This window comes from Vibrio sp. QJM3NY_35 (genome assembly GCF_057785915.1).
In genome coordinates this window covers 173,015-230,685 of the sequence record NZ_CM173507.1, presented here as the reverse complement: position 1 = coordinate 230,685, position 57,671 = coordinate 173,015, and the positions used below count along the sequence as shown (strand labels likewise).

Below are 57,671 nucleotides of genomic sequence, written 5' to 3'. Positions count from 1 at the left end.
ATGCCCAAATATGATTTCACGATAGTTTGTATGGGGTAACTCAGACACCGTACGCCCCATTTCAGGCATACTGCTTAAAAGTTCCGTTTTATCAAAGATTTCATTCACCCAATTTTCAGCAGCAACAGGGTTGTCCAAAGCAATAAATTCAGCGGTGTCACCTAGCTTTTCTAGCGCCAAAGGTGACCAAATTACTTTCATCGCTTAATACGCCCTAGAACTTGAGCTCGTGCATCTTCGTTAGAAACGCCTAAGCCAGAAGCTACCTGGGCTTCCGCTGTTCGCATTTCTTCTAGTAACTCAATTTTCTCTTGCATTGCTTCATATTCGGCAACGTCTAGAACCACAGCAACACCTTTACCACGTTGAGTGATAACAAGTGGTCTACGAGTCTCGTTGATTTGCTTGATAAATGACGTGACGCCAGCGCGAAACTCAGACAAAGGCTGAATATCTTGATCAAAGTGAATACGACTCATGTCAAACTCCAAATGGTACAATTTAATGTACAAATAATAGTGCAACTATCAATTTTCAGCAAGAGTCTGATTTTATGTTAAAACGCTTTCTAAACGGCAAAACGCCCCTGAGTGTCAAATACATGGGTTCAGTATTTGGGACGGCTAGATTTGAAGCGATTTGGTTTACTGTAGCTTAACTAGCTTAACAGTAAGTAAGGCAATAGGCTGTCCGTTAAACAAACATCAACCAACTTAAAACCTCACCCTCGAATCCAATAAACAGCGAGGTTTCTGGTATTTCTAACCCCTCACCAACTTACAATACTGCCGTCTCATCAGGTTGTTTTACTTCTAGCTTCTTCCACTTTCTTACTATCTTCGCCATTTTAAACGAGTGCGTCATCGCGTAAGTATGGAATAAGAAACACACCACAATGGTGTAGAACATCATGTATTCCGGTACTTGGAAGTATTCGCCTAATAAACCCAGGGTGGAATAAATCAGTTGCACAGAACAAATCACGACGAGAGATTCACGTGGGGTAAAACCAATGCGTTGCATGATGTGGTGGAAATGTTCGCGATCCGGTTGGAACGGAGAATGCCCTTTTCGAATGCGACGGATCATAATGGCCATCATATCAATCAAAGGTACAGCGATTAACCATAGGGCCGCCACTGGTCGAATCATATAATGACCGTGTTCAGGCTGCGTACCTCGAATTAAAATCCAGATGACAATGAAGCCGATCATCATGCTACCGGCATCGCCCATAAACACTTTACGCAGTTTGCCAAAATACCCCAAATTAAACAGCACAAAAGGAAGTAAGATCACTACCATCACGGCCATAAAGAAGGTATAGAATTCAAGACCATGAGCGAAGAACACCACACCTAACGATGCAAACACCACTATGCTTAAGCCGCCCAGTAGCCCATCGATACCATCCACCATGTTGAACGCATTAATAGCACCAATAACAGCCAGTACAGTAACAACGCTATCGATGACCATAGGGAACTGCACCACGCCTAATCCAAACACGTTACCTACATGAGAGAGCGACAACCCCGTGTGGTGCATAACAATGAGCGTTAAGACAGCTTGCACGCCCATGCGAAGCTTAAAACTAATGTCAAAACGGTCGTCAGCCACCCCTATCAACACCAGTATCGTTAAGCACGTCGCGATTATCTCTATGTTATTGATTTCTGAAGCGCTCACGTAAAAGAAGTACAACAAAGTAATGCAAAGCGATATACCGCCCACTAGAGGGACCACACCCTCATGATGTTTTCTAGCATTCGGTTTATCCACTAGGCCAATGGCGTAGCCGACTTTACGCATACAATACAACACCGCAAGGGCAAGAAAGAAGAACATAGAGAGTTCGATAAGGTAATCAAACAGCGACATTGGTTTAAGCCCTTTGGGTTCTTAGATAAAGGTAATTCAGTAGAACAATGAAGTGACGACAATAAGAACTGCCATCGCGATTCATCAAATTTGGATTCACTACACCTTTTCAGTTGCTGTTTTATCCATTTCGGCTTTGTTGCCTTTGAGGTAGACGTTTTGATAACAGTAGTTCGTCGCCTCGATGTATCCATCGACGCTGCCACAGTCAAAACGTTTACCTTTAAACTTATACGCAATCACACAACCATTTTTGGCTTGTTCTAAAAGCGCATCTGTAATTTGGATTTCACCGCCTTTGCCCGGCTGCGTTTCTTCCAAAATATCGAAGATGTCTGGCGTTAAGATATAACGACCAATAATCGCAAGATTACTTGGTGCAGTACCTTGCTCAGGCTTTTCAACCATATCGGTAATTCGAATCAGATCATCACTTAAGTGTTCACCGGCAATCACACCGTACTTGTGCGTTTCAGATTCTGGTACTTCTTCTACCGCGACAATAGAGCAACGGAACTGGCGATACAAAGCGGCCATTTGTGCTAACACGCCTTTGTCATCATTAATGCAAAGGTCATCAGCCAAAACAACCGCAAATGGGTTATCACCCACCAGTTCTTTGCCTGTTAAAATGGCATGCCCTAACCCTTTCATTTCGCGTTGACGAATAAAGGTGTATTGAGCAGAGTCGATCAATGAACGAATATCGTCTAGCAACGGCTCTTTATTGGTGCCTTGAATTTGGTGCTCAAGCTCGTAGTTCTTATCAAAGTGATCCATTAACGAGCTTTTACCACGGCCAGTCACAACGGCCATGCTGGTCATGCCCGCTTGAATCGCCTCGTCAACACCATATTCAATCAGTGGCTTGTTAACGATAGGCATCATCTCTTTTGGCATGGATTTAGTCGCAGGTAAAAAGCGCGTGCCATAACCGGCTGCGGGGAATAAGCAGTGTTTGATCATTATTTAAATTATTATTTTTTATTAAATTACTGATATATAAAACATTTCGAATGGAATGAAATTGGAAATACCGAAAAGAAATGTCTCAACATCAAAATTGAACTAAGACATTATAGATATAAGAATTTGTTATTTTTTACAAATGCAGGCATTTCCTAGAGGCGCACTTTCAGCACGCCCCTATAGAGAGTTACTTATTGTAAAACTCGCGGTACCACTGGATAAACTCAGCGACGCCTTCTTTAACCGTTACTTTTGGCGTGTAGCCCGTAGCGGCAAACAAGTCTTGCGTGTCAGCGTAGGTTTGATACACATCACCAGGCTGCATTTCACGAAAGTTTTTCTTCGCCTCAATGCCCAACTCGTCTTCAATCGCCTTTACGAAATCCATCAAGTTGATTGGTGAGCCGTGACCAATGTTATACACCGCATAAGGCGCAGAGCTGGTTGCTGGAGAGCCCGCTTCTACTGTCCAATCATTATCACGCGTAGGCACCACATCCGCGATGCGCACCACACCTTCAACAATATCGTTTACGTGCGTAAAATCACGCCACATATCGCCATTATTGTTGATATCAATGGTGTCGCCATCCAGAATCTTCTTCGTGAAGATAAACGGTGCCATATCTGGACGGCCCCACGAGCCGTACACGGTAAAGAAACGTAGGCCTGTGGTTGGAATGTCATATAGGTGAGAGTAGCTGTGCGCCATGAGTTCGTTCGACTTCTTGGTCGCGGCATACAATGAAACAGGGTGATCTACCGAATCTGACGTTGCAAACGGTGTTTTAGCATTCAACCCATAAACAGAGCTTGAAGAGGCATACACCAAATGCTTCACTTTGTTATGGCGGCACCCTTCAAGAATGTTTAAGTGCCCTACTAAGTTGGAATCGGCGTAAGCATGTGGGTTTTCAATAGAATAGCGAACGCCCGCTTGTGCAGCCAAGTGAATGACTTGGTCAAACTGCTCCGCTTCAAACAAACTCGCGACGCCATCGCGATCGGCAATGTCTAACTGAACCAATTTAAAATTAGCATGTTGAATACGTGCTAGACGCGCTTCTTTCAAAGCGACATCGTAGTAGTCATTCAGGTTATCGACACCGACAACCTGATACCCTTTTGCCGTTAGCTGCTCTGCCACAGCACTGCCAATAAAACCCGCCGCACCCGTTACCAAATACTTCATCTTATTCCCTTAATCTGAACCGAATAAATCACGCGTATACACTTTGTCTTTTACATCCGCTAGCTCTTGGGCCATACGGTTTGAAACAATCACATCACAGCTTGACTTAAACTGCTCGAAATCCGTTAGCACTAATGAACGGAAGAACTCTTTTTCTTTAAGCTCTGGTTCAAACACCACCACTTCAATGCCTTTTGCTTTCAAGCGCTTCATAATGCCTTGAATACTGGACGCGCGAAAGTTATCTGAACCGGACTTCATGACTAAACGATAAATACCCACACGTTGCGGGTTGCGCTTAATAATAGAGTCAGCAATAAAATCTTTACGTGTGGTATTGGAGTCTACAATCGCACCAATAATATTGTTTGGTACATCAGAGTAGTTGGCGCGCAACTGCTTGGTATCTTTTGGTAAGCAGTAACCGCCGTAACCAAACGAAGGGTTATTATAGTGCGAACCAATGCGAGGGTCTAAGCTCACACCATCGATGATTTGACGCGTATCTAGCCCGTGTGACTCGGCGTAGGTGTCTAGCTCGTTAAAGTAAGCAACGCGAAGCGCTAAGTAAGTGTTAGAGAACAGCTTTACGGCTTCGGCTTCGGTTGAATCGGTATACAGAATCTCAACTTCTTTTTTAACCGCCCCTTCTAACAGCAGGTTCGCAAAAACTTGTGCGCGTTCAGAACGTTCACCCACGACAATACGAGACGGGTGCAGGTTATCGTATAAGGCTTTACCTTCACGTAGGAACTCTGGCGAGAACATCAGGTTTTCGCATTCAAGTTCCTCTTTAATACGCGCGGTATAACCCACAGGAACGGTCGATTTAATCACCATCACCGCATTTGGGTTAATCGCCATCACATCTTTAATCACCGCTTCAACGGAAGAGGTATTGAAGTAGTTCGTTTCTACGTCATAATCTGTCGGTGTTGCGATAATCACGTATTCCGCATTGGAATACGCTAATTCCTTATCGAGTGTCGCGGTGAAGTTTAATGGCTTGTTCGCCAAGAAATCTTCAATTTCAGCATCAACGATTGGAGATAATTTATCGTTCAGTAATTTGACTTTCTCTTCGAGAATATCGACTGCGATAACCTCATGATGCTGGGCCAATAGCATCGCGTTAGATAAGCCAACATAGCCGGTACCGGCAATTGCAATTTTCATAGTTAAGCCAAATATTTAAGTAATAATTAGTTTTAAAATTTTAAAGTAATGCACAGAGCAACTTATTCGCGACTCCAAAATCAACAATAACTGCAGTAAGTAAAAGTGAATAGATACAGTAGTACTTGAGCACATGTCATCAGCCTAGAAAACACTTCGTTTATAATCAAAACTCAGAGTGATACTCAAGACACTGAGCCAGTAAAAATATCCAGCGTACACAGTAAAAACAAGAAATATTTGGGAGGGAAAAGTTGAGTCATCCAGGACAACAATGAATGTGCTTAACCCGATAAAGTAAAACTCATTGGTGATTGAGAGGGAGCAAACACATTAACACCCTAACTTTTCTGTATAATCAGATGGATTCCCTTAAAAGACGACACATAGCCTCTAACATTCCTTTCCGACCTTGGTACTGACTATCAGACATCACTGGTAATGTTGGCCAACCATTATCAACCCAATTGACTCCGTCATATTCATGTGCTGTTTCGTAGCGAGGTATAATATGAGAATGAACATGATGATCTATCATCATTAACATTAGATAGTTAATAACATCTGGATTGAATGTTACTTTTAGTGTTCTCTCAACAATTTTTATTAGATCAGCTAAATCAGCCATTTCTTCAGTTCTAACATCTGAAAAATGCAAAGCATCACGATTTAAAGAAATAATACCAGAGCCTAGAGTAGGTTGTTCTGGGCGTAAAGACCATGTCCACATACCTGTATCAAAGATAATCAACTCATCAATACAGAATTTTTTTTTAAAATCATCGAATGTGTGTGTCTGAGTCACAGTAATTTCCTTCGTAGATTAAGGTAAATGAACATAATCTATTACAGTATAAACATTTAAAAAAGAAGAATTCCAGTATGGTAATTCAACTAACAAACTGAAGAAAAGCTACCTGAGCCATCTCATTTTAGAGCAGGAAACCTCACAAGCAAGCATCGACCTTACCAAAATCCAGAGAAAATACCTATTTTATCAAAATTCTAAATATAATAATATGGAATGCAGTATCTCATTTATAAGCATCACTTAGATGCTCCTATAATTGAGCCGTTAACTACCCTTTACGGAGATAGCACCACAAACTAAAGACTAGACCTTGCCTTGATCAACCCAATACGTACTAACAGAAATCTAAATACGCTTTGTAAATGCCACAAAAAGTGTAACGACATTATCTTCCTATTATTATGTTTTGCTAGATGTACCGCTTTAATCGAAGGGATATATGTTACAGGCTGATTCAGGAGTTGACTTCTAAAACAAATATCAATGTCTTCACAATACATGAAGTAACCTTCATCAAAACCCTTCAGCTTCTTATAATGCGATGCAGTAAAACCTATAAAAGAGCCAGCGACCCAATCAACTTTTTCATTTTTAAATATTTCCGCCTTGTCCAATAAAGTTTTATTATCCAATCCCAAAAATGATTTTACAAAGTCTAGAAACTTAGGGAATTTTCTTACAGAAAAATCGTATAATGTAAAATCACTATTCTTATATAAATTAATAGCTGCAATAGGTAACGATTGAGATTTCATGACTTCAATAAGGCTTAATAAAGAACCATGAGAAATAACGACATCTGGATTCAAAACAATAAAAATATCATCATCTTCCATTCCTAGATTATCTAAGCAATATTTAAATACTACGTTGTTGTTCCTTCCAAACCCAAGTGAGTATTGTTCATCTATATGGTGAAAATTGGGACCAGCACTTAAAAACGAGAAATCTTCATGTGGCGTATTACTTTTGATAACAACGTTGAAATGACCACACAAAGAATCAACACATTCTAGACTTTTTATTAAACCAGCGTGGTTGTGTGATACTATAGAGATGTAAATTTTCATTAATTTAAACCAAAATTCATATAAGAGAGAAAGTAATTACCCTTGTTCTTTTGCTATTTCAAGGACCACCTGACGCAATAAAGTACTTGATGTATGGTTAGTATAAGGGAAGTAAAAAACTTCTTTATTAAGGCTTTTGAATTCAGCTTCAATTTTATTCCATTTTTCAGTCCCTTTCCAATCACTCCCTACAAACATTATATCAAAATTAATATTATTTAATGCTTCTAACTTATCGTAAGTTGTTTGTGGAACCACTTCATCTACAAATCCAATCGATTCAACAATTTCCATTCTCTCAGAGAAGGGAATTATAGGCTTTTTATTCTTTACTGAAGAGCAAAGTTCATCAGTAGTCACTCCTACTATCAAGTAATCACATTCCAATTTAGCTCTCCTCAAAATATTGAGGTGTCCAACATGAAACATATCAAAAACACCAGTTGTATAGCCTATTTTTTTCACTTAGATAACCCTCCAAAAAAATTTCTATTTAGCACTTGCAGCATATGTTTTAAACCAAATGTTTTTATTATGAAAAGTATAAACTTAAAGTTTGAACTTAACTTCCCACGTTCAGCGAATCTAGTATAATCAAATTGTGTAACTTTGTTCATCCTATCCCATAGGCCTTCGATCTTATAAGCAGAATATGCTATTGGCTTCCTCTTTTCCAAATCTGGAAGAGTCATATAATTAGTACCATAACTCTGTATCAGATAAGCGTTAACATCATTAGGTACAAAAATAGGGATTCCACACAAACTACGCCTTTGTAATGGATATACTAGAGCTTTACGCACCTTTTTTATCGGGGAAAATTGCCCATGCCCCTTAACAAGGTAACAATCTCCTTCCACCTTATTATTCAAGCTCATGTACTTATTATACTCTCTAAATTCTTTTTCCTTATACATCTTAGCATCTGATATAGAATCAAAAAGATTAGTACCACTTTCTTTACCGTAAGTAAGTTTCGATAATTTTTCTACTTTTTTCTCGTCAAAGTTAATATCATCAAATCCAATTTCCTTTATAGGTATTAAGTCCACTCGGATAGGCTTCAAACCTCCCCATTTATATTCACATACATGATCTTTAAAACCAAAATATTCACTCCAACTAACAAGAGCACTATCCTTATAAATTAAGGTCAGATTTGAATCATCCTTATTAGTCATTTCGCTAAGAATATCAATTAAAGCAAAGTAATCATCTACTGGCAGACAGATATCAACATCATCATCCCATGGAATTAATGAATCATGCCTCTCCAATCCTAACAATGTTCCGCCATCTATCCAATATTTTAACGATGCTTTATCACAGACCTCAGAAATGACGGCCAATAATTCTAACAATTTTTTTTGATGTAAATCTAACCCATATCTAGAATAATAGCTGATATTTCCATCACTTATAACTTTCAAAATTATAAACTCCAAAACTAAAATAACAAATAACAAATAACAAATAACAAATAACAAATAAGATTTAACGAACTTCTTTATCACCATTTAGAGATATAGTGATAAATAGTATAAAGAGTAAAGGTAGACCAGATCTTATGTTCATATGATATTCTTTAAAATTGACCAAAAATATAACAATTGAATATAATATTAAGCTAACAACAAATACTACCTTAGTTTTTTCAAACTTAATTTTTGTAACATTAGATACTCCAACAAACAGAATGTATAAATTTTTAAAGTATATGAGGCACATACCAATAAAACCTACAGAGTATAAAGCTCTCACATATCCAATATCGGTACGTAGCACATTACCTAGTTCCCGTCCACTTAAGCTCGTCCCCCAAAAGGAAAACAATGTTGTAAAGTCCACGCTATTTTGTTCGTACATTTCACTTAATCTAGAAGTAGACTCAGTCGTAAAAGAGCCGATCGAGATAAAATTAATTATAGGTTCAAATGCCCAACCAAAATTATTTAATACAATTAAACTAAAAACATCAGGACTCGTAGAATACAAAATAAATAACATTGTAGAGAACCCTACCACAGTGATCGTAACAACCTTCAACACCAATATTAATGTTCTAATTGCTCTAAATTCATGATAGAAGCAAAAATTATACAATAACAACACTGGTATAATAGCCAATAATACTAAATACAGACCGGTTCTTCCCGTAAATAAAATTGCCAACAGTGAAAATATCATACAAAAAATTGACAACTTATTCTTATTTGATAAATATATACAAAGGTTAATATTGAATACAATACAAAAAACTATACTAGCGGTTGCTCCGCCTCCCATGACCAAATCGAATGCTCGTATTGATTCCTCAGCTAAACCAACCATTTTTGCATTTTGAGATAGCACTGATGCAGAAAACTGACCAACACCAGGAACTAACATAACTAATACAACAAAAACACAATTTATTAGGTAGGAATATTGTATATGAACAAGTAATTTATCTCTAAAACAATCTGGAAAGGAACATTTATATAGTATAACTAATGAATAAGCAGATAAAAAAGTTAATATTAAGATTAGCATATCTATCAATGGATAAAAACTATCCAAATCATTTATTAAAACAGAGATAATAAAACTAATAGAAATAAATAAAAATATACCAATCAAAAAAGCACACTCTTTATTAAATATCTTATACCTAATAAATAAAAATGGACTAAAAATAGATAGAATCAATGTAAATAAAATATTAAGATCTGGGAAATTAAGCCTCGGGCCACATAAAAGCATAAATGTAAAAGTAAAAATAATTTTATTCATCAAACTACCAATAGAAATGAAATCTTAAGATCATATATAGCGAATCGAGATGACAATCAATTATAACGAACCCATTTATTTATACTATCATCATATTTTTTTATTATTTTAGCTGGAGAGCCGCAAATTATAGAGTTTTCAGGTACATCCTTAGTAACTACAGAATTCGCCCCTACAATAACATTATCGCCAATCAATACGTTAGGTAAAACCACAACACCTTCTCCTAGCCAAACATTATTGCCAATCTTAACTATTCCACTCTGTAGCTTCCTTTTTGATGCTATCGATCTCGGTTCATCTTGAACATTCCCACTATAATTACCATGATTGTGATCTGTAATAAACACTCGACTTGCAATCAAGACATTATGACCAATCGTAATACTTTCAATTGCAGCAATATGTACCGAGTCGTTGATTTGACAATCATTACCAAACACTATTTGGTTTTTATTTTCTGAAAGTGCATCAATACGACAATATCTTCCCGTGGTAAAGCCTTTTCCAAAGAATATATGTTTTGAACCTCGAATAGTTACAGGTAACCTAACTAACCTAGCGTTACGATGAAATAAGTAAGTATATATTTTTGATACAATCAAATTAAAAATAGAGTATAAATTGTAACCTTTCATTTGAGCCTCAAAAATTGACTAAAAAAACTATTACGTCGATCGTCTAAATGACATTTTAAAAACTTCTCAGCCGAGCCTAAATTGATATCTGAATATGATTTATAAGTGACATTATCATTTAGTATCACGTTTATTTTTTTTGCAAGTTCAGCCGAATTACCAATTGCGACTAAACAGTCTTCAGGTAAGATCTCTTTGAACCCTGGGAGTTGTGTAGCGACGACAGGCAATCCAAATGACATAGCCTCTATTGTTGCTCTAGGTATGCCCTCAGCTCGACTAGGTTGTACGTATAAGTCACATTTTGAGTATAATTGTTCTAAAATATTTCGTTCTAACATTCCGTGAAATACTACATTTTCACATATGTCATATTCACTCACGATACGCTCATAATCATCATCCAAGTGACCACCAGCTATATGCAATTTGATTTTGACACCTTCAATTTTAATTAGATAATTCAGAGCCTCTAATAAAACATCAACACCTTTACGTTTATTTACACCACCTGCAAATAAAATATCAAACTTTTCTTTTTTAACAAATCTATTCCTAAGATGTAGCTTATCAATATATACATTGCTCGCTACTTCGCTGTTTTTGTTTGGGTATTTTTTTGACAAATTTTCTGAAACATAAATAGCCCCCTGAGCACTTTTTACAATTCTTTCAAATACACCTCGGAAAATAGCAGTTAAGAAAAACCCACCTTTTTTATTTAAAAATTGATCATTATCAGCCGCAACTTCTAGAACATACTTCCTATTGTATAATTTGCATAAAAAACAAACATATAACCCAATGATGCTTGGAAAATTAATAACAATAAGTTCTGAATCAAAAATTATTTGTCTAAGAGAATATAAAACTTTGGGATTCAATAATTCGAAATAATTTTTGACTAACAGAGGTAATTTTATAGCTCTACTGTTAATGGAAAAAAAACCATCGGATTCTATCTTACATCGATTCTCTAGTCTATTTCTTGAAAAAATATTGACTTCATTTGCACCATTTAATAGAAACCTATCGAAGTATTTTTCAGGTAAACCTACAGCAGTAAAAATCGTTTCATTGTTTTTGTAGAAACAAAAATCATGGACATATAAAACTTTCATTATCCCCCCTAGTATAGATGATTATATATTTCTTCTTTCATTTTCCTGGCTTCTATTTCCACACTGATTTTTTCTTCATTTATTATATGAATTTTTTTACTGATACTTACCCTTAAATCTTCATTATTAGCTAAGTTAGTAATACAATATTTCCAAGTTTGAACATCGTATGCAATACAATCATCAATTGCATCACCATATACTGATAACACTTCTGGTATCGGACAAGAAATAAATGGCTTAGCCAACTGAGAGAATACAAATGCTCGTCCTCCATTTGAACTTTGCTTGAAACGGAAAATTAGATCATGGTATTTATCAGTTTCCCAAAAAAAGGCTCCATATTTAGTGAATAGCGATTCGAAGAACTTGTTTCTATATTTAATTTGATTTGGCACCAGCCCTATATCTATATCACTTAAAATTTCATATATTTTAGGGAAACTATAATCATGAAATTCCACTTCAAAAGGTAGCTCAGTTTCATTAGTAGTTTCGAAATCAACCAAATTACTTACGACTTTAAGTTTTACATTATAATCCTTCGCTAATTCTTTTAACGCAGGGTATATATATCTTTTACTTTCCAAAAAATGTCGATAATTACCATGATATCCAAAGACTAAATTAGTGCTACTTTTATTGGATAATGGCACCGCCTTTCCATTGTAAGATTCTACTAACTTCAAGTATATTGAGCGATGACCTCTTGCTTCAAACATACTTTTCAAATATGGGGTATCTGCAATTAAAAAGTTACTAACGTGATAGTCACTCTCTCTTTTTAAAATAAATTCAGATTTACTATCACCAAATAAGAATCGAAATTGGTAATACAAACTTCTAATACTTAATTTTGATAACGGGGCATGAACAACCCTCTCATGATGTGGTTTTACTAATCCAATAATTATATTTGGGTTGGATTTTCTAGCAATTTTGGCTTCACCTTCATCCGCGTGTAATATTGCTACGTCATATTTTTCATAATTTCCAAAGTCGTTAAAACTTACATTGAAATCATCAAAACTTTCAAATTCATGCCTAATTCCATACATTGGTATTCTAATGCTACCTATTTTTTCACTACCTTTTGCATTAAATACAACATTAATTTTTCTACTCATAATCAGTTCCGAAAAAATGTACTTTAATTGAATAATATAATCTAAAGAAAGCTAACAAAAGCGCAGTCACAACAACTCCTTTCAGAACATCTTCTACGATAACATCTGCTTTCAATATAATTAAGTATAGTGAGTATGTAATGAGATATAGTGATGAGTATAAAACACTTTTAAGAAATAATTTTTTATGCCCAAAGGCAATTAAGGCATTATTTCCTAAAACCCAACTAATAGCGCTCAAAGGAACTAAAACTATAATAACCTGGAGAATCATATTGGATTTCTCCATTTCCTTTCCACCAAGTAAAACCACCATATCCAGACCAAAAATATGAACAAGAAAATAGACACCTAATGAGTACGTTACGCAGGACAGAAGAGTTATAATTGTTAGGTTTCTGTTCTTTGATTTTATTATTTTTGGATATACAACTTGGTTGATAATTGTTATTGGCATTCTAAATAAATCTACAATCTTCATACTAAGATCATACATAGCAACAATACTTGGACTAAAAATATAACCTAACGTTAATGATCCTGTTTTTAGGTTAATAACTCCTGAGATTCTTGACACAAAATATATCCAACTATCGATGAATAAATATTTTGAAACTCCACTTAACTCTGTAACAATCTTAACCCCTGCGAATTTTTTTAGATACAAGTATGCAAATATCAATGATATCAATGATGTGACAATTTGAAAAATTACCACATAATTGATACTTGTATCACTAGATACAAATGTATATATTAACAACAAATATAATACTTTAGATGGTATCTGAATAAATGCAGCGATTTTTTGTTTCTCTAGCCCATTAAATACATATATAGGAAAGAGGCTATCAAAAACAATATAGGCAATACAAAGGCCATACAAATAAACATTTAAATTTAGAAAGCTGACAAAGGAAATTAATGTTAAAATGGAAAAGATGGAAATGTAAATTTTTATTCTCTGAATTGCACAAAATACAGTGGAAATATCTTTTCCCTTATTTACTCTCTCTGCTATTTCTTTAGTGCCACTTAAGTCAAAGCCAAAATTAATAATAACTTGAAATAATGAACTTATGACTAGAGCGTATATATACTCCCCATATACAGATGAACCATAAACTCGAATGAGAAACGGGTAAATTAGAAATGGTATCAACAAGTTGACTATTTGTAATGAAGATAAAAAACCAAAATTTTTAATTATACTTTTCATGTTATTTTAACAAAAAACTTGGACATCATGAAAGTATTCACCTTGCAAATCTTTCTTTGATAAAGTTACTTCTTTATTAATTATCGGCCATTTAATCTTGATACTTGGATCGTCCCACTTAATTGATTTCTCCGCACTAGGGTTATAATAATCCGTACATTTATAAACAAACTCCGCCTCTTCACTCGTCACATAAAACCCATGCGCAAAGCCTTCTGGCACCCACAATTGACGTTTGTTTTCAGCAGATAAGTACTCTCCTATCCACTGCCCAAAAGTTGGTGAGCCTTTTCGAATATCGACTGCAACATCAAACACTTCACCCGACACCACTCGTACAAGCTTGCCTTGGGTGTTTTCTGTTTGGTAATGCAGGCCGCGTAAGATACCTTTCTTCGACTTTGAGTGGTTATCTTGCACAAACTGTGTTGGCTTTCCCGTAACCAGTTCTTCAAAGCGCTTTTGGTTCCAAGTTTCCATAAAGAAACCACGTTCATCACCAAACACACTTGGCTCTATGATTTTCACATCAGGGATACAAGTATCAATTACTTTCATTTTTTATTCCGTATACGCTTGAATATTGTTTAATGCAGCCTTCCAATCACTCGCTTTAATATCGAAACCTTGAGTGATTTTCTCGGTACTTAATCGAGAGTTACTTGGGCGTTTTGCAGGGGTCGGATATTGCTCAGTAGTAATACTCGTTAAGTTCGGCTTTTTCACAAACCCTCCTTGCTCAACCGCTACATCAAAAATCGCATCTGCAAACTCAAACCAACTTACGTGGGGTAAACCCGAGTAGTGGTAAACACCGTACTCAACAGCATCACCTTGATTAATACGCTTCGATATTTGGATCAATGCATTGGCAATATCACCGGCATAAGTCGGCCCGCCAAACTGGTCACCGACAATACTCAATGCGTCTCTGTTCTCACCTAAACGCAGCATCGTTTTCACGAAGTTATTGCCGCTTTCACCAAACACCCATGCCGTGCGAAGGATAATGTGTTTGTCACATGCTTCAGCGACCGCTATCTCACCCGCTAACTTACTTTCACCGTAAACACCTTGTGGGTTAGTAGCATCCGTTTCCACATACTCGCCCACTTTATTGCCTTCAAACACATAGTCGGTCGAAATATGCAAAATGGCTGCACCAACACTCTGAGCTGCTTGTGCGAGGTATTTGGGGCCATCACGGTTTATCGCGAAAGAAAGGTCTACTTCCTCTTCAGCCTTATCAACTGCTGTATGTGCCGCCGCATTAATAATGATACTAGGCTCAAACTCAGCAACCGCTGCACTGACAGTCTTCTGGTTGGTAATATCAAGATGCTCTCTATCAAGCGCTAATACCGTAATGGTTTCATAATTGGCTAACTGCTGAGTTAAGCAAGAACCCACTTGGCCGTAACAACCTGTAATTAATACACGCATTAAACTGCTGCCTTTTTCTGTGCGTCACTCACTAAACGGGTCAAGTACTGACCGTACTCGTTTTTCATCATTGGCTTGGCTAAATCCAACACTTGCTCATCACTCAACCAATCGTTACGCCATGCGATTTCTTCTAAACACGCAACTTTTAAGCCCTGTACATTCTCAATAGTTTGCACAAAAGAAGACGCTTCATGCAGGCTTTCATGCGTTCCGGTATCTAACCAGGCGAAACCACGCCCTAATAGCTCAACATTCAGAGAACCATCATTTAAGTACATTTCATTAAGTGTGGTAATTTCGAGTTCGCCACGGTGAGATGGTTTAACTTGTTTGGCCATTTTCACCACGCGATTATCGTAGAAATACAAACCAGTTACTGCGTAATTGGATTTTGGTGCTTCCGGCTTTTCTTCAATCGAAACGGCTTTCATGTCTTTATCAAACTCGACCACACCAAAACGCTCTGGGTCTTTTACTTGATAGCCAAATACTGTAGATAAACCGTTCGATGTTAACTCTCTAGCTTTTGTCAATTGACGACTAAAAGATTGACCATAGAAGATGTTATCACCCAACACTAAACATACGCTGTCATCACCAATGAACTCTTCACCAATAATAAACGCTTGCGCTAGGCCATCTGGGCTTGACTGAATAGCATACTCAAGGTTGATACCGAAATCAGAGCCATCACCCAGTAGGCGCTGAAACCCTGCATTATCTTCAGGTGTGGTGATAATCAAAATATCTTTGATGCCCGCAAGCATTAATGTCGAGATTGGGTAAAACACCATTGGTTTGTCGTAAATCGGCAAGAGTTGCTTGGATACGCCGCGCGTCAATGGGTACAAACGTGTGCCAGAACCACCAGCAAGAACGATCCCTTTCATTATTTACTTTCCTTAGTTTCCGTTGACTCAACGCCTAGGCGCTCACGTTGGTAGCTACCATCTTGCACGTTTTGACACCATGCTGAGTTATCTAGATACCATTGCACCGTTTTACGTAGCCCCGTTTCGAAAGTTTCCTCTGGTGTCCAGTTCAGCTCACGTTGCATCTTAGATGAATCAATAGCATAGCGGCGGTCATGACCTGGGCGATCTTGAACGTACGTAATTTGCTCTGCATACGCCGAATTTTTCGGTACTAACGTATCTAGGATGTCACAAATCGTATTGACGACTTCGAGGTTTTTCTTCTCGTTGTGACCACCGATGTTGTAGGTCTCGCCTACTTTACCTTCAGTCACCACTTTGTAGAGTGCACGGGCATGATCTTCGACAAACAACCAGTCACGTATTTGGTCTCCTTTTCCGTAAATAGGTAACTCTTTACCTTCTAACGCATTAAGGATAACCAGAGGGATCAACTTTTCAGGGAAATGATATGGGCCGTAATTGTTTGAGCAGTTGGTGACGATAGTAGGCAGGCCGTAAGTGCGTAACCATGCACGCACTAAATGGTCACTCGAAGCTTTTGATGCCGAGTATGGACTTGATGGTTCATACGAGGTTGTTTCTAGGAACATTGGTAACTTTTTATTGGCTGAAGGCTCTACTCCTTCTTCCACGTCATCAGGATGTGGAAGGTCGCCGTACACTTCATCGGTTGAGATGTGGTGAAAACGGAATGCTTGTTTCGCACCTTCTTCTAGTGTATTCCAATACTCGCGAGTTGCTTCAAGTAGGGTGTATGTGCCGACAATATTCGTTTCAATGAATGCGGCCGGGCCAGTGATTGAACGGTCAACATGCGATTCGGCAGCTAAATGCATTACCGCATCTGGTTTATGCTGAGCAAAAACACGGTCTAGCTCTGAACGATTACAGATATCCACTTGTGCAAAAGCATAGCGTTCGCTCGAATCCACTTCAATAAGAGATTCTAAATTACCTGCGTAAGTGAGCTTATCAGCGTTAACTACGCTGTCAGAAGTATTATTTATGATGTGACGAATAACAGCTGAGCCGATAAAACCAGCACCACCAGTGACGAGGATCTTCATAGTTTTCTCTTGTAGTATTATGTTTAGAACAACTCACGAGCGTGAAGATGTATAGAATTTTTGAGTTTTAATCTCACGAAAATCAGGGCAAGATTACGAAGCCCCTTGTACTGCAAGGACTTGCGAAAGGTAGCTATTGCTACGGTTTGCTTTTTTCTGCTTTCTTTTGATCCCTGCTTTGAAGCTAGTTTCTTCCGTCAGCAGATTTAAAGCTATATGTCTTATAACTGCTAAATTCTCACCAGCTTGCTCTCGACGAATCCGACATTCATCTTCTTTAAAACCTACGTCTAATCGCCAGTGCATCTGATTTTCAATGCTCCAATGTGCTCGCGTGCTCTCTAGTAAAGCTTTAGCCGTCAGTTTTGCTGAGCTTATGTAGTGCTTGATTTGCATTGTTTCTGCTGGCTTATCACCTTCTTGACGAATTGAAACGACCATACCAATGGTGGAGAGTCCCGCCCAATCAAGCGCTATATCGCCTAAGAAATCTGTATTGTGAACAACCATACTCAAACGCGTTTCTGTACGACCATGTCCTTTCTCTTGAGTGACGTATTTATCACCTTCAAAACTATTAAGCATACTAGAATTAAACACTTGGCTAATCGCTTGCTCCAATCGTTTTTGATTACCTTTTACCGCTAAGAGGTAATCTGCATCTTGGCCGACTATCTTTTCAGCTATATCCTTCTGGCATCCCATAGCATCAATCGTCACTAAGCAACCTCGTAAGGAAAGCATTTCAAGCAGTTCGGGGATCGCTTTGATTTCATTGCTTTTGTCTGCTGTTTTAACCTGCCCTAACACAACTTGATTTGCAGCACTAAACGCACTAACCATATGGATTGCACCACAACGCTTGTCTTTGTTGTATGTGCCTCTGAGAGTTTTGCCGTCGATAGCAATCACTTCACCCTCAGTCACCTCATGACAGTCTTTCATCCACGCTGTAAAGCATCGTTGTAGTTGCTTGGCGGAAATAAGATTGATAACTCGGGCAATGGTATCGTGTACTGGTATGCCTTGTTTGAAATCACCATACTGTCTAAGCCATTCCAAGTTATCTTCACCAAAATCTTCAATATCCTCCCAACCTTCAGCACCAGCAATCACTGCTGCAATTGTTAAGAAGATAATGTCGGTTAGCGTGTGCTCTATTTTCCAAGCTTGGCGAGGGTCTCGAATAACTGAAATATGGTCCAAAAGGCTTAATCCGTTCATTAGGCTAAATATCTGCTGTTAAAAAACAGTATATGATCACACCTAAATCTGATCATCAAATCGATCTTGGATGTATTGAGATTATTGTGACTTCAGTGTACAAATTAGTGGAAACATTACTTCACGCTACCCCTTATTCCATATGGGTTTTTCATGATCTTGCCCTGTCACGAAAATGCCTCAGTCATTGTTAAGCCACTGAGACACTTTTTATTCATTTTGAGACAGTCTATTTTGGGCAATCCCTTATAAAACCTAGACTTTGCTGACTTTTTAAAAACCGCCCCAATAGGCCGTCAAAACGATTTTTGCAACCTTTAGGCTTGCCGCACTTTTTGACTTGCTGGCCATTCGCATTTGGGTACGCTACCGCCCTTAGGTTTGGCTCCTACAGGCAATGAATCACAATTTTTCACTGTGTTTCAGGTTTATGCGTTTTTCATACGGTTTTAATTTGCTGCGTATTCTAGCAAATCAAGTGCATATTGACCAGTTTGCAATTTACCTCATTCTGACAAGTGCCTCACAAAGCACTGACCCAGCGGGAGCATTGTACGTCTTGTAGATACTGAGTCCCTATGTGGTACCTGTTTTCTTGTGCTGCGTCGCAGTAGCGTTTCTCTATATCAATGAAAATATTGCCGTTGCGGTAAAGCGACACGAAGCTTGGGTTGTTGTTCACAACCAATAACGCTTTAATCTCTGTGCGTGTTAACCCTTGTGGGTAGTGGTTAACCAGCAGTTTCAAGAACTCGCCAATACGCCCTTCTACTCGCGCTATCTCTTTTTCTAAAATGGTGACTTTTTCTTCCGTTGTCAGTTTTTTTAGGCTGGTATCGTCCATTTGCCCTCTCCCTAACTCTACTTTTGTTTCTTGACGTTTGTTGTCTGTATTCGCGTTTGGTCTGCCTTCGCCTTTGTTTTTTTCTGAGCTTTTGGCTGTGTGAACAAGCGCTTAGTCTGTGAATAATCGAATGGTCACTACTTAGAATCCGTGCCGGGCGATTTGGATTGAACTAGGGCCTTGATACGCGCTTCGAACGGGTTGGTGGTGCTTTTGGCTTTGTAGTCCGCTAGGGCCTGAGAGACAGGCGTGGGTTGTTTGGGTTCCATGGGCTTAGCTGCCTGTATTGCTTTTTCGGAACCTATTGCTTGCGCGGTCTTTTGGAGTTTAGCTGCCTTGGTTGGTGCAGAGGCCCTTGCAGGTTTACCCGCCCCTGCTTGCTTAAAAACTGACGATGAGTCTCGCTTCGCCTTAGCTTGGGCGCTTCTTCTTAGCCAGCCATTCACAAAGTGGCCAATGTGCTCAAAGGGTTTGCGCTTATCGGGGTTGATGTACAACCACGCTTGCATGGCATGCAGTTCTTGCAACACATCTAACTTTGGGTAGGTGCGCTCTAATATGGTGGTGAACTCATGGTAAATCGGTGCGCTGCCCTCTTTGGTGAGCAGGTGAATCACGGCTTCACTCTTTGAGCTTCCTTGATTGGTACTTTCCGTTTGGAATGTAGCATTTTCTTTATCTTCGCAATGAGAGGGCTCTTTACAAGGAGTGTCTGAATGGTCTGTTTTCTTTGCGAGCTCTGTTTTCTGTGGATATTCCGACGAGGCTGGCGGTAAACCTGTTTGTTCTACATTCGTGTTCTCTTGATTCGCTTGATCTAGATCGGCCTGCTGAATGTGGCTGTCGTTGGGTAGGCGCAGCTGATATATATTGCTGCGCTGGCGTCCTGAATCATCAAACCGCTTTATCCGCTTCACAAACCCTTGTTTCTCAAGTTCGTTAACGTGTCGCTTAACGGTTCTTACCGACACTTCGCAATATTGTGCTAAGTAATTTAAGGATGGGAAACACACGCCGCGCGCGTCGGCGTTATCGGCCAATTTTAATAACACCAACTTACTTATCGGCGAGCCGTTTTTTAATGGGATGAAAGAAAGAATTAGAGAAACACACATGGTTAACGCTCCTTGTTAATTAGTCATTCGTATAGAAATCCATTGATATACAGAGCATTAACAACACTTTTTGGCGCTTTAGGGGCGAAACGCCTATGAGATAAGTTGTAAGAAAAGATGTTTGGTTAAACGCCTCGGATAGATATGCAACACCAGCCTTATTGAGCTGTAATTTTTCGAAGCACTTCTCACTTTTCTGTGTCCCTCCATTTTCGCGCTATTACCGCCAACCCCAATCAAGAATCTTCAAGTACATTGCCCTCCCCATGCAGCAATAAGGTGCTTAATGAAGGCGATAGTTTCTCTTTTTATTTCAGCGTACCAACCCGGAATGGCGAGCCTCGAGTGCCGCGTTAATTCCCTGAATCAATCACGCCAGCCGTTATTTTTTAGTGATAGTGATGGGTCTGGCCAAGTACTGAGCTATGAAGCCGGCGGTTATAAAGAAAGCCAAATGGACGGTTGTGATTTTAATGAGGATGAATGCGGTGACGTCCCCAGCTATGAGGATATTTGTTGGATGATCAGCCGAGCACGGCGCAGGCAGCCTCTGGGTTATTACGTCATGTATTTACGTTATGTAAACCACCACTCTGGTTATGCCAAAACCGTCGCCACCAGTTTGCGACAACACATCGCACTGCACCCTGATTTAAAAGAATCGTTATCAACGTCTTTAATCACTTGGTTACAACAACACGAGGATTTATTTTGTCAAACACTCCACCAGCAACTGACCGAGTTCCACACCAGCCGTTAGCCGCTTCTGTTTTGCAAGAGTCGGCTGACTTACAAGAACAGGCTGGCTCTATAGAGCTCATCCCTTCGTTAGAGCCTTGCTTATCTCCTGCTTCCTATTCTCTAAGCTTGGTTTCAGTTTTACTCCGCTTACCTTTTTGTCCGCCATATTCTTTTATCACTGTGCATTGTAGCGCCACGCCGCCGCAGCAAGATGTAGACGTAGCCGAGATTCGCCGATGGCATAAAAAGAGAGGCTGGCGCGATGTCGGGTATCACTTTGTTATTCGTCGCAATGGCGATGTCGAACTTGGCAGGCCACTGTCGCAAACCGGTGCGCATGTGAAAGGACACAACAAGGGCAATATTGGGGTTTGTATGATAGGTGGCTGTAATGCCGAGCTGCAACCAGAAGACAACTTCACGCTTGCGCAGCGTAAGGCGCTGTTTGGTTTGATGGCTGCACTGCAAGAGCAGTTCTTGATTTCAGATGAGAATGTTAAGGGGCATAAAGATTTGGGCGTGAGTAAAGCGTGTCCGGTTTTGAGGTTGAGAGCTTAGGAGCAGATGCGGGATGCGGGATGCGAAAGGCTTAAGAGCGGATGCGAGTGACGGGTAAACGGGATGCAAAAGGCTTAAGAGCGGGAGTGGCGGAATTTAACCATCAATAAACCAAGGAGCAGTATGACATTGTTCGGAAGAATATTCGGGAGCCAGTCTTCTATTAACAAAGGGTTAGATGCACTCACCAACACAGGAGATGCGATGTTTTTTACTGATGAAGAAAAAGCGAAGCACAAGCTGGCACTGCTTAAAGCGTATGAACCTTTTAAGTTGGTACAACGCTACATTGTGTTGTTGTTCACCATTCCTTATGTGGCGCTGCATGTGATGGTTATTTTAGGCTGTATGCACGGCTACGATTGGAAACCCTTGGGAGAAATGACCAATGAAGCGTTTGGTTATCCGGTATTAGCGGCGATTGGATTGTATTTGACGGGAGGCGTGGTTAAAAAATAGATACGGGGGACCAAAAGCAGATACGGGTGACGAGTAAGCGAGTAACGAAGAGATGAAGAGCGGCGCTTTTCGTTACTCGCCACTCTCATCCCGCATCTGCCTTTTAGCTCTTCGTTTACCCGGTTACTCGCATCTCGTTACTGCTCTTTAACTTTATTTCTTGTCGCTAGAATATGCGTAGTTGTAATAACCGTAGCCATACGAGCTTGATGCTTTCTTCTCGATGGCGTTGAAGATAACGCCTTTCACTTCGATACCCGATTGTTCGAAACGGTTACGAGCCACATCGATCTCTTTAATGGTGTTTTGGCCGTAACGCGCAACCATTAATGTGGTGCCAGCAAAAGCGCCAACAATGCTTGGGTCGGTTACCGCAAGTACTGGCGGAGTATCGACAATCACCAAGTCATACTCTTTTGATGCCCACTCCATTAAATCTGCAAAGCGTGGGTGCATTAACAGTTCAGATGGGTTGGGTGGCACTTGGCCGCGAGTAATAATCTCTAGGTTTTCCACTGGTGTCGTTTTCACTGATTGAGCAAACTCTTGCTTACTGCTTAATACATCAGAAAGGCCGTTGTCCCATTTCACACCAAAGCTTTGTTGTAGGTAACCTTTACGCATATCCGCATCAATCAACAACACTTTTTGGCCTGTTTTTGCGGCTACTGCAGCAAAGTTGGTCGAGATAAAAGATTTACCAATGCCCGGCGCAGGGCCAGAGATCATCAAGATATTGTTTTTCGCTTCGAGCATTGCAAAGTGCAAGCTAGTGCGAAGGCCACGCAGTGCTTCAACAGAAAGATCCGCAGGGTTCGATTCTGCAAGCAGTGCTTGAGTGCCCTTGGTTTGCTGTTTCTTCGATTTAAAGCGGTTGGTTAGCTCAATCTGCAAATCAGATTTTGGTACCGCTGCGTAAACCGGAAGGCCGATTTGTTCAATTTGATCTGGGCTTTCCACACCACGGTGGAACGCCGCTTTCACTAATACAAACGCGACACTTAGCATGCCACCTAATAGTGTTGCTAATACAACAATGAGCGGCTTCTTCGGTTTTACAGCACGAGCATACGCTTGAGCGTCATCTAAAATACGAACGTTACCGACGGTACCGGCTTTGATGATGCTGAGTTCTTGAACCTTGTTTAAAAGCTGGATGTAGATTTGTTGGTTTACTTCAACATCACGTGTCATACGCAGTACTTCACGCTGTGTTTTTGGCAACTTTTGTACTTGCTTGTTTAGACGCTCTTTTTCGCCCAGTAACGTTTTACGTTTATCAAGTAGAGCTTTGTAGGCTGGGTGATCTTTAGTAAAGCGTTGGCTGATTTCACTCTCTTTAAACGTCAGTTCATTCAATTGCGCTTCAAGCTCTACCATCACCTTCAAGGTTGACTGTGCTTCTAAGCCCAAGTCGATCGATTCGTTCTTTTGACGGTAGTTGTTTAGCGTATCTTCATAACCCGTCAGCTCAGATTTAATGCCCGGAAGGTGACTTTCTAAGAAGGAGAGGCTCTTCTCTGCTTCCGCTGAATTACGCTTCACATTTTGTAAGAAGTAGATCTGGCTAATGTGATTAAGGATTTCAGAAATCTGCTGCTTATTTTCACCTTCAAAGCTCAGCTTCAAAATGCCAGTCTGCTTACCTTGCTCAGACAAAGACAACGATTTTTTCAGCCATTCGATCGCTTCTAGTCGGCTTTGTTTCGCAATAGAGAACTCGAAACCATTGTGTGATTCAAAACCGGCCACAAACAAGCTGTAGTCGTCTGCTGTTGCTAGCTCACCCACTTTGCCTTGCAAGATAATGCGCTCATCGTCACGAACTAATTGGTAGGTACCCTGCTCGGCATCGAGAATTTGAATGGTGTGTGCGTAAGCGCTCGCATAGTTTGGCAAAGTAAAGCGGCTTACCACAATGTGGTTAATATCACCGGTCAAGCGAGCAAAACCTTTACCTACGATGGGTGCGTAGTTCGGTGATGTCACCGTCGTGAGGTTAAATTTATCGACCGTTTCGCCCAAGATCATACGAGATTTGATGATCTCCACTTCCGTCGTCGCAGAAGATTCTTGAGAGAACAACTCGCCCATGTCACCGACCATCGATGAAATACCGCCAGAGCTCTTCTCTTCAATTTGAATGAGGGCATCGGCTTTGTATATCGGCGTTGAAAGCAATGCAAACGCAATACCAAACACAGCAAAAGCGAATGTGGTCAGCATGATTAGCCATTTAGCGTCCAGCAGAATGCCAAGCAGTTTTCCTAAATCGATCTCATCAGAGTTATCTGTATGCGATTGCTGAGAGGTTTGTGTTGTCATCAGATTGCTACTTCCTAAACTAGTTTTTTGAAGAGAAATACGCTCCGCGCACTTCTCTTTTATATGATTCTATTGGTGGCGATAAGGCTTAACTGCTTAAGTAAACAGTACCTAAATTAAATGACAGCTTCAGTTACAGTTTTTTCGCCCAAGCTTGTGCTGCTTCGTCAATCAGCTTATAAGCGTGTTCAAAGGCTTCACGGCTTTGACGGTAAGGATCAGGAATGTCTTTTTGGCCAATCCACTGACCAAACAACATAGTTTTGCCGCGTGCCTCTGGCGATATTTGAGTAAGCGCTTCTAAATGGCCCTTCTCCATCACCAAGATCAAGTCATACTGAGCACAAAGCTGTGGCGTGACTTGCTGAGACTGATGATTTTCAACATCCACCCCATTTTCAGCAGCAATCAAAATCGCCGTGTCGTCTGCAGGCTTACCAATTAAACGGCTTTTTTCAGCAGCTATACCGGCAGAGGCCACTTCTTTGTTTGGAAGCAAGTTTTGTAAAACTCGCTCTCCCGTTGGGGAACGACAAATGTTGCCCACGCATACGACTAAAATTTTATTAAACATAATTCACTTATAGCGTTAGTTTTTCGTAAACCCAATGCATCTGTAAACCCAATGCACCTGTGAACCGAATGCATTGATAAACTGAACGTGCTTACAAACAAGATTTACTTCTAGATGTAAAAAATCAGGTTACACGCTAAATGCAACCTGATGATTAATCTTCAGTGATTACCAATTACGAACGCGCAACATACCTTCAGTTAGGTCGTTGAAGCCAGAGATGGTCGGTACAAGCTGACCGATAACACGGTTCCAACGGCTGATTGGTGCTGCCGTTACGTAAACAATATCATAAGGCTTTAAATCAAACTCGGTGCCAATCACTAAAGCTGATGCATCTTCCATATTCAGTTGGTAGATGTCTGCCATGCGTTCTGATTTATCATCAGAAGTTCGGATCACAAACACACCCGTTGCATCTGCCGTCAGCTGGTTGATGCCACCTACGTTGCTGAGTGCTTCGGTTAGGCTCATCCCAACGCGATCAATCTTGAGTAGTTGAGGATCGTTCACTTCACCCATCACGAATACTTTTTGGTTGTCGTTACGAGGTACGTGAACAATATCACCGGCTTGCAGTAAACGGTTTTGAGTTAGGTCACCACGTTGCATTAAGCCATAAAGAGAAAGGTTTTCTTCCACGCCATTGCGGGTTAATGAAACATTACGCCAATCAGCATCTTCAGACAAACCGCCAGAGCGGTTCACGGCATCCAGTAATGTTAGTGGGATATTAGTGATTGGCTGCTGGCCAGGTTTAGACACTTCGCCAGTAATGTATGTTTTCTTAGACCGGAAAGCCGCTACGTTGACATCAACTTGCGGGCTTTCGATGTATTTTGCCAAACGTGCCGCGATATCAGAACGAATTTCACGAACGGTTTTTCCTGCCACTTCGACTGTACCAATGTACGGGTAGAAGATGGTGCCATCAGCATGAACCCAGTTGCCGGCTTCGGTACTACTACGGTAAGAGCCCGCAGGAATCGTCAGTTCAGGATGGTCCCAGATCGTGATGTTTAGGATGTCACCCACACCGACTTTGTATTCATACTTTGCGATGTCTACGTCGAGTTCAGGGTTGGCTTGTGACACCGACAATGTACCCGTTTGGTAAGTCGATACTAGCTGAGCCGTCAGCGGATACACATTCACCACTTCAGAAATATCAGACTCTTGCTGTTCCTCAGAAGGCTGAATCACATTCTTACCACCGGTTGACAGGTGAGTACCTGGAGTCGTACACCCGACAAGCAATGCAGGTATAAGCGCGAAAAGGAGACGAGTTTTATTGATCTTCATGTTAACCAAGTAATAGAGATGGAATGTGTTGTGATACCCCAAAGGACACCCAAAGGAAGTTAAGCGCGTAATTTTATCAGCTATGCGGCTTTAAATAGCGCTGACGTAGAAAAATAATAAGATCTAACTCTCATTTATCATCGAAAAATCAAGATGCTACCGCCCTTTGATCGTCCGTGACACCACACTGCATAGTCAATACCAAACGCAGCAAAAACGATGCTTACATCCGGTCATTTTAATCCGTAAACATTATCCACAATTTGTGTTTATTATCAACCTAGTTGAATGGTTTAAGAGCAGATACGGGATGCGGGTAAACGGGATACGAAAAGATAAGAGCAGATTCGAGATTCGGGGAAACGAGATACGAAAAGATAAGAGCGGATGATACGAAACACAGCCAAAAGCAAAAGAGCCAACACATGAGGTGCTGGCTCTTAGATTTAGATGTTACGCTGAATTATTTTACTGCTTCTAAATATTTTAGGTAAGCATTGCGTAAGCGCTGTCGGTTTTCATAGTAGTAACTTGCGCCGATGCGGTTACGGTTGAAGTACTGCCTTTCAATATTGTGTTGCAAGCCAGTATCGACACCCAAGCCTGTGCCTAAATTATTGTGAGTCTCACCCACACGAGTTTGTAGAGCGTATACAAACTGGTCAATACCACGTAATTGAACGTAGTCAGGGCTCATATCACGCCATAGTGTCAGCGGAATCGCGATAGAAAGCGTCACAAAATCTTCGGCTTCACTGCTGCCTACTGCTTTTGTGGTCTGGTATGACGCATCAACTCTTACATCGCCCAGCCAATGACTGGTGGTCACACGTACCCCTTCATCGCCTTTCCAGAATTGACCGGCTTGCACTTTACCTTGCCAGTTCCAATCCGGTCTTGAGTAGGTGTAGTGGCCAATCAGCGGGGTCGCATCTAAGATCGCTTTCCCTTTTGAGTCGTACTTATCTTGAGCAGAAAAGTTCGCATACTCTGCCCCTAGAATGTGACGGCCACTGTTGCTCGCATACTGCGTTTCATTCAAGAAGCCTAAAAAGTTTCCGTAAACTTGTCCGAATGAGAATTGAGTGGTGAGGTTGTATGGCAATTGGAATGCTTGGTGGAAAAGTACCCTATCGACTTCATTTTCAAAGGCATTGTCACCCCAAATTTCGCCGTCTTTGAAGTCGTCACTCTCTGCCAACGGCATTACATGTCGAACATCCAACGCAGCGCCTTTCCAAAGAGGTGTATACAGGTTAGTGGCAAGCGCTAAAGAGTAGTCAAATACACCGTATTCTGTGGCGGTATTGTGATACAAGGCTGGAGAAACAATCACCTGTGTACGGCCAAAACCAGAACGAGCCACCTCTTTATCAAAGTTCGCTTTTGCATAGCTCTTTTTCACATCAGAAGTTCGCACAAGAAGCGTTTTACAAGGCTCGCCTGTTTTAACAAATTCACGGTAACATGGTGCACTGGTGATCACTTCCATCATCGGCATGTCATTCACCAAGTTAAACAGGCGAATGTTTTGTTGTTGGTAGTTTTTAACCCCAAGGTCTTGCAGCATACCCTCACCCACATAGGAAGAGATAATACCTAAGGCAACACCAACACCATCGACTTGGTTACGGTTATAACGGCGGTTTTCCAGCGCAACGTTTAAACCAATATCATCCGCAGAGATTCTCACGTTAAGAAAGCCTTCATCAACCAGTGCTTTTTTAAGTTGAACCATACCAGCAAATTTATGATGCGCTTGTTCTACTGCGATCTTGTCTTCTAGGGTTAACTCATTCACTCGGCGAGATTCAGAGAAGCCCATTAAGGGAGTAGATGCTGCCACCGACCAAATGTCTATATCGGCATTACCACTGGTGTAAAACTGGTATTGAAAAGATAACTGCGTATCCAGTGGTAAGTAGTGCTCTGGTGTAAAGACCTTAAGGCCAGCGTTGAATTGGTGAGAGTCGTGTTCTGCAATAAGCTGAACAAAGTCCAGTGGCTGATACTCTAAACTAGCAAATGGGCCATTTAAAACGCCATGGCTCACCTCTGATTTACCATAACCGGCACTAAACCTTGCAGGGACAAAGTCAGGCTCAAAATCGGCTACTGCATAGTAAGTTTCAAAGTTACTGGCCGCGCCACCGAAATCTTGAACACCTATGGCTAAATCGAACCCTGTCCAATCTTTAACGAAAGGAAGCTGGTATTTAAACGATGCCGACAAATCACGAATACCATTACCACAATTCGGGTTGTAGTTTGGGACATTTGGATAAAGGTGGCAATCGTACGTTTTTGTGACAATTCGACCCGCAGCCTCAAAGCCATCGAATAAACCAACGCTAAATAATATGTTATCTAACTCACTGGTTTTCCCGTTGTATGGCACGCCTTGACCATAGAGGTAAGAGATGTCGCCAGTGTCCATCACTTGAGCATTAGGCACAATGATTGCGCCGGTATAACTTTGGGACGACATCAAGTTATCGACAGCATAGGCATTAGAAGCGATCGCTAATACGCTAAAGGATGCTATGAGAGGTGCGATTTTAGAATAACTGATTATTTTCATTGGGATACAATAGGTTTTAACCGTATTTGAGAGTGACTACGTTTGTTAGTGGCCGTGTTTATTAGTAACAGTGTTTAATAGTGACTACGTTTAGTGGTAACAGAGTTTAATGGTGACAGTGCTCGATAGTAATAGCATGTAAAAAAGGCACCGTGTGGTGCCTTTTATTATTGATGCTTAAATTAGCCGCCGGTACCACCGCCGTTACCGCCACCGCCAGTACCGCCAGTACCGCCAGTGCCACCAGTACCGCCCGTTGGATCTGTTGGATCTGTTGGATCTGTTGGATCTGTTGGTTCATCTGGGTCTGGTACAGGCTCCGCTGGCTTAGCAGGTGGAAGATCACCAACAGGTGCTGTTGGATCTTTAACTGCCTCTTCAATTAACTTCGAATCTTCAGTCAGATCCAAGTAAATTGTGTCGCCATTGTTTGCAACCGGGTAGTTAGGATTCTCTGAAATAACTTTTTTGGTGATTGAATCTGTCGCTAAAGCTAGTTCATTCGCTGTTGAATCAGGGCTTACTACAAGTACGTCTGATAGTACTGCCGCTGTCGCTGAAACTAGGCTAGCTTCAGATGAAGGAAGCGTTTTAATCACTTCTTCAGTACGACGCAGGAAGTCGGCAATACTGCTAATGCTACCGTTGTTCAGTAATTCACCAAGACCAAGAGCAACAAGAACATCACTGCCAACCGAGTCATCGTAAGGCAGGCCATCTAGCTCTTTCTCAATCAAGGTTGAGATTGGAGAAGCTGTGGCAGTAGTACCAAGAGTTGCTAAGCCTTTAGGGAACTTGTAGCTCACCTTGCTCATGTCTTTACCGTTTGAAACGTCTACTGCACCCGCTGTTGCGTTGTACGCAAATGCACAAGTTTCAGGTGAGTTAACAACAGTAGGCTCTTTATCTTCGCTAACTACTGAAATACCCTTAAAACTTGTCGCATCTAGTAAGCCTGTTACACCGTTGCCACAGTTGTATGTGCCTTTCATGCCCATAATTGCAGGGTCGAATGCCATAATCTCATATGACGGAGCAGGAACGCTATTATTGTTGTCACTACCACAGCCGCCAAGAATTGCACCAACGACTGATAACGCTAAAATTTTATATTTCACAATTTATCCCTACAAATAATTAAAAGCTATGTGACAAAGCAACATTAAACGAGTCGATATCCACGCCACCAATATCCTTATATAGCTGGTATTCAATACCGACCTTCATCGCTGATGTAATCGAGTATTCAGTACCAAAAGCAATCGTTGGAGTCACACCAGAATCGTCAGACTCAACACCTGGGCCGTTTGCGTTCCAGTCATAAATGGCGATGCCACCTTTTGCGTATAGCGCTAAGCTATCTGTTACATTGCCAGACGCTTTTAGAACAACATCAAAGCTGCTTGCTTCGTAGCTGCCACCTGCAATATCTTTAAGGTCATACTCACCAAGGTAGTTGTAGCCACCTTCGATAGCTAATGTATCTACGATATGATAACCAACAAACACACCGTAAGATGTGTCTGAGTCGTCAATAGCCGTACGGCTCTCTACTAGTGGTCCAAAGTTATCGGCAGTTACACTACCAACTTTAGCGCCCACGTATAAATTTTCAGCTCCGACAGCTGATGCTGATAGCAACAACAACGGTGAAACCCTAGCTAACCACTGCATTTTCATATAATTATATCTTCCATATTTCAAACTGAACTGAGGCTGATTTTCCTAGCAAATCTAAGCGATAGTCTAATCAGTTTTTGTATGAAAGCCCAAAAAGCAGACACTCATACACGCCATTCCATACCAAAGCTAATGACACAATTGCACAATTGCACAATACTGAATGCTAGAAGCTAAAAATAGCTCAATACTGTACTTTTGAATTTCGCCAGATTTATCAATGTTGTTTAACAAGCACAAAGAACTTGAGAATAGCTTGCTTAAGCTATTGCAAGCGAGCAGCTAGCATAATCTTTTCGTATGACACTACAAAAATGGTACTCACAAGGAACCAACACAAAAAGATTACTGCGTTGCTTTCAATATCCAACCAAAACCATCTAATCAATGATAGATAGCCTAAAAAGGAATTACTCTGATTAAACAACTAATTGAACATTATGATAGGTAATTACTGCTATCAAGTAAATGTATAATTAGCAAACGCACCACAACGATTCAAAAAAACGTCAGAGCTGCGTCAGAAAGAGGTAAAAGATAAGAAAGAAGGCAAATTAAACGCGGTCGCCCGAGCCTTTACCTAATACTGTTTGAATGATGTATTGGAAGTACAATTTAGTATTCAACGTGTTAATCATGCGTTGATCCCACTCCGCGAGTTTTTCGGTGTCGACATGTCGATATCATCATAAGACAAGAAGGTATGCCTAATTAAAAGCTCTACGAATAGCTTTTAATTAGGCATAACCTAGCAGGGAAGAAATAGAACCTTTTTGGAACAACTCAAGCCCCCGCACGTTTACCTAAGACTGTAGTGGCCAAGTTAAGTACGATACAGCAGTCTGACGAGGTTATACCTCTGCGCACCCCCACTCTGGGAAATGTTTACGCACATAAGCATTCAGATCTTTCTCAGATTGAGAGTACACCCGAACTTTTTCTGTTTTCTCACCGGATATGGAGGAAATCATACCAGCACCTACAGTCACGTTGTTGTGGCGGTCAATTACAATGAATGAACCTGTTTGTGGTAGTGTTTGGTAAGTATCAACAGCGATCTTGTCCGTCAATACAATCTCAGACAAAGCAATCTCGTTAAGGTCTAACGTTTCACTCTCTTCAGCGTTCTGTTCTAATGTATTGACATCAATTTTATGAGGGATGCCCGTCACTTTACCTATACAAGATTTGGTCGCAAATTTAAATATGTACTCTTTGTGCGTACGCATTGGGTTCTCACCCATCCACACTACGTTAGCATTTATTTTATTCGTAACTTTAGGCTCGTGACCGTTATGCACGAGCATATCACCACGTGACACATCAATTTCATCTTCAAGAGTAAGTGTAATAGCTTGGCCGGGGCGTGCGGTATCCAACTCACCATCAAAGGTGTAAATGGATTTTACACGTGAGCTCTTGCCTGACGGTAGTACCGTCACTTCATCACCAACTTGAACGAGGCCTGAAGCTAACGTACCACAGAAACCGCGGAAATTAAGGTTGGGCCGATTCACGTATTGCACAGGGAAACGCATGTGCTCTAAGTCTTTATCTTGATCAATTTTAACGGTTTCAAGCAGCTTCATCAGCGTTGCACCTGGATACCAATCCATCGCTTCACTTGGTGTCACCACGTTGTCTCCGTTAAGGGCTGAAATCGGCACAAAACGGATATCATCGATGTTGAAGTTCTTCGCCATTTCGCGGTAATCGGCTTTAATCTTCTTATACACATCTTGACTGTATTCCATCAAGTCCATCTTGTTGATGGCTACAATGATGTGTTTAATACCCAGCAAACTACAGATGTAACTATGGCGACGAGTTTGCGTTTGAATGCCGTAACGAGCATCCACCATGACAATCGCTAAATCACAGGTAGAGGCACCTGTCACCATGTTACGAGTGTACTGCTCGTGCCCTGGAGTATCAGCGATGATGAACTTACGTTTGTCCGTTGAGAAGTAACGGTATGCTACATCGATAGTAATGCCCTGCTCTCGCTCTGATTGCAGACCATCAACTAAAAGAGCCAAATCGAAATCGCCATCGGTGGTGTTGAACTTCTGAGAGTCTTTCTCAATCGCCGCCATTTGATCTTCGTAAATCAATTTTGAATCGTAAAGCAAACGACCAATCAATGTAGATTTACCATCATCAACGTTACCACAAGTTAAAAAACGTAATAAATCTTTGTTTTCATGGACTTTAAGATACGCTTCGATGTCCGTTGCGATTAGCTCTGAGCTGTGAGACATATCGTTCTCCTAATCTTCTTTTTCAGGCTTCAATGCCCTGTACAATTGGGTTGTCTACTCGAATGCTTTGCACTCTAGAGTATGGGAGCTTTAGCTCCACATTGCAGAAAGTAGCTATGTACCTTCCGCAATTTCATTTAATGAGCATAATACGCTGACAACGTGTTGATGAACTTCTGCTTGTCATCTAGCGTTAATGCCTGCAGCTGCTTTACGACCGCCACCAGTTGGAAACGATGAGCAGATGTCATCCGCACCCACACGGTTGTTCAATGGTGCACGCACGCTCACCGTGTAATCTTGCTCGCTCGCGTTTAGAGTTAATACTGCATGCGCTAAATCAGAGCTTTGATTTGCAAGCTCGTTGCCAAACACACCACTAATGCGCCTTGCCCACGCTTCACACGGTAATTCAAATACTTTACATTGCGTGTCCGAGTGAACCGATTTGATGCTCAGCACTTGGTTACGGTCTAGCTCATAGCCTTTTTTCAGCGTGTGGTACGGCGAGCTCTCATCATCGAGTAGCGATAACGGGTCAACGTAGGCTGTCAATTGTTGATACAGGTCTGCCGGGGCAATGTGCAAATCATTCAGCGCTGCGCCATAACCGTTATAGTTAATCAGAGTGCCCAGATCTTTTAAGAATTTGGTCTCCGATTCGGTTAAGCCAATCTCTTGTGCTAGCTTATTGGCTGAAGCAAACAGGTTGTCACCAAACGCGGCCGCAACGGCCCATTTAGCGAACTGTCCGCCTAGGCGATTATTAACCAGTAAACTGGTGCACACTTCTGCATCCAAATTAATTAGTGCATCTAGGTTGTCTGACTGTGGTATATCGCCGCTACGGTGATGATCGCAATAAAACACTTTCACGTTGTTTTGCAAAAGCACTTCCAGTTCTGGTAGGTTTTTCTCCATGGAGATATCCAGCGCCGTCACTGATTCAGCTTGGTCAATATCCACTTGCTTCAGCAGTTGAATGTCACGCTTCACGCCGGTAACCAATATAGATTCTTTGGGCTCTGCGAATCTCAGTTGCAACAAGGCAATGATGCCATCAGCATCACCGTTAAATACGTCATAATGCATTAAGCATGCTCTCCTAGTTGTAGATAGCCTTTCTTCTCAAGTTCAGCGACGACAAAATCCGCGCAAGCTTCAATAGATAGCTCTGCAGTATGCAGATGGATTTCAGGATTCACCGGTGCTTGGTATTCTGAGTCGATGCCTGTGAAGTGTTTAATCTCACCGGCACGTGCTTTCTTGTAGAGCCCTTTAGGGTCGCGTGCTTCACACACCTCTAGCGGGGTATCGACAAACACTTCAAGAAATTCACCTTCAGTTACCAATTCACGCACTTGTTGGCGTTCAGAAATAAACGGCGAGATAAACGCAGTTAACACAATATTGCCCGCATCAACAAACAGCTTAGCTACCTCACCAATGCGGCGGATGTTTTCAATGCGGTCAGCATCAGAGAAACCTAGATCTTTGTTAAGGCCATGGCGCACATTATCGCCATCAAGCAGATAACTGTGCTTGCCCATTTGCAGCAGTTTACTTTCCACTGCATTGGCGACGGTAGATTTACCGGAACCACTTAAACCAGTGAACCAAAGTATTACTGGCTTTTGCCCTTTTTGAGCCACTCGATCTTGATGGGTCACCGTTGAGTTATGCCACACGACATCGTCACTCACCGAGTCATTGTTTTTACGTTGGTATGGAGTCGTCATAACAGTTTAGAAATACCCTTCGCGTTTCTTCTTCTCCATTGAGCCTGAAGAATCATGATCAATGGCACGGCCTTGGCGTTCAGACGTTGTGGTTAGTAGCATCTCTTGGATAATTTCTGGCAGCGTCGCGGCTTTAGACTCTACCGCCCCGGTTAATGGGTAGCAGCCAAGCGTACGGAAACGAACCATCTTCTCTTCAATAACTTCGCCTTCTTTGAGCTCCATACGCTCATCGTCTTTCATTATGAGCATGCCGTCACGCTTAATCACTGGACGTTTTGCCGCTAGGTATAATCCTGGAATTTCAATGTTCTCTAGGTAGATGTATTGCCAGATATCCAGCTCAGTCCAGTTTGATAGAGGGAACACTCGAATGCTCTCGCCTTTATTTACTTTACCGTTATACACATTCCATAGCTCAGGGCGTTGATTTTTTGGGTCCCAGCGGTGATGTTCATCGCGGAAGGAATAGACACGCTCTTTGGCGCGAGACTTTTCTTCATCACGGCGTGCGCCTCCAAATGCAGCATCAAAGCCATGCTTGTCTAGAGCTTGCTTCAAGCCTTGAGTTTTCATGATGTCAGTATGTACGGAGCTGCCATGGACAAATGGGCTGATGTCCATCTCTACCCCTTCAGGGTTTTGATGCACAATCAACTTCATACCCACTTTTTCCGCCATATAGTCACGAAACTGAATCATTTCTTTGAACTTCCACGTGGTATCTACGTGCATTAACGGGAACGGAGGCGTCGCTGGCGCAAATGCTTTTTGCGCTAGGTGGAGCATCACCGAAGAATCTTTACCGACAGAATATAGCATTACCGGGTTATCAAACTCAGCGGCAACCTCACGCATGATATGAACAGATTCAGCTTCTAGTTGCTTTAGATGAGTCATACGCTCTGGAGAAATATTCATTTCAAAGAAGTCCTTAAATTACAATCCAATAAAGGCAGGAATTGCGGTTAACACAATCACGCCATAAAGCAGGCACATCGGCACACCTACTTTCACAAAATCTTGCAGATTATACTGACCCGCATTAAACACCATCAGGTTAGTTTGGTAACCATACGGACTAATAAAGCTGGCGCTGGCGCCAAACGCTACTGCGAGTATATACGCTTGAGGGTTTGCAGATAAACTCGAAGCCAATTCAACTCCAATAGGAAGTACGAGTGCTGCAGCCGCATTATTAGTGACTAACTCTGTCATCATCCATGCCAATACATAAACAACAATCAAGCCAGTCATTGGAGTAAACAAATAGTCATATGAATGAACCATTGTTTCTACCCCACGCAAAGCACCACTATTTGTTAAAGCCTGAGACAAAAGCAGGGCTGAGGATATAATCAACCAAATATTTTTAGGCAAACGCTGCAGAACCTCATTAGCCGTTAAACACCCTGACAACAATAGTACACCTAATAATATCAGCATCACTTTAAAAAGAGACACAATACCTAACGCCGCCAATAAGATAGAACCGAGAAAACCAACAACAGTCAGCTTTTCTCTCCAGCCACCTAAGCACTGATCCGTTTCGACTTCGCTCAATAAGTAAAAATTCTTACGGATATTATTTCTAGAATAGTGATCGTTTCCCACTGCAAGTACTAAGTAATCACCGGCCTCAAGCGTCACCTCGCCAAGCTTGCCCGATAGCGCAACCCCATCGCGTTTAATCGCAACGACAGCAGCATCAAACAAAGCACGAAAACCTGAATATTTAAGTGTTTTCCCTATCAAATTACTTTCCGGTTTAATGACCACTTCAGAAAGGTTATCAAGGGGTAAGCCGCTATTACTCGCGAACAAAGAAAGGCCATTGAACTCCCTTAATATCGTTACCTTCTTCACGTCACCACTAAACAACAAGCGATCATTGGGTGCAATAATCTCCTGAGGAGTAACAGGCGATATCAAGCGCCCCTCTCTCAATATTTCAACCAAAAATAAAGACTCTAAATGTCGAAGACCATTTTGTTCTACAGACTTTCCGATTAGATCTGAATCTGAAGCGACTTCAGTATCGATAATATAGTCACGAATCTGAACTTGGCTTTTATCGTACTCTGGCAATAATGGGCTTAATGCAAACAAAAGCGCCCCACAACCCACTACCAAACATAAGCCCACAACGGTAAAGTCGAAAAACCTCAAACTAGGCAAACCTGAGTCGATAACCAAACTATTGACGATTAAGTTAGTGGACGTTCCAACTAAGGTTAAGGTTCCACCCAGTATGGCTGCATAAGAAAGAGGGATAAGTAGTTTACTGGCTTTGTGGTGCGGGTTGTTGCGGATCGGTGCCAACATAGTGGAAACGACCGCAGTATTGTTCAATATCGCTGAAGAAAAAGTGGTTAAGCTGAATAACCTGAGCAAGGTGAGACTATAATTAGGTCCAATAACATAGTTGGTAACTACTCTTAGTAGCTTCGTTTTCTCTAATGCTACAGAGCAAATAATCAACAGCATCAAAGTTAATAAACCCATATTTGAAAAGCTTTGGATAACCTGCTCTGTCGTAACAAGAGAGCTGGTAAAAAGCACTAACAACAATACACCAAACACTCTATCAGACTGCGATTGAAAGCGTATCAAGCCGCAAATTGTTGCAACGAACAAGCCAAGTACCTGAACAGCAGGATTCATTAACCAATCAAGCAAAACCAATGCTCCAAATAAACAAACTAAGGTATGAGAAGATAAACACCAAAGAGAACAGCCTATCAGGTGACGTTATAGGCTTAAGTATAGTGACACCATCAAATAGGGAAATACAGGCGTCAGTTCATGGCTCTCGTCAACACTAAAACTAACGAACACTGACTTTGTTACGTAAAGTGGTGCTTATAATTCAATCACCTACGATCTAATCAGCTATACTCACTACACGTTATAGCCCTTTGACGAAGCCTAGTTACAATACAAGACTGATTCTAAAAAACGTCAAAGATAGCTAAGAAAGCAAGAGGCAAATTAAACGCGGTCGCCTGAGCCTTTGCCCAATACTGTTTGAATGATGTATTGGAAATACAATTTAGTATTCAACGTGTTAATCATGCGTTGATCCCACTCCGCGAGTTTTTTCGGTGTCGACATGTCGATATCATTGATTTGAGCTAACCCCGTCACACCCGGTCTAACCGACAACACTCCTCTCGACTCTCTCTCATCAATCAGCTTTTGTTGGTTAAATAGACATGGTCTTGGGCCAACTAAGCTCATTTCACCTTTAAGCACGTTATACAACTGAGGGAGTTCATCCAATTTCGTTTTACGCAAAAAACCACCTAATTTCGTTACAGAACTCGCCCCAACTAAGTGAGTCGCTACAGACTTTGTCTCCACAGGCATTGTGCGGAATTTGACCAAGGTGAAAGGTTTTTTGTTACGACCTACACGGGTCTGAAAAAAGACAGGCGACCCCGTATCAAAGTAACCAAGGATACAAATAATGAGAAATACTGGCCATAGGAACAACAGGCCAAAGAAAGCAAAAACAAAATCTAACAAACGAGTCAAAATATGTGTCCTATCAAATTCGGATTGAAAACATGGGGGCGCTATAAGCACCACTAATCAATAAAGGATACCTGAAGAATTTATGGATAAGAAAACCATAAGCTACCTAAAACGCATCAATACGACTTCAAGTAAGCTTCTACTGTGCTTTTGATCCCTTGTTCAAAACTTACAGGAGGTTCCCATCCCAAGATCTCTTTCGTCAAACCTATCTCAACCTGGAGATTGCCACAGACCCTTTGAGCTATGTGCTCCTTTTTTAAAGCTGACGATCCAGCTTGTATCCAAGCCATTGGGATTGGAATTAATCGCGGTGATTTACCCATTGATTGAGCAATAGTCCGCATTAACTGAGTAGTCGACACATCATGATCATCAGAAGCTAAGAAAGTATGCCCTGGAGCCAAAGGATGTTCACACCCCGTCAGTATCAAATCGGACAAATTATCCAAATAAACCAAACTTCTCTGGTTTTTTATAGCACCAAACGGTAGTGGGATGCCTCTATCAATCAAACGCATCATAGATAAGAAATTTGCTTTTACGCCAGGCCCATAAACTAATGGTGGCCTAATGATAACCACTTCTAATCCTGTCTCTTTTGAAAGCTTAGCCAACTCAACTTCGGCTTCATACTTGCTCAAGCCATAAGGGTCTTGCGGAGTATTATTCAAATTCGGTTCAAAGGGTAAATTTGGCTCACTGAATTCACCATTAACTTTAATGGAGCTGACAAATACAAACCTTTTAACGCCCGCTTCTGCAGCTTGCTTTGCTAAGTTCAATGTACCCAGCGTATTAACTTCTTGATAAGCGGCTAAAGCGTCTTGTTCACTTTCATTCATTTGATGTACTCGAGCTGCACAATGAACAATACAATCGACACCTGCGAAGGCACCAGACCAATCGGTAGAAGCGTCAATGGAAGGGATAACCAAGCGATTAGTTAGTGGCTCTATTTGCTTACGCACAACCGGAATGACTGTCCAGTCGTGCTCTCTAGCCAACTCAACAACTCTAGAGCCGACAAAACCTGTGCTACCTGTGACTAGAATATTCATAACAAAACGGCCTCAATAGAACAAATAATGAGCAAAATTAATAGCAATGCTCCTGAGCACCACAGAACCACCAATAACATCTAGCTTACCGCACTCAACAGCATTAAAATATCTTGAATAAAACATTGTGCAGCGATTGCTAAACAAATATCAATATCTCAGGGACAACAATGATCAAGCCAATACGAGCAATTCTCAACACCAAGCGGAAAAATAAGCGCTTAATCAGTATTGGTTACGACATATTCGCAATAGCACTTTCAGTTTATTTAGCTATTGCTTTAAGGTTAGGTACATATACGTTTGAGTTAGGCTTAGATGAATGGGTAACTTTGTTGCTTACGATTTCAGTAACCATCTATAGTTTCACTAAACTCGGGATGTATAGAGCGGTATTACGCTATATGATGTTCCCTGCTGTCGGGAACATATTTCTAGCTGTATTTATATCGTCGCTCACCTTGATCATGAGCGGATTCTTTTTTCACACTTTCATCCCTAGAAGTGTTCCTTTCATTTATGCAGGACTGGCCATACTGACTCTAGGTGGACCAAGAATTATCATTCGTTCTGTTTACGATCAAATGATTAAGCGTAAAAAACCAAACGTATTTATATACGGTGCTGGTGCTACTGGTCGTGAACTTGCGTACGCTTTGATTCATGGTGATGAATATAACCCAGTTATTCTATTAGATGACGACCCAAGTAAAAAAGGCAACATCTTATTTGGATTAAAAGTCCATCACCCAAGTGAATTTGAACACCTTCAATCTCTATACCAACCAATAAAACTACTGCTTGCTATCAACAACATCAACAAAGGAAAAAGATTAAGGCTAGTAGAAAAGCTGTCTAGCTGGCCAATCGCTATTCAATCAGTGCCATCAGTCGAAGATATTGCCGCAGGCAAAGCGTCAGCGACCGAAGTTAAAGACCTCGATGTTGCAGATCTATTGGGAAGAGCTCCAATCGCTCCGAATAATGAACTACTGACGAAGAACATTCATGAAAAAAATGTAATGGTGACAGGAGCAGGAGGTTCAATTGGTTCTGAGTTATGTCGCCAGATAATTGCACAAAAACCCAAAACATTAATTCTGTTTGAGCTAAATGAGTACAATCTCTACAAAATTGAGCAAGAGCTAAACGCAACGAAGAAAAACCTAAAAAGTAAAACCAAAATTATCGCAGCTCTAGGTTCCGTACAAAGACAAAACCGCCTTGAAAAGCTGATGACAAGCTATGAAGTAGAAACTTTGTATCATGCCGCAGCCTATAAACATGTACCTTTGGTGGAAGACAATGTAGTCGAAGGAATCCGCAATAATGTATTTGGAACACTATCCTGTGCACAAGCTGCTATAGAATGTGGCGTAAAAAACTTCACTCTAATTTCTACAGACAAGGCTGTAAGACCAACGAATGTAATGGGGGCGAGCAAAAGGATGGCGGAGCTCGTACTTCAAGCTCTTGCAGACAAAGGCACAGATACCATTTTTACCATGGTTAGATTTGGCAACGTATTAGGCTCTTCCGGCTCAGTTGTTCCGCTATTCAAAAAGCAAATCAAGGCTGGGGGCCCAGTTACTGTGACCCACCCTGATATCATCCGTTATTTCATGTTAATCCCAGAAGCTGCACAACTCGTTATTCAAGCTGGCGCGATGGGTAATAATGGACAGGTGTTCGTACTTGATATGGGAGAACCCGTTAAGATCCTAGATCTGGCAAAACGTATGGTGCACCTAATGGGAATGAAAGAAAACATCGGTTCAAGCTCAGATGAGGGGGATGTAGAGATCAGGTTTACAGGCTTAAGACCAGGAGAAAAGCTGTACGAAGAGCTGCTCATTGGTGAGAACGTTGAAGGCACAAGCCACGAAAAAATCATGACAGCTCAAGAGAGCAAACTTGACTGGCCTGAAATGCAGATTCTCCTAAACGAATTAGATGAATGCTGCCATGACTTCAATGTCGAGTGTATCAAAAGGATACTGTTAGAAGCACCAACGGGTTACACCCTTAATAAATAAACTAGATTGAACAAAAGCTAAATCAACCTGATCTAGCTGTGAAAATCCGTGCGACTCGAGCAATAATTAAATAAAAAAAGCTCGGTCGCAGACACCTATCAACGACAATGCGTATCGTATAGTTCGAGAAACCTTCTGATTACAACCTCATCACTATATCGAGTTTTAACCTCATCAGCTAAACACTCAGCATAAGATTGATAGCTCGATGGATTAGAAACAATATCAATAATACACTGACTCCACTCCTCCACAGCTGAAGGATCAAGTAGTCGACCATTGATTTTATCTGATATAAATTCATTACATCCACTCACATTCGATGTCAAAACAACCCGAGCTGTCGCACCAGCCTCTATCAATATCCGAGGGATTCCTTCACCATAACGCGTGGGTAGTGCGACTATGTCTACTGAGTTCAATACTGAGGGCATTTCTTTACCGGAAACAGAACCTAACCACTTAATTTTCCCATCATCCGAGAGCGTTTGAATTTCTTTTTCTGTGTACGAGTTTTTAGAATCTAGGTCAAATAACCCTGCAACCCAAAGTTCGACGTCAGTACCTTGTCTTTTCACAGAATCGAGCGCAGACATCAAAGTATCGAGACCTTTGTCTTTAAGTAGCCGAGCTGCAAACAGTACAATCAGTGGCTTACCATTCTTTAGACAATCCAAAGCGACGGATTTCTCGCAAAATTGTGTTACGTCGACACCCGCTCCTGCAATGTGTATTAATGGCTGCTTACGCCCTATTTGAGCTCTTTCGAAAATAGTTCGATCAGAATTATTTTCGAATATAAATGCTCCCTTATCGGAGTTACCCACCATATAGTAGAGCCTTGTTACCATTGGTCTTAACAATCTAAACAAGAGGGATTCACTCGAAAAAACCGCACCTAACCCTGTAATGCTTTTTAATGAAGAAAGCCTTAATAGGTTAGAAACCAAACCACCATATATTGAAGGCTTCACTGTGATACAATGAACCAGGTTCGGCTGTAGTTCTTTTAAATGCTTATAAAGCTTGAACAGTGAAACTAGCTCAAGGAAGGGATTCACACCGCTTCGGGAAAATGACAGTTCAATACAATTGAATCCAAGTCCCTCTAAGTAATCTCGAATATCCGTACTGGTAAAGTGCGTGATTATCGTAATATCATAACCGCTTTCTTTGGCAGCTAAAGCTCTATTTACCCAATGAAGTTTGAAGTACCAATCAACATTGATTATGTAAGTAAGTTTTTTCATAATTCCCATTTAACGATTAAGCTTGTACTATCAGGCCTTGATTAATTCACTTTAATGTCTCTAAGACGACACTTTATGCCTAATATATTTCGACACAAAGCATGGCGGTTTATTAGCCAGGTATCTATTGAGTTACTTCTTATTCCGTTAAAAGTTATGTTTAGCATAACGCCAAAACGAAAGAAACAATGGGTCATGGGCCACCACCATGGTTTCTGTGACAATGCCAAGCTCGTCGCTCAAGAGATTGCAAAAACACGACCAGATATCACATTAATATGGCTTAAGTCTAATCCTGAGCATGTGGTTGATAGTAACATTATTAGCTGCTCTAAATACTCCATCCAAGGAATCTACTATCAAATAACATCCAAAGTATTTATTGTCTCGACGGGCTTAAATGACATAGGAAGAATGACTCCCTACTTTGACTGTTACTACTTCAACCTTTGGCATGGATGGCCAATAAAAAAGATTGGACTTGACTCGAAGGAAACGAGCCCATCTGAAAACAAAATAATAAGCACACTATATAACTTGTTATACACTAGATCTAATCAGCGTTATCATGCGTTTTTTTGCCATAACCTTGAACAAGCAAAAACATTTCAACAAGCATTTGGGGTAAGCGACAAAAAAACGATTGTTACCGGTTGGCCAAGATTAAGAAAAATTAACTCAACCAAGATCTCCCAACTAACCTTTGCTCCAACATGGCATATCGACAATAAGACCACAGTCAAATTGATTGAAAACGTCATACAAGCATTTAGCCGCCAATCAAGTTTAGAATATCTATCGATATGTCTACACCCTTTTGATCGAGAACTAATAGAAGAGTTAAATGCTGAATACAATAGTGAAAATATTAGGTTTAGCTGTGGAGACACAATCGAGAATATCAAAAAGTCAAAACTGGTCATATCTGACTTCTCTAGCATAATCATAGATGCTGCAGTCAGTTGTGACTGCGATGTAATTCTCTTCTATAGCGATATAGATAAATACGTAAGAGAACGTGGGATCTATAAAGAATTTTCAGGTTTGATGAATGATCATGTCAACTTTAATAGTTCATTTAATAAACACGACATTAATATCACAACGTCTAATCATAACTGTACAGAAAAAATAATTAATCACATAGATTCATTTGTGAATAATTAACTTTAAAAGTTCACTCGAAGAAGAAGAGCTCTTCGTTGCATGGTATCGGTCATAAAAGTGAGATTGTTTTTCCGATAGGTTACTCGTTGTAATACTATTTTCAATACTAGACATTAACTGTTCAAAACTTAACAATGGCTCACTAGGTATAGAGTCTCTAAAGTCATGGATAAACCCATGTTCTTTAGTATAGGTTTCGAGATCTGGTGTGTATATAATTATCGGATTTTTCAATAATAGAAAATCAATCCAAATACTAGAATAATCAGTTATCAGTAAGTCGATATATCTCAAAAGAATCATGGGGTTTTTAAAATCAGAACCATCGATTACATTTTTAGTATTAAGTAGTTTATTATCACTTGATAGGTGTGAAAACTTATGAGATCGAATAAACAAAAGAATATCGTTATCCGTTAAGTATCTCTCTAAAACAGCAAGTTGACTTTCATCGAAACTCACAGGTTCATTATCTGTATGGCTATCACCACGATAAGTCGGTGCAAATAAGATCACTTTTTTATACGGCTCTATAAGCGACTCTATAACCTCGCTTTCATTATACAAATCTAAATCAGTTAACTCCTTACGACTACAAGTTAAATAGTCATTTCTTGGTAACCCAAACTTTGTTACATTAAAATACGGGACGTGCAACGCGGACGACATTAATAAAGCATCATATGGTGATGCCGAAACTAAAAGACTAGTATGGCTAGCCTGATCAAGCAAAAAATCGTGCTCAAAACGATCTTCACACAAAAATCTTATGTTCTTTATTGGGCTACCATGCCATACATTGACGGTAGTATGCCTTGAAGCGATTAAACCAGAAGGAAGACTATGATCAAAAATAATAGTCTGAGACCGGGCCAGTTTCCATATATTAAGGAATATGGAACGGATACAATTCTTGCCAATATCATTACCGTCTACAATAACAACTTCATCTCGATTTATAAGTTTTGCATACAGTATTTGTTGATTCGCGTCCCAGGATGTTCTGGGTGTTATATAAAAACAAAACTGATTTTTACTGGGTAAAAAGAAATCTGACAACTTCAATACAAGATTAAAAAGTGCTTTCAACATAGTTATTTGAACTTTTTTATAATATCTTGTTTTCGTTCTGTTGTAGATACACCTTCGGTTCTAGGTAAATATACGACTTCACAGTGCTCTTTCAAAAAATCAAATTCCCCTTCCCAATCATCACCGATAACAAAAACATCAATATTGTTCTCTAACACATCTTTTACTTTCTGATCCCACGATGTTTCTGCAATAACTTCATCTACATACTTTATTGCATGAACAATTTCAGCTCTTTCGTAATAAGGTTGAGCGCAGACTTTATTTTTAGATTCCAAATTAAATTCGTCAGTTGATATAGCGACAGTAAGATGCCCACCAAGAGCCTTTGCTCTTCTCAATATATTCAAATGACCGATGTGGAATAGATCGAATGTACCGTATGTTAATATTTTCATTTTTCCCTACTTAAATAAAATGAGATCTTATCTTTATTTGACAATAAAACAATGACTTCAAAGCACCATTGCTTAGTCTAACCAGTATAAGCATCAATACCGCAAAAATTACAGAGATATCTAAATTTAAAACTACAGCCAATATACCAACAAACGACAAAAAGAATATTAAAACACCAGCAATACGAATAAATTGCTTACTATCAATACCCAATTTACCCATCAACTTTGACTCATGCGTCGAAAAAGCCCATTGTTCGACTATAATGGTATATATAAAGATCACAAATATATAATATAATGTAAAATAAGTATTCACAAAGAAAAGAACTGTAATTACAGTACTAATTAGTAAAAAATCAGCTAGTATTTGGCAAAATGGACCATATATTTTTAATATTACAGAATGAGATTTAATTTCTTCATTAAAAAAATAATTCTTTATTTCAATATTATTCTTCTGCTTATTAACAAGCTTAATTTGATAAACGCTCAATATTATATTAAAAAAGTACAATATTGATATAACACCTAACATACCTGCAATATAAACATCACGTCCTAAACTTTGTTCCATATCATGTAAGAATGAAATATTTTTAGAACCCGATAAAACAAATAACATTTTTAAAGGCATAAACATTACTATCATGTTTATAAATTTACTAGAGAAAACCAGCAATGCAATTTTGATAACAGGAATATCCGTCTGCTCTCGGAACATTCTAAATAAACCAGGGATAGCACGAAAAAAATCAACGGTTCTCTTATTGTTTTTTTTAAAGCGATTAATCAGCCCCATATTCACTCTCGGTTCTTTCTGCAATTTGTTGGACTAGTTCAACTTTTGTTAGTTTTGTCATATCATCGATATAGATTATATTATTAAACCAAAGATCCCTATTGTTGGAAATCACTCTAGAACTAAGAGCATGATGGTTAGTCAGAGTATACGTATCAACTCCAGATAATCCAGCTAACTCCAATACGGTAGTTGCGGCGGAGACCACCAGATCAAGCTGTTGCATGATATATAAAACAGTAGAGAAATCGTTGAATTGATCTACATCCAATGTAACAAACTCACTACCAGAGCCTAACGTAATATTTTTAACTTCTTCAGAGCAATCATCATACTGCAGGTTAACAAAAATCGTGTCATTCAACTTAAAAATGGGTGACAGTTCGTCAATCGAGTAATAGTGTTCATTTCGACTTGCGGTTTCTATAGAACTTCGCCAACTGATCCCTACAAGCTTTTTACCTTTAAGCTTTAGCTGCGCTATATCTTCTTTAATAGAATCACTGACTAAAGCAGAAGACAAAATAAGGCTATTGGGGTTTCTTTCATCCAAGTGCTTCTCGAATAACTCACCTATAATATCGGTCAGAATAGTAACATTATCAAACTCATCAATTCGACTGTAAATCGAGTTATCCATCACATGGTGTAGTTTAGCGTTAGGAAGTTGGTCATAACTAGGTGCATTATTTACATCAACACGACGAGTTCTATTAACAGGTGAAAACTGTATATTAGGAAACATTTCACTGAATAAGTCAAATAACCTTGGTTCACAGCTAATAGTAATATTGGGGTTAACTTGATTCAATATATGATATAAACCAGAAAACCTAATTTCGTCTCCAGGGCCCCAGCTAGCCAAAATAATGGGAGATTTAGCTGCAATGATAGCATCTAAAGACTGAGTGTACTTCTTTTCGAAACTGACATGCATTATTTGCGAAAGTCGCTGTCGTTTATAAGTCTTGTATGCTTTGACTAAGTCACCTTTGGCAAACCAGAAATGTCGTTCAAGTTTATTATTGACTACATTAGGGTTGATTTCGATAGAAATAGTCGACTTCAACGGTGCGTAAAGCTTATCGGCTTCATTAAAAACTTGCTCTGCCAAATAAAAACTATTTTCCCTAGTATACGCATCGTAGACACGTTCATAAGATCTTGGGGAAAATACTTTAGCTTTAGTATGTTCAAAAACCTCAATAACACGCTTGTTATCTCTAAGTAACGCGTAAATTTCCAAAATTTCTTCATCATTAAAAAGAGTGGAAAAGTACTGTTTTTCAATCAGTTTTTTTAAATATGGAAGCTCATCAAACTTGGAAAGTACGTAACAAAAAGTCAGTGGTGTGAGTTGTTGAGAAGAAAAAGCCCTTCGTTTTAAATGGCTTTCTATTTCCGACTTTTTGCTATATTCACTGATAACAATTGAGGTAGTAATATCATTAATCGCAATAGGATGAAGGTTTATAGCTTCACCGATGTAATGCATAGATTCCTTGCTACCTTTCACTATCAAAGCAGCCCAACTATAATACTTACTTTTTTTCTCTTCTTTTACCCAAAGAGAGTGAGTATTAAGTTGCTTGATATATTGTTTGTATTTTCTCTTTCGATACAAGCGATTAAGACTTTTAAATAGTTTAGCTTTACTTTTTTCTTCTTCACTTTTCATTCTAGAAACAGAAGAACTAAAAACTTTATTATTCCCTCGATGTTCCAGAACTAATTTCCTAAAAAATGAGTTTGAATAGAATAGGCGAAGAGCCAACTTAAGTATGTGATTTTTTATTAAGTTACGCATTTATTTTCAATACATGCTCAATAAACCGTTTGGTATTGGATGCATCCTTATGTTTGAAGAACATTGGTGAAGGTGCCGATTGATAACCAACTTCAACACCCATCATTCCCTCCAACGAAATTAACAATGTTTGAAAATCTGTCGATATTTCGCCAGTCAGAACTTCGCTTAATGGATAGATCATCCCACGTTCTCCTCCATAATCAGCTTCATCAAATAGATACAAGCAGATATTACTGGATACTAGTGAATAATCTAACCAGACGCTAGAATAATCCGTAATCAATATATCCGTATGCTTTAACAATGTATTCGTAATTACATAATCGCTCAAATCTAGTAGTAAGCCATTTTTCTCTAACAAAGGGAGAGCTTGCAACTTACTAAACTTGTGCGGTCGAACCCCTAGGACTGCATTATTCTCTTCTAGAAACTGGCATAACAACCTTTCTTCATCTTCAGAAAACGCATTAATTTCATTAAACTCTTTCCAGGTACCACGATAAGTTGGCATCCAAGAAACTAATTTCCTGCCAGATAAAGCCTTGACCAACTCTTCCTCTTGAGGATCAGTAAACCACTCCAACCTACCAGAGTCTAATAAGTCAGCTCTAGGCAAACCAGATAAAATACACTTAGATGGCGCTACGTTAAAACATGCCGCCATCACAGCTTTATCAAGGTTGGATGAACATACTAGCCCCGTCAAGTTATCAGACTCAAAATCCAAGAACGCATCAGTAAAGCGCTCTTTATCGAAATGACGAATCGTTTTTAGCGGTATTCCATGCCAAACATTGTAAATCTCGCGCTTATTGTTTGTTAAAAACCTAGGAATGGCATGATCGACGATTATATAATAGCTAGTAAAAAAGTCGCATAAGAGCTTAACCGACTCTTGGAAACTGCGTTTTCTTTTCCCTTTAAATACGACAACCTCAAGATCCGAATGGTAATAACTCAAATATTCTTTTACACATACTAAGTTTGCGTCTAATACACCAGTAGAGGCATACAACAGAATCTTATTTTTATGTTTTGGAAAAATTGGGTCTACAACATTTCTCAAAATTGAGAAAATTCTGTTTACAGTCTTTTTTTTCATAATTTCAAGGTAAGTTTATTGATACTTACCTCCCAGCCAAAAATTCAAAATAAATTGAAGTTAAAATTAGATTTTGAGCTAACAACTTCGTATAGTTGTCCTTCAAAGGCATCATGCCGTACAGCAGTTATAACGACATCGTATTGTGATTCACTTGATAGGCTAACAAGAGTGATACCATACTCAGTTTCAACTTCATTTGAATCGGCTTCCGGGTCATGTACGTCAATGTCAACACCGTAAGATTCAACCTCTTCAATAAAATCAACGACTTTTGTATTACGGATATCAGGGCAATTTGGCTTAAAAGTAAGACCGAGTACCAGAATTTTTAGTCCCTTGACCTTTAGATCATTACTGATGACTTGCTTGATAAATTTATTGGCAACATAATTTGCCATTCCATCATTAATCTCACGTGATGCCTTCATTATATCAGGAATAAAACCAACTTCTTGCGCTTTGTGCACTAAGTAATATGGGTCAACTCCAATACAATGCCCACCGACTAATCCTGGCTTTAGGTTGATAAAATTCCATTTTGTTGCGGCTGCATTAATAACTTCGTTTGTATTAACACCCAACTTATCAAATATAATAGAAAATTCATTCATTAAGGCTATATTAACATCACGTTGCGTGTTCTCGATTATTTTAGAGGCCTCTGCAACTTTAATCGAACTAGCTTTATGAGTACCTGCCACTACAATAGATGAATACAATTCATCTACTAGGTTTGCGGTTTCCGGTGTACTACCTGACGTGACTTTCTTTATATTTACAAGGCGATTAATTTTATCTCCAGGATTAATTCGTTCAGGACTATAACCAACAAAAAAGTCATCATTGAATACCAACCCAGATACACTTTCTAACGTAGGCACGCACTGCTCTTCTGTTGCTCCTGGATAGACTGTTGATTCATAAATCACTATATTGTTTTTAGATAGTACCTCGCCTAACATCCGAGACGCATTGATTAACGGACTTAGATCTGGCTGCTTGTGCTTATTTATAGGTGTCGGCACAGTTACAATATAGATGTCGCACTGACGGATATCATCAACATGATTAGAGTACTTTAAGAAACTAGCCTCTAACAATTCTGATTTATCACATTCTAACGTAGAGTCAATACCTTTAACTAATTCTGAAATTCGCTCTTTGTTTATATCGAAGCCTACTGTCGTATATTTCTTGCCAAGTTCGACAGCTAAAGGTAAGCCAACATACCCTAACCCGATTACTGCTATTTTATGTTTTTTAATCACGTATAGTTCTCTTAATTTAAATAATTTCTTTTAATACAATGTATTCATCATTACTAATAACATTGTTCTTAAGTAATTCTGAAAAGATACGTTCTCTTTGAATAGTATCGCTAGCATCAATGATTTTTTTAATCAATTTATAGTTCTTCTTATTGCTATTATATACTCTATTTATTCTTTCTTTATTGTTGTATCTTACAGAATCATCAAATATTTTACCAAGATACTGACTAATTTTACGTTTACTGGCATCTTGCTTTCCTTCCACTATAGGACAGTAAGATTCAATAACACTGTCTGGAACTTGATAGTAGTCAAAAATTGAGCCATCAGTTGAATCGACAATATCCTCTGTTTCTATCTGTTTTGTTAAAGAACTTTCAACAAATCCATAATAATCATTACCGATATTATCCAAATCGAAACATTGAAAAACTGAAATTCCTTTTAAGGATAGTTCCATAGCTATAGAGGAGTTTCCAACAATTGCGACAAAATCACCACCTATTTCACTATAGTTTTCAAGTATTTTTGCATAGCTTGATATCTGACCAACATTAGAATCTCTTGGATGTGGCTGTACATAAACACCTTTTATATACGACGTATTAACAAGAATTTCGATAAGTTCATTCAGTTTAATTAGATCAGGTAACGAGGTAGGAAAAATTACGACATTTTTTTTTCCCTTTTCTTTTGCTTGTCGCAATTTATGCTTGGGTAGATCTGCAGGATCTTCCTGATGCACTTCCCTTGAAAGCTCAAGTACAGAATCATCTATTGTGCTTCCAACTTCCGCATATATTTCTTTACTTTTACGATTCCATAGGATCGAAAGCTCGAAATCTAACTTAGGAAACAGTTTTGAAACAAATCCATGCTGTATGTAGATTCTATCAATCGAAAATTGTCGACAGACTTTTGATGCAGCTAAATACCTTGGCGTATGGTCGTTCGAAAATATAACAAGTTTAGGCAAGCTATTATTCTTAAGGCAAAAGTTCTCGTAGTAATAGAGGAAGTAGTAAGCGTATTGCAAAGAGTAATGTAAAACTGTTTTATTCAAATCCGTTCTTCTAACAAAAAGGATAGCTAATGTTAGATACGGTATTATTTTGATAAGCTTGGATTTTGGCTTAATATAAGAGACTGTAGATGTACACAATGATAAGTTATTCGATTCGGAGGGTTTATCGGACTCATTAAGTTTTCCGATGAAGTTATCATAAAACAATTCAAATTCTTTGATATTATTCTTTGTATGACCCGAATAATATAATTCTCGAAAATCAAAATCTATTCGTCTCAGTTTGAACTTCCCCAGTTCATTTTTAAAACTATGATAAAAGCTCAAATAGCCATTGCTCTTTAAGTGGTACTTACTATCATCCACTTCCAAATAACTTGGTACATTACCATTTCGGATAACACACAACGAACCTATAAGTCCACTTGTGAAACAGTTAATCAACTTAATAGCTAACTTTATCTTTTTTAACAACGTGTTCATTTACTTTACCAACTCTTCAATTGCCTGACCGATATCAATAGATACGGCTCCTTTATTAGCACATGCTGAAGAAAAAATTTTTCCTATGAAGCCAGCGCTTATCAAGCACAAATCGCCTACACAAACCTTATTTTCAATAGTCGAAAGTATGTCTTTATACATGAATGGTAACGGTTTACTAAAACTATTAGAGTCTTCCATGAATTTGGTTAAATTGTGAGTAGGGATCTCGATAACCTCGATTTCAATGTTCAAATCATCCAAACATTCTAATATCAGGTTCTTTTTCTTCCCACTGACAATAACCAACCGATCCGCATATCCAATATATTCTAGAAGGCGCTCTTTATTCACGAAATGCTTGTTAATTTGATCATCACAGAACATCGTATTTTTCAACAGTCCATCTTGAATCATGCTAAATACTGAGTTATCAACAAGAGCATTCCTTGAAAGCACAGAACTATCTAAACTTTGATATGGTTCAAAGCCTAAGCTTTTGTAATTTAAATAATAAGTATATTTATGAGCTGAAGGTATCGCTAATAAATCCACATTACCTGAAAAAATCCCCATGAAGTCAAGCTTTATTTGTTCACGCAGACATATAGGTAATACTTGTCCCCACCAGTGTTTTTCTTGTCGCTCACTTAAAGCAGTAGAGTCACTGAATCCATAAGACTCACCATCACCAATTCTCAAAAATACAAAAGATTCTTTATTTTTTAGGGCTAGTTCAATTTTTCCATTTAAGCTTTCCTTTTTAATTGAATCTGATTTTAAGTCAAAGTAATAATTTTCAGGCTCTACAAGATTCCAAGGCTTATTAATTTTACGATAACTAGAAAAGTACGGCTCATCAATTTTTAAAAACTCATTTTCTATGACAACTGTCGATAGGTTGTTTTTGTAATGCCCCATAATTAGATCAAGCTTAAGTCGTTCGCTTGAGTTATTAGGGAAGTGGTGACAATGTTCTTCATACTGCTCGTTATCTCCAACCTCTATGCACCTTCTTAAAAAGTTAAACATCAACCTGTCATTATTGACTAAGTTATTATCTATAAGTTCTCTAAGATTTTCTTTCTTGAAAAGAATTGGAATTATACTGCCAACTAAACGTCTATTTGAGCTCTTTCTTTTAACGAACAATATCAAACAATCAAAATTTTCTTGCGAAATTTCGGTTTTCAACAATCGATGATGTTGTACCTCTAACGCAAACTTAATGTTGTCATTATTAATCAAGAAGTGATTTTTGCAAACTTCAGTAATTTTGTCCCTTTTAAGTGACAAGTTAGCCACAATAGTCATTGCCACTTTAATGTTAATATATCTTGTTATAGTTTTCCCATCTAATATTTCATTTTTTTCGATAGGGCTTAACATGTCGGTTTCAACTACCCAAGTAGCGAAGTTGGTTAAATTCATAATAATACTTTATTAATAGGTTATAAAAAACTACTTACTTCTATTAGGTCTCAGATTTAAGATTATACTAGCAACCTTTCTAAGGGTACTGCTATTTACCTTTCGTTCTATTTTTGCTGTGCGTTTGTTGGTATTTTTAATGGATGCTTTTAGGTCATTATTCTTTTTACTAAGTACATTAATATTTGATTGGATTTTCTCTCGGAAAATAGCCATATTCTCAATTTCTTTTTTTATGTTTTGGATATCAGAGTCGTCTATGGATGAAATGCTTTTTATCTTTCCATCTAATGATTCACATCTGATTTTTAAAGCTTCGTTTTCAGTATTTAAAGTCAGTATTAGTTTAGCAACTGCCGTGTATATATTATCGTCTTCTCCTGAATTGATAGTACAACTAGGTTCAAATATTACATTACTAGATTTGTTATCTTCTGAATAAAACTCAGAAATTCTTGTTTTTTCTTCGTTAGAGAAATACGAATACTCTTTAATCTTACTATTTCTTTGCAACAACTTACGAAGGTTTTTCCTCTCGCTTTCATTTAACGTAGCATTTACCTTCATCGCAAAATCTAATTCGCCTTTGTTGTACCCTATATTTTGGTTAACAAGTGCCTTTTTATTAAAAAAATTCGAGCAGCCAATTATCTTGGAAAAACCGCTAATAAGATTTTTACTTTCTGATTTTTCAAATTTTTTCACAATTATAGATTTCTCGCCAAATACACTGCTGTAAGATTTTAACAGTTTCGACCAATGATATTTATTTGTATCAATGGTATTCTTGAAATCATTGAATGAAGTAATTGAACCAGCATGAACTTCTTGTGTAAAGATTGATTCAATAAAACTAGCTTGGTCTCTTAGATATACGATTATCTTGACATCAAAAATAGGGGATAGGACTTTATACAAGTTGTGAGCAATATTATAGCTATTTTTATATGCGTCTATATAGTCCCCAGAAAAACCTTCCCAGCTCATCACATACGTTTGAGCTGCACTATAGATATTGGTTTGATCAACAACTTCCTTTCTTATTGACGCTAACTCTGAATCAGAGACCTCAACTGAGAATCTTAATTTTTTTATAAGTTTACCAGCTTCGATATATGAAATCCGTTCATCAAGAAGTTCTTCAATATTCGACCGAAGAGTGTGCTGTATTGTTGTTGTACCTGTCTTATGCGTTCCTATATGTAAAAAAAACGTTTTCTTTTCGTTCATATCTAAAGCAGGCAAAGTCATTTCTTTTCCCCAATAGGCATCTCTTTTATCTTTGAAATATGTAATAGAATCTGGATAATTCCCGACTAACAAAGATTTTTCGTACATTAACTTCTCTATAAAACTAGAAAAATCGGAGTTAATTTTGCTATCAATAAAATCAATTTCATTTTGATAGTCTTCGTCAGATAAAATTCCGTTCAATGAATGAAAATAGGCTTGGATGAGAATCCTCGCTTCATTATACTGATGTTTACTAAGTAAATGTTTGAATGTTACAACAAAGAAAGTTCCGCGAAACTTCTCTAGAATAAACTCTTTTTCATCGTTAAATTTTAGATCCGCATATAACTTATTAAAAGCAAGAGAAATTGTAAACAATCTGTCATAGTAATTATCGTTGACTTTTTCAGTAAATGTTCTTGTTACTGAAAAACATGATACATTATGATAATATCCTACGATATCACTACAATAGTATTTCCTTACATTCTTTCTAGCAATTAACGCTACATAATTATCTTCATAAATACAGTTTTCGGGAAAGTATAATTCGGAATCAACAATAAATCTCTTGCTAAAAATCTTTGTAACTATACGACCAAATTCGAAACCAATATTACCCTCGCGAGTGTGCTCCCCCACATTACTTCTCATTGTAGAAGATGAAACACCTTTTTTTTCAATCGAAAAATCGATAAAGTCATAACTTTCTTTTCTTTTTTCGATAAATAAATCTATTACATCTAAGTTAATATTATCATCTGAGTCAACAAACCAAACATACTCGCCTTTTGAAGCTATTAAACCAGAGTTTCTAGCCGCTCCTGGCCCTCTATTATTCTGACGAATAACACTACAAGAAATTGAAATATTACGACAGAGACCCATTAACTTTTTATGTTCCACGTCACTAGAACCATCATCTACAAAAATAACCTCGATTTCTTTTAATCTTATAGTACCAATAGTATCGATTAAATTTATAGACTTTTTAGAAGAGTTATAATAAGGGATTATAATAGATAGTAGTTTAGTATCTTTCATTGATTCTCTCTGTATAATATTTTTAATAGAATAGTCATATTTGATATTGAGACCTAACTCAGATTTATTATTTAATTATTATGTCTAGATATCCTAAATATTGTTCAGCATACCACGGTCTCATATGACTCTTATCTTTGTAGTAAAATTCATCTTCATCATTAGTTGTTTTACAGACATCACTACACAGATAACTAACAGGATCAATAAATTTCACCCCTTCCAACTCTGTAAGACTTTCCAAAGTTTCGTTATTTCTAGAGTTTCGCTTTCTTATTTCAGTAGTCTGTACTTCCTTTGGTAGTCTGTACCTAACTGATTTCTTAGGATCAAATTCATCACCCACAGGTTCTCTTAGAATGATATATAACTCATCACTATTACTTTTAACGTATTTTAGAAAGTCATCATACTCTTCCAAACGTAATTCACTAGCTCCATTACCTTTTGAAAACCCGCAATAAATACAGTAAGAGGATGTAACTACTTTGGTAAATTTGACTTTTTCGAATAGTTCTTTGTAACGTTGTATATTTTCACACGACCATCTTGGATGAACTGCAGAAGGAGAAAAGGAACAACCAGCCATTGTCAAGTAATATATGTTATATTTGCTATTGTTAGCTTTAACATACGGATATGTTTGCTCCGTATGACTAGCACCAATAAACAATATATTTTCATCTCCACTACCTTCTATATAACGGATATCAAGGCCATTTATATCTAGATTAGGTTTGGGGAAATCCCAATCTCCAATAGCTGAAAGAGCACTTTTATATAATCGAATATCCTTTTCTGTTCCACCTCTATAGTCCAATGAAGACAGTTGAGTAGCGAAAATTAACACAGTAACAACCAACCAAAGCGGTTTTGTTTTGAATATTTTTTCCCATTTGACCATCGGTTTTAATTTTATGGGTTCTATAATTTTAAAACTAAGATATCCGGTAAGCAAGGACATTGGTACGCCAATTATCCACCATGAATCAATATTAAAATAATTACCATATACAACTATAGGCCAATGCCATAAGTAAATTGAGTAAGATGCTGAACCAATAGAATGTAGTATACGGTTATTAACAATTAAACCATTATCTGCTTTACTTATTAACACTAGAACTGTGCCAAGGATAGGGAGCAAAGAGAGCTCGCCGGGCCAAGGTAAACTCTTATCAACCACAAAATATGACAAAATAATCAGTAAAAACCCAACAGACTGAACTATTTTGAGCTTTCTCTGTGTTCCTGATATACAAGTAAAGAATGCTATACCACCGGCTAACATTTCCCAAGCACGGCTCGCTAACGAGAAATAAGCACTATCAGGTGAAACTCGAGTTAGGTACAAGCTATAACAAAAACCTACAAATGTAAAAAATACAATTATATTTTTTATATTTTTAAGACCAACAAACTTTTTCAAAACAATTAGTAGTATTGGATACAGTATATAAAACTGCCATTCTACTGAAAGCGACCATGTATGTAGTAACCACTTCTCATTAGATGCTACGTCAAAATATCCAGCTTCGCTTAAATAAAAGTAATTCGAGTAGAATAATATACTGCTAATTATATGATTAGATATCGTTGGATAGTCGAAAGGAGTGAGAAAGAAAAAACTGAACACAAGAAGAGATAAGCATAACACGGCAAGCGCTGGAATAATTCTATTTGCCCTATCTACATAAAAACCTAATAGAGTAAAAGATCCATTATTAACACGCTTAAATATTATACCGGTCATTAAATAACCTGAGATCACAAAGAAAACATCTACACCTGCAAATCCTCCTTTGAGCCAGTTCGGCTCAAAGTGAAATATTACGACAGCTATTACAGCAAGAGCTCTTAGTGCGTTTATATCATATCTAAATTTCATGAATAACCTGTTCAAACATCTAGGCAAATAGGTCTTTAGTTAAAGGAGTTCCTGCTTTTACATTCCTGTTAACTTCTTTCCCCAAAACAGATTCGTAGTACTTCGGTGCTAAGCCAAATCCAGGTCTAATGCTTCTAACATTTTCAGGAGTGATCTTGTCACCTTCAGCAATATCTTTAACAACATATAAAGAACGGCGGAACTTTACA

The 57,671-nt window shown here is 39.0% G+C and carries 51 protein-coding genes and 2 pseudogenes (2 of these 53 running past the window's edge); 5 read left to right on the top strand and 48 right to left on the bottom strand.

The features are described from left to right. From AC3CH3_RS01060 to AC3CH3_RS00955, 22 genes are all read right to left on the bottom strand, one after another. Nucleotides 1-201 carry the 5' portion of a type II toxin-antitoxin system RelE/ParE family toxin gene (locus AC3CH3_RS01060; protein WP_488537547.1) on the bottom strand. 87 nt of this gene lie to the left of the window's left edge, so the window shows 201 of its 288 coding nt (coding positions 1-201); it begins with the start codon at nt 199-201; its stop codon lies beyond the left edge, outside the window. Further along, nucleotides 198-479 carry a type II toxin-antitoxin system Phd/YefM family antitoxin gene (locus tag AC3CH3_RS01055; RefSeq protein ID WP_488537546.1) on the bottom strand — a complete coding sequence of 94 codons (282 nt, stop codon included), beginning with the start codon at nt 477-479 and terminating at the stop codon, nt 198-200. Before AC3CH3_RS01055 ends, AC3CH3_RS01060 begins: the two co-directional genes overlap by 4 nt. A 298-nt stretch (nt 480-777) precedes the next feature. Further along, complete coding sequence (gene wecA / locus AC3CH3_RS01050) at nt 778-1,881, bottom strand: UDP-N-acetylglucosamine--undecaprenyl-phosphate N-acetylglucosaminephosphotransferase (protein ID WP_488537545.1); 1,104 nt, start codon at nt 1,879-1,881, stop codon at nt 778-780. Nucleotides 1,882-1,980: 99 nt separating this feature from the next. After that, nucleotides 1,981-2,847, bottom strand: coding sequence for a UTP--glucose-1-phosphate uridylyltransferase GalU (gene galU, locus AC3CH3_RS01045; RefSeq protein WP_102298291.1), 867 nt, complete (start codon nt 2,845-2,847; stop codon nt 1,981-1,983). 190 nt (nt 2,848-3,037) lie between these two features. Beyond that, nucleotides 3,038-4,042: an NAD-dependent epimerase gene (locus AC3CH3_RS01040; protein ID WP_488537544.1), complete on the bottom strand. Its 1,005-nt coding sequence runs from the start codon at nt 4,040-4,042 to the stop codon at nt 3,038-3,040. A gap of 9 nt (nt 4,043-4,051) precedes the next feature. Then, a complete protein-coding gene (locus AC3CH3_RS01035) occupies nt 4,052-5,218 on the bottom strand; it encodes a nucleotide sugar dehydrogenase (protein ID WP_488537543.1) in 1,167 nt (388 codons plus the stop codon). Between the two features lie 358 nt (nt 5,219-5,576). Next, nucleotides 5,577-6,023 (bottom strand): HIT family protein, encoded by a 447-nt coding sequence (locus tag AC3CH3_RS01030; protein ID WP_488537542.1) that lies wholly within the window; start codon nt 6,021-6,023, stop codon nt 5,577-5,579. Nucleotides 6,024-6,325: 302 nt separating this feature from the next. After that, entirely contained in the window at nt 6,326-7,099 is a 774-nt protein-coding gene (locus AC3CH3_RS01025; protein ID WP_488537541.1) for a glycosyltransferase family protein, read from the bottom strand. Between the two features lie 36 nt (nt 7,100-7,135). After that, nucleotides 7,136-7,564 carry an FAD synthase family protein gene (locus tag AC3CH3_RS01020; RefSeq protein ID WP_488537540.1) on the bottom strand — a complete coding sequence of 143 codons (429 nt, stop codon included), beginning with the start codon at nt 7,562-7,564 and terminating at the stop codon, nt 7,136-7,138. Beyond that, nucleotides 7,561-8,529, bottom strand: coding sequence for a LicD family protein (locus AC3CH3_RS01015; RefSeq protein WP_488537539.1), 969 nt, complete (start codon nt 8,527-8,529; stop codon nt 7,561-7,563). The genes AC3CH3_RS01020 and AC3CH3_RS01015 overlap by 4 nt, the downstream gene beginning before the upstream one ends. Nucleotides 8,530-8,593: 64 nt before the next feature. After that, nucleotides 8,594-9,871: a hypothetical protein gene (locus AC3CH3_RS01010; RefSeq protein ID WP_488537538.1), complete on the bottom strand. Its 1,278-nt coding sequence runs from the start codon at nt 9,869-9,871 to the stop codon at nt 8,594-8,596. Nucleotides 9,872-9,927: 56 nt separating this feature from the next. Next, entirely contained in the window at nt 9,928-10,509 is a 582-nt protein-coding gene (locus AC3CH3_RS01005; protein ID WP_488537537.1) for an LbetaH domain-containing protein, read from the bottom strand. Further along, nucleotides 10,506-11,630: a glycosyltransferase gene (locus AC3CH3_RS01000; protein WP_488537536.1), complete on the bottom strand. Its 1,125-nt coding sequence runs from the start codon at nt 11,628-11,630 to the stop codon at nt 10,506-10,508. Before AC3CH3_RS01000 ends, AC3CH3_RS01005 begins: the two co-directional genes overlap by 4 nt. A gap of 8 nt (nt 11,631-11,638) precedes the next feature. Beyond that, nucleotides 11,639-12,757, bottom strand: coding sequence for a hypothetical protein (locus tag AC3CH3_RS00995; RefSeq protein ID WP_488537535.1), 1,119 nt, complete (start codon nt 12,755-12,757; stop codon nt 11,639-11,641). Further along, nucleotides 12,750-13,976: an oligosaccharide flippase family protein gene (locus tag AC3CH3_RS00990; RefSeq protein ID WP_488537534.1), complete on the bottom strand. Its 1,227-nt coding sequence runs from the start codon at nt 13,974-13,976 to the stop codon at nt 12,750-12,752. Before AC3CH3_RS00990 ends, AC3CH3_RS00995 begins: the two co-directional genes overlap by 8 nt. Nucleotides 13,977-13,982: 6 nt before the next feature. After that, nucleotides 13,983-14,534: a dTDP-4-dehydrorhamnose 3,5-epimerase gene (rfbC, locus tag AC3CH3_RS00985; protein WP_488537533.1), complete on the bottom strand. Its 552-nt coding sequence runs from the start codon at nt 14,532-14,534 to the stop codon at nt 13,983-13,985. Nucleotides 14,535-14,537: 3 nt separating this feature from the next. Then, complete coding sequence (gene rfbD, locus AC3CH3_RS00980; protein WP_488537532.1) at nt 14,538-15,419, bottom strand: dTDP-4-dehydrorhamnose reductase; 882 nt, start codon at nt 15,417-15,419, stop codon at nt 14,538-14,540. Beyond that, the gene (gene rfbA / locus AC3CH3_RS00975) at nt 15,419-16,312 is read right to left on the bottom strand and encodes a glucose-1-phosphate thymidylyltransferase RfbA (protein WP_488537531.1); all 894 of its coding nucleotides are present in this window, start codon (nt 16,310-16,312) and stop codon (nt 15,419-15,421) included. Before rfbA ends, rfbD begins: the two co-directional genes overlap by 1 nt. Then, nucleotides 16,312-17,427, bottom strand: coding sequence for a dTDP-glucose 4,6-dehydratase (rfbB, locus tag AC3CH3_RS00970; RefSeq protein ID WP_488537530.1), 1,116 nt, complete (start codon nt 17,425-17,427; stop codon nt 16,312-16,314). Before rfbB ends, rfbA begins: the two co-directional genes overlap by 1 nt. 93 nt (nt 17,428-17,520) lie before the next feature. Further along, entirely contained in the window at nt 17,521-18,651 is a 1,131-nt protein-coding gene (locus AC3CH3_RS00965; RefSeq protein ID WP_261875708.1) for an ISAs1 family transposase, read from the bottom strand. Nucleotides 18,652-19,174: 523 nt separating this feature from the next. Continuing rightward, a complete protein-coding gene (locus AC3CH3_RS00960; protein ID WP_488537529.1) occupies nt 19,175-19,495 on the bottom strand; it encodes a hypothetical protein in 321 nt (106 codons plus the stop codon). Nucleotides 19,496-19,632: 137 nt separating this feature from the next. Then, nucleotides 19,633-20,610: a helix-turn-helix domain-containing protein gene (locus AC3CH3_RS00955; protein WP_488537528.1), complete on the bottom strand. Its 978-nt coding sequence runs from the start codon at nt 20,608-20,610 to the stop codon at nt 19,633-19,635. 286 nt (nt 20,611-20,896) lie between these two features. Between AC3CH3_RS00955 and AC3CH3_RS00950 the strand changes: the two genes are divergently transcribed. The 3 genes from AC3CH3_RS00950 (at nt 20,897) to AC3CH3_RS00940 (ending at nt 22,368) form a co-directional block, all read left to right on the top strand. Next, nucleotides 20,897-21,370: a hypothetical protein gene (locus AC3CH3_RS00950; RefSeq protein WP_488537527.1), complete on the top strand. Its 474-nt coding sequence runs from the start codon at nt 20,897-20,899 to the stop codon at nt 21,368-21,370. Beyond that, on the top strand, nt 21,322-21,909 hold the full coding sequence (locus tag AC3CH3_RS00945) for an N-acetylmuramoyl-L-alanine amidase (RefSeq protein ID WP_488537526.1): 588 nt from the start codon (nt 21,322-21,324) through the stop codon (nt 21,907-21,909). Before AC3CH3_RS00950 ends, AC3CH3_RS00945 begins: the two co-directional genes overlap by 49 nt. A 123-nt stretch (nt 21,910-22,032) precedes the next feature. Continuing rightward, nucleotides 22,033-22,368 (top strand): hypothetical protein, encoded by a 336-nt coding sequence (locus AC3CH3_RS00940; RefSeq protein ID WP_016784030.1) that lies wholly within the window; start codon nt 22,033-22,035, stop codon nt 22,366-22,368. A gap of 153 nt (nt 22,369-22,521) precedes the next feature. On the opposite strand, the gene AC3CH3_RS00935 is transcribed toward AC3CH3_RS00940, so the two are convergent. The 14 genes and pseudogenes from AC3CH3_RS00935 to AC3CH3_RS00870 form a co-directional block, all read right to left on the bottom strand. Then, nucleotides 22,522-24,693, bottom strand: coding sequence for a polysaccharide biosynthesis tyrosine autokinase (locus AC3CH3_RS00935; RefSeq protein ID WP_488537525.1), 2,172 nt, complete (start codon nt 24,691-24,693; stop codon nt 22,522-22,524). A gap of 133 nt (nt 24,694-24,826) precedes the next feature. Further along, the gene (locus tag AC3CH3_RS00930; protein WP_017069276.1) at nt 24,827-25,267 is read right to left on the bottom strand and encodes a low molecular weight protein-tyrosine-phosphatase; all 441 of its coding nucleotides are present in this window, start codon (nt 25,265-25,267) and stop codon (nt 24,827-24,829) included. Between the two features lie 168 nt (nt 25,268-25,435). Then, nucleotides 25,436-26,569 carry a polysaccharide export protein gene (locus tag AC3CH3_RS00925; protein WP_488537524.1) on the bottom strand — a complete coding sequence of 378 codons (1,134 nt, stop codon included), beginning with the start codon at nt 26,567-26,569 and terminating at the stop codon, nt 25,436-25,438. A gap of 463 nt (nt 26,570-27,032) precedes the next feature. Beyond that, on the bottom strand, nt 27,033-29,150 hold the full coding sequence (locus AC3CH3_RS00920; RefSeq protein ID WP_488537523.1) for a YjbH domain-containing protein: 2,118 nt from the start codon (nt 29,148-29,150) through the stop codon (nt 27,033-27,035). Nucleotides 29,151-29,332: 182 nt separating this feature from the next. Further along, nucleotides 29,333-30,268: a serine/threonine protein kinase gene (locus AC3CH3_RS00915; RefSeq protein ID WP_488537522.1), complete on the bottom strand. Its 936-nt coding sequence runs from the start codon at nt 30,266-30,268 to the stop codon at nt 29,333-29,335. Nucleotides 30,269-30,287: 19 nt separating this feature from the next. Then, nucleotides 30,288-30,830, bottom strand: a complete 543-nt coding sequence (locus AC3CH3_RS00910; protein WP_488537521.1) for an outer membrane beta-barrel protein — start codon at nt 30,828-30,830, stop codon at nt 30,288-30,290. A 554-nt stretch (nt 30,831-31,384) separates the two neighbouring features. Beyond that, nucleotides 31,385-31,518: pseudogene (locus AC3CH3_RS00905) on the bottom strand (sugar transferase); the annotation flags it as partial. A gap of 163 nt (nt 31,519-31,681) precedes the next feature. Further along, complete coding sequence (gene cysN / locus AC3CH3_RS00900) at nt 31,682-33,091, bottom strand: sulfate adenylyltransferase subunit CysN (protein ID WP_114634248.1); 1,410 nt, start codon at nt 33,089-33,091, stop codon at nt 31,682-31,684. Between the two features lie 137 nt (nt 33,092-33,228). After that, nucleotides 33,229-34,183: pseudogene (locus AC3CH3_RS00895) on the bottom strand (DHH family phosphoesterase). Beyond that, nucleotides 34,183-34,830: an adenylyl-sulfate kinase gene (gene cysC / locus AC3CH3_RS00890; protein ID WP_488537520.1), complete on the bottom strand. Its 648-nt coding sequence runs from the start codon at nt 34,828-34,830 to the stop codon at nt 34,183-34,185. The pseudogene AC3CH3_RS00895 and the gene cysC overlap by 1 nt, the downstream one beginning before the upstream one ends. A gap of 6 nt (nt 34,831-34,836) precedes the next feature. Beyond that, nucleotides 34,837-35,751, bottom strand: a complete 915-nt coding sequence (gene cysD, locus AC3CH3_RS00885) for a sulfate adenylyltransferase subunit CysD (RefSeq protein WP_114634245.1) — start codon at nt 35,749-35,751, stop codon at nt 34,837-34,839. 18 nt (nt 35,752-35,769) lie between these two features. Next, nucleotides 35,770-37,509: an SLC13 family permease gene (locus AC3CH3_RS00880; RefSeq protein ID WP_488537519.1), complete on the bottom strand. Its 1,740-nt coding sequence runs from the start codon at nt 37,507-37,509 to the stop codon at nt 35,770-35,772. A 312-nt stretch (nt 37,510-37,821) separates the two neighbouring features. Continuing rightward, on the bottom strand, nt 37,822-38,370 hold the full coding sequence (locus AC3CH3_RS00875; protein ID WP_488538145.1) for a sugar transferase: 549 nt from the start codon (nt 38,368-38,370) through the stop codon (nt 37,822-37,824). A gap of 113 nt (nt 38,371-38,483) precedes the next feature. Beyond that, nucleotides 38,484-39,428 (bottom strand): UDP-glucose 4-epimerase family protein, encoded by a 945-nt coding sequence (locus AC3CH3_RS00870; RefSeq protein ID WP_488537518.1) that lies wholly within the window; start codon nt 39,426-39,428, stop codon nt 38,484-38,486. A 170-nt stretch (nt 39,429-39,598) separates the two neighbouring features. Here AC3CH3_RS00870 and AC3CH3_RS00865 point away from each other — a divergent pair, with 170 nt between their 5' ends. Next, complete coding sequence (locus AC3CH3_RS00865) at nt 39,599-41,464, top strand: nucleoside-diphosphate sugar epimerase/dehydratase (RefSeq protein WP_108202709.1); 1,866 nt, start codon at nt 39,599-39,601, stop codon at nt 41,462-41,464. A 98-nt stretch (nt 41,465-41,562) separates the two neighbouring features. Here AC3CH3_RS00865 and AC3CH3_RS00860 read toward each other — a convergent pair whose 3' ends face one another. Continuing rightward, nucleotides 41,563-42,714, bottom strand: a complete 1,152-nt coding sequence (locus tag AC3CH3_RS00860; protein ID WP_488537517.1) for a glycosyltransferase family 4 protein — start codon at nt 42,712-42,714, stop codon at nt 41,563-41,565. A gap of 75 nt (nt 42,715-42,789) precedes the next feature. On the opposite strand from AC3CH3_RS00860, the gene AC3CH3_RS00855 reads away from it, so the two are divergent. Beyond that, nucleotides 42,790-43,881 (top strand): CDP-glycerol glycerophosphotransferase family protein, encoded by a 1,092-nt coding sequence (locus AC3CH3_RS00855; protein ID WP_488537516.1) that lies wholly within the window; start codon nt 42,790-42,792, stop codon nt 43,879-43,881. Here the strand turns inward: AC3CH3_RS00855 and AC3CH3_RS00850 are convergent. The 11 genes from AC3CH3_RS00850 to pseI all read right to left on the bottom strand — a co-directional run. After that, nucleotides 43,864-44,973 (bottom strand): CDP-glycerol glycerophosphotransferase family protein, encoded by a 1,110-nt coding sequence (locus AC3CH3_RS00850; RefSeq protein WP_488537515.1) that lies wholly within the window; start codon nt 44,971-44,973, stop codon nt 43,864-43,866. The genes AC3CH3_RS00855 and AC3CH3_RS00850 overlap by 18 nt on opposite strands. A gap of 2 nt (nt 44,974-44,975) precedes the next feature. Continuing rightward, the gene (tagD, locus tag AC3CH3_RS00845; protein WP_102490869.1) at nt 44,976-45,371 is read right to left on the bottom strand and encodes a glycerol-3-phosphate cytidylyltransferase; all 396 of its coding nucleotides are present in this window, start codon (nt 45,369-45,371) and stop codon (nt 44,976-44,978) included. A gap of 10 nt (nt 45,372-45,381) precedes the next feature. Next, nucleotides 45,382-46,179 carry a hypothetical protein gene (locus tag AC3CH3_RS00840; RefSeq protein ID WP_488537514.1) on the bottom strand — a complete coding sequence of 266 codons (798 nt, stop codon included), beginning with the start codon at nt 46,177-46,179 and terminating at the stop codon, nt 45,382-45,384. Beyond that, nucleotides 46,160-47,980, bottom strand: a complete 1,821-nt coding sequence (locus AC3CH3_RS00835) for a hypothetical protein (RefSeq protein ID WP_488537513.1) — start codon at nt 47,978-47,980, stop codon at nt 46,160-46,162. Before AC3CH3_RS00835 ends, AC3CH3_RS00840 begins: the two co-directional genes overlap by 20 nt. Continuing rightward, entirely contained in the window at nt 47,973-49,085 is a 1,113-nt protein-coding gene (locus AC3CH3_RS00830; protein ID WP_488537512.1) for a CDP-glycerol glycerophosphotransferase family protein, read from the bottom strand. Before AC3CH3_RS00830 ends, AC3CH3_RS00835 begins: the two co-directional genes overlap by 8 nt. A 44-nt stretch (nt 49,086-49,129) precedes the next feature. Beyond that, nucleotides 49,130-50,356: a nucleotide sugar dehydrogenase gene (locus AC3CH3_RS00825; protein WP_488537511.1), complete on the bottom strand. Its 1,227-nt coding sequence runs from the start codon at nt 50,354-50,356 to the stop codon at nt 49,130-49,132. A gap of 16 nt (nt 50,357-50,372) precedes the next feature. Continuing rightward, nucleotides 50,373-51,866 (bottom strand): hypothetical protein, encoded by a 1,494-nt coding sequence (locus AC3CH3_RS00820; protein WP_488537510.1) that lies wholly within the window; start codon nt 51,864-51,866, stop codon nt 50,373-50,375. Next, entirely contained in the window at nt 51,867-53,297 is a 1,431-nt protein-coding gene (locus AC3CH3_RS00815) for a hypothetical protein (RefSeq protein ID WP_488537509.1), read from the bottom strand. A gap of 30 nt (nt 53,298-53,327) precedes the next feature. Further along, nucleotides 53,328-55,574, bottom strand: a complete 2,247-nt coding sequence (locus AC3CH3_RS00810; RefSeq protein WP_488537508.1) for a glycosyltransferase family 2 protein — start codon at nt 55,572-55,574, stop codon at nt 53,328-53,330. A gap of 67 nt (nt 55,575-55,641) precedes the next feature. Then, entirely contained in the window at nt 55,642-57,462 is a 1,821-nt protein-coding gene (locus tag AC3CH3_RS00805; protein ID WP_488537507.1) for an acyltransferase family protein, read from the bottom strand. A gap of 19 nt (nt 57,463-57,481) precedes the next feature. Next, nucleotides 57,482-57,671, bottom strand: the 3' end of a protein-coding gene (pseI, locus tag AC3CH3_RS00800) for a pseudaminic acid synthase (protein ID WP_488537506.1). It continues 860 nt past the right edge of the window; 190 of the gene's 1,050 nt are visible here — the last part of the coding sequence; its start codon lies beyond the right edge, outside the window; the stop codon is at nt 57,482-57,484.

Coding starts and splice junctions, on each gene's coding strand:
- AC3CH3_RS01055 (WP_488537546.1), bottom strand. CDS start 479: ATGAGTCGTATTCACTTTGATCAAGATATTCAGCCTTTGTCTGAGTTT.
- wecA (WP_488537545.1), bottom strand. CDS start 1,881: ATGTCGCTGTTTGATTACCTTATCGAACTCTCTATGTTCTTCTTTCTT.
- galU (WP_102298291.1), bottom strand. CDS start 2,847: ATGATCAAACACTGCTTATTCCCCGCAGCCGGTTATGGCACGCGCTTT.
- AC3CH3_RS01040 (WP_488537544.1), bottom strand. CDS start 4,042: ATGAAGTATTTGGTAACGGGTGCGGCGGGTTTTATTGGCAGTGCTGTG.
- AC3CH3_RS01035 (WP_488537543.1), bottom strand. CDS start 5,218: ATGAAAATTGCAATTGCCGGTACCGGCTATGTTGGCTTATCTAACGCG.
- AC3CH3_RS01025 (WP_488537541.1), bottom strand. CDS start 7,099: ATGAAAATTTACATCTCTATAGTATCACACAACCACGCTGGTTTAATA.
- AC3CH3_RS01010 (WP_488537538.1), bottom strand. CDS start 9,871: ATGAATAAAATTATTTTTACTTTTACATTTATGCTTTTATGTGGCCCG.
- AC3CH3_RS01005 (WP_488537537.1), bottom strand. CDS start 10,509: ATGAAAGGTTACAATTTATACTCTATTTTTAATTTGATTGTATCAAAA.
- AC3CH3_RS01000 (WP_488537536.1), bottom strand. CDS start 11,630: ATGAAAGTTTTATATGTCCATGATTTTTGTTTCTACAAAAACAATGAA.
- AC3CH3_RS00995 (WP_488537535.1), bottom strand. CDS start 12,757: ATGAGTAGAAAAATTAATGTTGTATTTAATGCAAAAGGTAGTGAAAAA.
- AC3CH3_RS00990 (WP_488537534.1), bottom strand. CDS start 13,976: ATGAAAAGTATAATTAAAAATTTTGGTTTTTTATCTTCATTACAAATA.
- rfbC (WP_488537533.1), bottom strand. CDS start 14,534: ATGAAAGTAATTGATACTTGTATCCCTGATGTGAAAATCATAGAGCCA.
- rfbD (WP_488537532.1), bottom strand. CDS start 15,419: ATGCGTGTATTAATTACAGGTTGTTACGGCCAAGTGGGTTCTTGCTTA.
- rfbA (WP_488537531.1), bottom strand. CDS start 16,312: ATGAAAGGGATCGTTCTTGCTGGTGGTTCTGGCACACGTTTGTACCCA.
- rfbB (WP_488537530.1), bottom strand. CDS start 17,427: ATGAAGATCCTCGTCACTGGTGGTGCTGGTTTTATCGGCTCAGCTGTT.
- AC3CH3_RS00965 (WP_261875708.1), bottom strand. CDS start 18,651: ATGAACGGATTAAGCCTTTTGGACCATATTTCAGTTATTCGAGACCCT.
- AC3CH3_RS00960 (WP_488537529.1), bottom strand. CDS start 19,495: ATGGACGATACCAGCCTAAAAAAACTGACAACGGAAGAAAAAGTCACC.
- AC3CH3_RS00955 (WP_488537528.1), bottom strand. CDS start 20,610: ATGTGTGTTTCTCTAATTCTTTCTTTCATCCCATTAAAAAACGGCTCG.
- AC3CH3_RS00950 (WP_488537527.1), top strand. CDS start 20,897: ATGAAGGCGATAGTTTCTCTTTTTATTTCAGCGTACCAACCCGGAATG.
- AC3CH3_RS00940 (WP_016784030.1), top strand. CDS start 22,033: ATGACATTGTTCGGAAGAATATTCGGGAGCCAGTCTTCTATTAACAAA.
- AC3CH3_RS00935 (WP_488537525.1), bottom strand. CDS start 24,693: ATGACAACACAAACCTCTCAGCAATCGCATACAGATAACTCTGATGAG.
- AC3CH3_RS00930 (WP_017069276.1), bottom strand. CDS start 25,267: ATGTTTAATAAAATTTTAGTCGTATGCGTGGGCAACATTTGTCGTTCC.
- AC3CH3_RS00925 (WP_488537524.1), bottom strand. CDS start 26,569: ATGAAGATCAATAAAACTCGTCTCCTTTTCGCGCTTATACCTGCATTG.
- AC3CH3_RS00920 (WP_488537523.1), bottom strand. CDS start 29,150: ATGAAAATAATCAGTTATTCTAAAATCGCACCTCTCATAGCATCCTTT.
- AC3CH3_RS00910 (WP_488537521.1), bottom strand. CDS start 30,830: ATGAAAATGCAGTGGTTAGCTAGGGTTTCACCGTTGTTGTTGCTATCA.
- cysN (WP_114634248.1), bottom strand. CDS start 33,091: ATGTCTCACAGCTCAGAGCTAATCGCAACGGACATCGAAGCGTATCTT.
- cysC (WP_488537520.1), bottom strand. CDS start 34,830: ATGACGACTCCATACCAACGTAAAAACAATGACTCGGTGAGTGACGAT.
- cysD (WP_114634245.1), bottom strand. CDS start 35,751: ATGAATATTTCTCCAGAGCGTATGACTCATCTAAAGCAACTAGAAGCT.
- AC3CH3_RS00870 (WP_488537518.1), bottom strand. CDS start 39,428: ATGAATATTCTAGTCACAGGTAGCACAGGTTTTGTCGGCTCTAGAGTT.
- AC3CH3_RS00865 (WP_108202709.1), top strand. CDS start 39,599: ATGATCAAGCCAATACGAGCAATTCTCAACACCAAGCGGAAAAATAAG.
- AC3CH3_RS00860 (WP_488537517.1), bottom strand. CDS start 42,714: ATGAAAAAACTTACTTACATAATCAATGTTGATTGGTACTTCAAACTT.
- AC3CH3_RS00855 (WP_488537516.1), top strand. CDS start 42,790: ATGCCTAATATATTTCGACACAAAGCATGGCGGTTTATTAGCCAGGTA.
- AC3CH3_RS00850 (WP_488537515.1), bottom strand. CDS start 44,973: ATGTTGAAAGCACTTTTTAATCTTGTATTGAAGTTGTCAGATTTCTTT.
- tagD (WP_102490869.1), bottom strand. CDS start 45,371: ATGAAAATATTAACATACGGTACATTCGATCTATTCCACATCGGTCAT.
- AC3CH3_RS00835 (WP_488537513.1), bottom strand. CDS start 47,980: ATGCGTAACTTAATAAAAAATCACATACTTAAGTTGGCTCTTCGCCTA.
- AC3CH3_RS00830 (WP_488537512.1), bottom strand. CDS start 49,085: ATGAAAAAAAAGACTGTAAACAGAATTTTCTCAATTTTGAGAAATGTT.
- AC3CH3_RS00820 (WP_488537510.1), bottom strand. CDS start 51,866: ATGAACACGTTGTTAAAAAAGATAAAGTTAGCTATTAAGTTGATTAAC.
- AC3CH3_RS00815 (WP_488537509.1), bottom strand. CDS start 53,297: ATGAATTTAACCAACTTCGCTACTTGGGTAGTTGAAACCGACATGTTA.
- AC3CH3_RS00810 (WP_488537508.1), bottom strand. CDS start 55,574: ATGAAAGATACTAAACTACTATCTATTATAATCCCTTATTATAACTCT.
- AC3CH3_RS00805 (WP_488537507.1), bottom strand. CDS start 57,462: ATGAAATTTAGATATGATATAAACGCACTAAGAGCTCTTGCTGTAATA.